Origin of the sequence: Terrabacter sp. RAF57 (assembly GCF_052113925.1) — a bacterium.
In the GTDB taxonomy this organism is placed as follows: Bacteria; Actinomycetota; Actinomycetes; order Actinomycetales; family Dermatophilaceae; genus Terrabacter.
The window spans coordinates 1-57386 of the sequence record NZ_JBFRDT010000002.1 but is presented as its reverse complement, the minus strand read 5'-3'; the positions used below and the strand labels follow the sequence as shown (position 1 = coordinate 57386).

The 57386-nt window shown below is 71.4% G+C and carries 51 protein-coding genes, 2 tRNA genes and 1 pseudogene (1 of these 54 running past the window's edge); 36 read left to right on the top strand and 18 right to left on the bottom strand.

Annotation, left to right across the window (positions count from 1 at the left end):
* Positions 1 to 987, top strand: the final stretch of a protein-coding gene (locus AB4Y83_RS02105; protein WP_442295910.1) for a PKD domain-containing protein. It extends 1149 nt beyond the left edge of the window; only the last 987 of its 2136 coding nucleotides appear in the window; the start codon falls outside the window, past its left edge; its stop codon occupies positions 985 to 987.
* Positions 988 to 1105: 118 nt separating this feature from the next.
* Here AB4Y83_RS02105 and AB4Y83_RS02100 read toward each other — a convergent pair whose 3' ends face one another.
* Positions 1106 to 1726: a TetR/AcrR family transcriptional regulator gene (locus AB4Y83_RS02100; RefSeq protein ID WP_442274925.1), complete on the bottom strand. Its 621-nt coding sequence runs from the start codon at positions 1724 to 1726 to the stop codon at positions 1106 to 1108.
* Between the two features lie 57 nt (positions 1727 to 1783).
* On the opposite strand from AB4Y83_RS02100, the gene AB4Y83_RS02095 reads away from it, so the two are divergent.
* From AB4Y83_RS02095 to ilvD, 4 genes are all read left to right on the top strand, one after another.
* A complete protein-coding gene (locus AB4Y83_RS02095) occupies positions 1784 to 2638 on the top strand; it encodes a hypothetical protein (RefSeq protein WP_442295909.1) in 855 nt (284 codons plus the stop codon).
* Positions 2635 to 4698, top strand: coding sequence for a YhgE/Pip family protein (locus AB4Y83_RS02090; protein ID WP_442295908.1), 2064 nt, complete (start codon positions 2635 to 2637; stop codon positions 4696 to 4698). Before AB4Y83_RS02095 ends, AB4Y83_RS02090 begins: the two co-directional genes overlap by 4 nt.
* Positions 4699 to 4744: 46 nt before the next feature.
* Positions 4745 to 5278 carry a SixA phosphatase family protein gene (locus tag AB4Y83_RS02085; protein WP_442295907.1) on the top strand — a complete coding sequence of 178 codons (534 nt, stop codon included), beginning with the start codon at positions 4745 to 4747 and terminating at the stop codon, positions 5276 to 5278.
* 79 nt (positions 5279 to 5357) lie between these two features.
* Complete coding sequence (gene ilvD / locus AB4Y83_RS02080; RefSeq protein ID WP_442295906.1) at positions 5358 to 7058, top strand: dihydroxy-acid dehydratase; 1701 nt, start codon at positions 5358 to 5360, stop codon at positions 7056 to 7058.
* A 97-nt stretch (positions 7059 to 7155) separates the two neighbouring features.
* Here the strand turns inward: ilvD and AB4Y83_RS02075 are convergent, their stop codons facing one another.
* Entirely contained in the window at positions 7156 to 7992 is an 837-nt protein-coding gene (locus AB4Y83_RS02075; RefSeq protein ID WP_442295905.1) for an AraC family transcriptional regulator, read from the bottom strand.
* 127 nt (positions 7993 to 8119) lie between these two features.
* Between AB4Y83_RS02075 and AB4Y83_RS02070 the strand changes: the two genes are divergently transcribed.
* Entirely contained in the window at positions 8120 to 8938 is an 819-nt protein-coding gene (locus AB4Y83_RS02070) for a phytanoyl-CoA dioxygenase family protein (RefSeq protein WP_442295904.1), read from the top strand.
* A 22-nt stretch (positions 8939 to 8960) separates the two neighbouring features.
* Here the strand turns inward: AB4Y83_RS02070 and AB4Y83_RS02065 are convergent, their stop codons facing one another.
* Together AB4Y83_RS02065 and AB4Y83_RS02060 are read right to left on the bottom strand one after the other, a co-directional pair.
* Positions 8961 to 9416 (bottom strand): SRPBCC family protein, encoded by a 456-nt coding sequence (locus tag AB4Y83_RS02065; protein ID WP_442274919.1) that lies wholly within the window; start codon positions 9414 to 9416, stop codon positions 8961 to 8963.
* 9 nt (positions 9417 to 9425) lie between these two features.
* Positions 9426 to 10376, bottom strand: coding sequence for a GNAT family N-acetyltransferase (locus AB4Y83_RS02060; RefSeq protein WP_442274918.1), 951 nt, complete (start codon positions 10374 to 10376; stop codon positions 9426 to 9428).
* A gap of 325 nt (positions 10377 to 10701) precedes the next feature.
* On the opposite strand from AB4Y83_RS02060, the gene AB4Y83_RS02055 reads away from it, so the two are divergent.
* From AB4Y83_RS02055 to ilvC, 3 genes are all read left to right on the top strand, one after another.
* Positions 10702 to 12570 carry an acetolactate synthase large subunit gene (locus AB4Y83_RS02055; protein WP_442295903.1) on the top strand — a complete coding sequence of 623 codons (1869 nt, stop codon included), beginning with the start codon at positions 10702 to 10704 and terminating at the stop codon, positions 12568 to 12570.
* 2 nt (positions 12571 to 12572) lie between these two features.
* Positions 12573 to 13085 (top strand): acetolactate synthase small subunit, encoded by a 513-nt coding sequence (gene ilvN, locus AB4Y83_RS02050; protein ID WP_056753659.1) that lies wholly within the window; start codon positions 12573 to 12575, stop codon positions 13083 to 13085.
* Positions 13086 to 13164: 79 nt separating this feature from the next.
* Entirely contained in the window at positions 13165 to 14193 is a 1029-nt protein-coding gene (gene ilvC, locus AB4Y83_RS02045; protein ID WP_442295902.1) for a ketol-acid reductoisomerase, read from the top strand.
* A 69-nt stretch (positions 14194 to 14262) separates the two neighbouring features.
* Here ilvC and AB4Y83_RS02040 read toward each other — a convergent pair whose 3' ends face one another.
* Entirely contained in the window at positions 14263 to 15027 is a 765-nt protein-coding gene (locus AB4Y83_RS02040; protein WP_442295901.1) for an SDR family oxidoreductase, read from the bottom strand.
* A 257-nt stretch (positions 15028 to 15284) separates the two neighbouring features.
* On the opposite strand from AB4Y83_RS02040, the gene serA reads away from it, so the two are divergent.
* Positions 15285 to 16868 (top strand): phosphoglycerate dehydrogenase, encoded by a 1584-nt coding sequence (gene serA / locus AB4Y83_RS02035; protein WP_056824469.1) that lies wholly within the window; start codon positions 15285 to 15287, stop codon positions 16866 to 16868.
* A gap of 37 nt (positions 16869 to 16905) precedes the next feature.
* Here serA and AB4Y83_RS02030 read toward each other — a convergent pair whose 3' ends face one another.
* Positions 16906 to 18219 (bottom strand): AI-2E family transporter, encoded by a 1314-nt coding sequence (locus AB4Y83_RS02030; RefSeq protein ID WP_442274915.1) that lies wholly within the window; start codon positions 18217 to 18219, stop codon positions 16906 to 16908.
* A 304-nt stretch (positions 18220 to 18523) separates the two neighbouring features.
* On the opposite strand from AB4Y83_RS02030, the gene AB4Y83_RS02025 reads away from it, so the two are divergent.
* From AB4Y83_RS02025 to cimA, 11 genes are all read left to right on the top strand, one after another.
* Positions 18524 to 18604 (top strand): 3-isopropylmalate dehydrogenase, encoded by an 81-nt coding sequence (locus AB4Y83_RS02025; protein ID WP_081633825.1) that lies wholly within the window; start codon positions 18524 to 18526, stop codon positions 18602 to 18604.
* A gap of 132 nt (positions 18605 to 18736) precedes the next feature.
* A complete protein-coding gene (locus AB4Y83_RS02020; RefSeq protein WP_442295900.1) occupies positions 18737 to 19801 on the top strand; it encodes a 3-isopropylmalate dehydrogenase in 1065 nt (354 codons plus the stop codon).
* A 179-nt stretch (positions 19802 to 19980) separates the two neighbouring features.
* Positions 19981 to 21078, top strand: coding sequence for a branched-chain amino acid aminotransferase (locus tag AB4Y83_RS02015; protein WP_442295899.1), 1098 nt, complete (start codon positions 19981 to 19983; stop codon positions 21076 to 21078).
* Between the two features lie 18 nt (positions 21079 to 21096).
* Positions 21097 to 21915, top strand: a complete 819-nt coding sequence (locus AB4Y83_RS02010; RefSeq protein WP_442295898.1) for an HAD family hydrolase — start codon at positions 21097 to 21099, stop codon at positions 21913 to 21915.
* A gap of 201 nt (positions 21916 to 22116) precedes the next feature.
* Complete coding sequence (locus AB4Y83_RS02005) at positions 22117 to 23709, top strand: amino acid permease (RefSeq protein WP_442295897.1); 1593 nt, start codon at positions 22117 to 22119, stop codon at positions 23707 to 23709.
* Positions 23710 to 23953: 244 nt separating this feature from the next.
* Positions 23954 to 24682, top strand: a complete 729-nt coding sequence (locus AB4Y83_RS02000; RefSeq protein WP_442295896.1) for a FadR/GntR family transcriptional regulator — start codon at positions 23954 to 23956, stop codon at positions 24680 to 24682.
* A gap of 19 nt (positions 24683 to 24701) precedes the next feature.
* The gene (locus AB4Y83_RS01995; RefSeq protein ID WP_442295895.1) at positions 24702 to 26069 is read left to right on the top strand and encodes a glutamine synthetase family protein; all 1368 of its coding nucleotides are present in this window, start codon (positions 24702 to 24704) and stop codon (positions 26067 to 26069) included.
* Entirely contained in the window at positions 26066 to 27439 is a 1374-nt protein-coding gene (locus AB4Y83_RS01990) for an aldehyde dehydrogenase family protein (RefSeq protein ID WP_442295894.1), read from the top strand. The genes AB4Y83_RS01995 and AB4Y83_RS01990 overlap by 4 nt, the downstream gene beginning before the upstream one ends.
* 48 nt (positions 27440 to 27487) lie before the next feature.
* A complete protein-coding gene (locus AB4Y83_RS01985) occupies positions 27488 to 28255 on the top strand; it encodes a 3-oxoacyl-ACP reductase (RefSeq protein WP_442295893.1) in 768 nt (255 codons plus the stop codon).
* 31 nt (positions 28256 to 28286) lie between these two features.
* Entirely contained in the window at positions 28287 to 29000 is a 714-nt protein-coding gene (locus AB4Y83_RS01980) for a gamma-glutamyl-gamma-aminobutyrate hydrolase family protein (RefSeq protein WP_442295892.1), read from the top strand.
* A gap of 387 nt (positions 29001 to 29387) precedes the next feature.
* Positions 29388 to 30968 carry a citramalate synthase gene (cimA, locus tag AB4Y83_RS01975; RefSeq protein ID WP_442295891.1) on the top strand — a complete coding sequence of 527 codons (1581 nt, stop codon included), beginning with the start codon at positions 29388 to 29390 and terminating at the stop codon, positions 30966 to 30968.
* On the opposite strand, the gene bioD is transcribed toward cimA, so the two are convergent.
* From bioD to bioB, 4 genes are read right to left on the bottom strand one after another with little or no spacing between them, the layout of a single operon-like run.
* Positions 30947 to 31651 carry a dethiobiotin synthase gene (gene bioD, locus AB4Y83_RS01970; protein WP_442295890.1) on the bottom strand — a complete coding sequence of 235 codons (705 nt, stop codon included), beginning with the start codon at positions 31649 to 31651 and terminating at the stop codon, positions 30947 to 30949. The two genes, cimA and bioD, sit on opposite strands and share 22 nt — an antisense overlap.
* Positions 31644 to 32942, bottom strand: coding sequence for an 8-amino-7-oxononanoate synthase (locus AB4Y83_RS01965; RefSeq protein WP_442295889.1), 1299 nt, complete (start codon positions 32940 to 32942; stop codon positions 31644 to 31646). Before AB4Y83_RS01965 ends, bioD begins: the two co-directional genes overlap by 8 nt.
* The gene (gene bioA / locus AB4Y83_RS01960; protein WP_442295888.1) at positions 32939 to 34279 is read right to left on the bottom strand and encodes an adenosylmethionine--8-amino-7-oxononanoate transaminase; all 1341 of its coding nucleotides are present in this window, start codon (positions 34277 to 34279) and stop codon (positions 32939 to 32941) included. The genes AB4Y83_RS01965 and bioA overlap by 4 nt, the downstream gene beginning before the upstream one ends.
* Positions 34272 to 35348 carry a biotin synthase BioB gene (gene bioB / locus AB4Y83_RS01955; RefSeq protein WP_442274902.1) on the bottom strand — a complete coding sequence of 359 codons (1077 nt, stop codon included), beginning with the start codon at positions 35346 to 35348 and terminating at the stop codon, positions 34272 to 34274. The genes bioA and bioB overlap by 8 nt, the downstream gene beginning before the upstream one ends.
* Before the next feature lie 122 nt (positions 35349 to 35470).
* Here bioB and AB4Y83_RS01950 point away from each other — a divergent pair, with 122 nt between their 5' ends.
* From AB4Y83_RS01950 to AB4Y83_RS01940, 3 genes are all read left to right on the top strand, one after another.
* Positions 35471 to 36046, top strand: a complete 576-nt coding sequence (locus AB4Y83_RS01950; RefSeq protein ID WP_442295887.1) for a TetR family transcriptional regulator — start codon at positions 35471 to 35473, stop codon at positions 36044 to 36046.
* Positions 36047 to 36222: 176 nt separating this feature from the next.
* On the top strand, positions 36223 to 36612 hold the full coding sequence (locus AB4Y83_RS01945; protein ID WP_442295886.1) for a VOC family protein: 390 nt from the start codon (positions 36223 to 36225) through the stop codon (positions 36610 to 36612).
* A gap of 80 nt (positions 36613 to 36692) precedes the next feature.
* Positions 36693 to 38216 (top strand): DUF222 domain-containing protein, encoded by a 1524-nt coding sequence (locus AB4Y83_RS01940; RefSeq protein ID WP_442295885.1) that lies wholly within the window; start codon positions 36693 to 36695, stop codon positions 38214 to 38216.
* On the opposite strand, the pseudogene AB4Y83_RS01935 reads toward AB4Y83_RS01940, so the two are convergent.
* The 3 genes and pseudogenes from AB4Y83_RS01935 to AB4Y83_RS01925 all read right to left on the bottom strand — a co-directional run.
* Positions 38111 to 38427: pseudogene (locus tag AB4Y83_RS01935) on the bottom strand (hypothetical protein); the annotation flags it as partial. The gene AB4Y83_RS01940 and the pseudogene AB4Y83_RS01935 sit on opposite strands and share 106 nt — an antisense overlap.
* Positions 38428 to 38582: 155 nt before the next feature.
* Positions 38583 to 40973, bottom strand: coding sequence for a heavy metal translocating P-type ATPase (locus AB4Y83_RS01930; protein ID WP_442295884.1), 2391 nt, complete (start codon positions 40971 to 40973; stop codon positions 38583 to 38585).
* 399 nt (positions 40974 to 41372) lie between these two features.
* Complete coding sequence (locus AB4Y83_RS01925; protein ID WP_442295883.1) at positions 41373 to 42245, bottom strand: 3-methyladenine DNA glycosylase; 873 nt, start codon at positions 42243 to 42245, stop codon at positions 41373 to 41375.
* A gap of 79 nt (positions 42246 to 42324) precedes the next feature.
* Between AB4Y83_RS01925 and AB4Y83_RS01920 the strand changes: the two genes are divergently transcribed.
* From AB4Y83_RS01920 to AB4Y83_RS01890, 7 genes are all read left to right on the top strand, one after another.
* A complete protein-coding gene (locus AB4Y83_RS01920; protein ID WP_442295882.1) occupies positions 42325 to 43785 on the top strand; it encodes a hypothetical protein in 1461 nt (486 codons plus the stop codon).
* Positions 43786 to 43827: 42 nt separating this feature from the next.
* Positions 43828 to 44607 carry a fumarylacetoacetate hydrolase family protein gene (locus AB4Y83_RS01915; protein ID WP_442274895.1) on the top strand — a complete coding sequence of 260 codons (780 nt, stop codon included), beginning with the start codon at positions 43828 to 43830 and terminating at the stop codon, positions 44605 to 44607.
* Positions 44608 to 44817: 210 nt separating this feature from the next.
* On the top strand, positions 44818 to 46257 hold the full coding sequence (gene gltX / locus AB4Y83_RS01910) for a glutamate--tRNA ligase (RefSeq protein WP_442275369.1): 1440 nt from the start codon (positions 44818 to 44820) through the stop codon (positions 46255 to 46257).
* Positions 46258 to 46267: 10 nt separating this feature from the next.
* Positions 46268 to 46915: a GNAT family N-acetyltransferase gene (locus tag AB4Y83_RS01905; protein WP_442274894.1), complete on the top strand. Its 648-nt coding sequence runs from the start codon at positions 46268 to 46270 to the stop codon at positions 46913 to 46915.
* 13 nt (positions 46916 to 46928) lie between these two features.
* Positions 46929 to 47684 carry an HAD family hydrolase gene (locus AB4Y83_RS01900; protein WP_442295881.1) on the top strand — a complete coding sequence of 252 codons (756 nt, stop codon included), beginning with the start codon at positions 46929 to 46931 and terminating at the stop codon, positions 47682 to 47684.
* 57 nt (positions 47685 to 47741) lie between these two features.
* Positions 47742 to 47813 (top strand) — tRNA-Gln (locus tag AB4Y83_RS01895).
* Positions 47814 to 47904: 91 nt separating this feature from the next.
* Positions 47905 to 47977: transfer RNA gene (locus AB4Y83_RS01890), tRNA-Glu, on the top strand.
* Between the two features lie 74 nt (positions 47978 to 48051).
* Here the strand turns inward: AB4Y83_RS01890 and AB4Y83_RS01885 are convergent.
* Complete coding sequence (locus AB4Y83_RS01885; protein WP_442295880.1) at positions 48052 to 50223, bottom strand: bifunctional lysylphosphatidylglycerol flippase/synthetase MprF; 2172 nt, start codon at positions 50221 to 50223, stop codon at positions 48052 to 48054.
* A 50-nt stretch (positions 50224 to 50273) separates the two neighbouring features.
* The gene (locus tag AB4Y83_RS01880; protein WP_442274891.1) at positions 50274 to 50414 is read right to left on the bottom strand and encodes a hypothetical protein; all 141 of its coding nucleotides are present in this window, start codon (positions 50412 to 50414) and stop codon (positions 50274 to 50276) included.
* Between the two features lie 258 nt (positions 50415 to 50672).
* Between AB4Y83_RS01880 and AB4Y83_RS01875 the strand changes: the two genes are divergently transcribed.
* Together AB4Y83_RS01875 and AB4Y83_RS01870 are read left to right on the top strand one after the other, a co-directional pair.
* On the top strand, positions 50673 to 50990 hold the full coding sequence (locus tag AB4Y83_RS01875; protein ID WP_442274890.1) for a monooxygenase family protein: 318 nt from the start codon (positions 50673 to 50675) through the stop codon (positions 50988 to 50990).
* 154 nt (positions 50991 to 51144) lie between these two features.
* Positions 51145 to 51270, top strand: coding sequence for a hypothetical protein (locus AB4Y83_RS01870; protein WP_442274889.1), 126 nt, complete (start codon positions 51145 to 51147; stop codon positions 51268 to 51270).
* Here AB4Y83_RS01870 and fgd read toward each other — a convergent pair.
* The 3 genes from fgd to AB4Y83_RS01855 form a co-directional block, all read right to left on the bottom strand.
* The gene (fgd, locus tag AB4Y83_RS01865) at positions 51263 to 52270 is read right to left on the bottom strand and encodes a glucose-6-phosphate dehydrogenase (coenzyme-F420) (RefSeq protein ID WP_442274888.1); all 1008 of its coding nucleotides are present in this window, start codon (positions 52268 to 52270) and stop codon (positions 51263 to 51265) included. The two genes, AB4Y83_RS01870 and fgd, sit on opposite strands and share 8 nt — an antisense overlap.
* Positions 52271 to 52342: 72 nt before the next feature.
* Complete coding sequence (locus AB4Y83_RS01860) at positions 52343 to 53344, bottom strand: peptidoglycan-binding protein (protein ID WP_442274887.1); 1002 nt, start codon at positions 53342 to 53344, stop codon at positions 52343 to 52345.
* Between the two features lie 177 nt (positions 53345 to 53521).
* Entirely contained in the window at positions 53522 to 54268 is a 747-nt protein-coding gene (locus tag AB4Y83_RS01855; protein WP_442295879.1) for an IclR family transcriptional regulator, read from the bottom strand.
* Between the two features lie 153 nt (positions 54269 to 54421).
* On the opposite strand from AB4Y83_RS01855, the gene leuC reads away from it, so the two are divergent.
* The 3 genes from leuC to AB4Y83_RS01840 form a co-directional block, all read left to right on the top strand.
* The gene (gene leuC / locus AB4Y83_RS01850) at positions 54422 to 55867 is read left to right on the top strand and encodes a 3-isopropylmalate dehydratase large subunit (RefSeq protein WP_442274886.1); all 1446 of its coding nucleotides are present in this window, start codon (positions 54422 to 54424) and stop codon (positions 55865 to 55867) included.
* A gap of 3 nt (positions 55868 to 55870) precedes the next feature.
* Complete coding sequence (gene leuD / locus AB4Y83_RS01845; protein WP_442274885.1) at positions 55871 to 56464, top strand: 3-isopropylmalate dehydratase small subunit; 594 nt, start codon at positions 55871 to 55873, stop codon at positions 56462 to 56464.
* 286 nt (positions 56465 to 56750) lie between these two features.
* The coding region (locus tag AB4Y83_RS01840; RefSeq protein WP_442295878.1) for an HU family DNA-binding protein at positions 56751 to 57386 on the top strand (636 nt) is incomplete at its 3' end.

The window sequence follows — 57386 nt, the reverse complement described above, 5'->3', positions numbered from 1 at the left end:
TCGAGCGACACGTTCGCCGACCCGACGCTCACCGCCGTCGGTCTCGGTGTCCTCGTCGGCGGCACGCTGGTCGTCGACCCCCTCGTGGCGCCGCCCGTCACGGTCACGGTCACCTCCGCCGCCGGTGGCGCCGTCACGCTCCCGGTGACGGTGACCGGCCCCGCCACGGACCCGATCCCGGTCAGGGCCCAGGCCGGACCCGACCAGACGGTCCAGCCGGGACAGGTCGTCACGCTCGACGGGTCCACGTCCCGGGGCACGATCCTCTCGTACGCGTGGGAGAGCCCCGAAGGAATCTCCCTGACCTCGCCGAACAGCGCCGTTGCGTCCTTCACCGCCCCTGACGCTCCCGGCGACTACGAGCTTGCCCTCGTCGTGACGGGACCCGGGGGCACGAGCGACCGGGCCACGGCCACCGTCACGGTCACGCCGCCGGTGACGGTCGTCGTCGCGAGCGCCGGGTCCGACCAGACGGTGCGGCGCGGGACCGTCGTGACCCTCGACGGTGGGGCGTCACAGGGAGCCGCGACCTATGCCTGGGCGCAGGTGGCCGGCCCGACGAGGCCGACGGTGACCCTCTCCGGCGCCACGTCCGCCCGACCGACGTTCACGTTCCCGCTCTTCCACGCCTCGGACGGCAACGCGGGCCCGCTGACGTTCCGGCTCACGGTGCGCGATGCCACCGGGGCCCTCACGTCCACGGACGACGTGGTGGTGACGCCCACCTCCGACACCGTCGTCGTGACGACGGCGCGCTTCAAGGGCCAGTGGCGCATCGACGGCACGGGCAGCGTCGTGGCGGGACAGCGGGTCACGGCGCACCTGGGTGGACTCGCTGGGACGGTCATCGGATCAGCGGTCGTCGACGCGGCCGGCGGGTTCTCGATCCGGCCCGCCACCGGACCCGTCGCGACCCAGGGCGCCACGGTCGTCGTCGAGTCGGAGCTGGGCGGTGTCTCCACCCCGTTCACCGTGCGGCTGAACTGACCCTCCCCGGGTGGACGCAGCTACCCCCGGCCGTCCACCCCCGAGGTGGCCTCCTCCTCGCGGAGGGGGCCACCGTCGTGAGTGCTGGCTCGGGTCGTCCGCCTCGGTCGCGCCGTCGTCAGCGACCGACGCCGAGGAGGATGGGCAGGGCGGTGCGCTCGAGCTCTCCGACCGCGAGAGAGCGCGGTTCGACGAGCCGCTGGGTCATCGAACCCTGGGCGAGCGCGATCGCGACGCGGACGAAGAGGTCGGTGGGGATCGGGAGGGTGAGTCCCTGGCGCGACACCGCCTCGTCGACGACGGACACCAGCTCGTCGCGGACCCGACGCTGCTGGGCAGCCCAGGTGCGTCGCGCGTCGGCATCGCGGATGGCGTGCAGGGTGAACTCGGTCGTGAGCACGAGCCAGCGCTCTCTGCTGTCGTCGGCCAGCGCCGCGAAGACGTCGCGGAGCACCTCGTCGGCGCTCGCGTGCTCGCGTTTGCTCGCACGGCGGATCCGGTCGACGAGCGCCTCCGAGTGGCGTCGGGAGAGCTCGACGACGAGGTCGTCCTTGGAGCTGAAGTTGGAGTAGAAGGCGCCTCGTGTGAAGCCGGCGCGTTCGCAGATGTCCTCGACGGTCGCGCCGTGGAACCCGCGCTCGGCGAAGACCTCGCTCGCGGCCTCGAGGACACGGTCGCGGGTGGCCTGGCGACGCGCGCTGATGCGTGGAGCGGTGGACGGGTGTGTGGCGGACGGCATACGCAAAGGATACAACCTCGAATTGAATACGACCTCGTATCGGAGCATACTCGTCAGGTGACCACTCCCAGCTCAGGCCGACCCACGGACCCCGACCAGCGCACCATCGTCGTCGACGACGTCAGCGTCGCCGGCACGCACGAGCCCTTCGTCGAGCACGTGAGCTTCACGGCCCCGGGGGGCGTCGTCACGTTCGTCCCGACCGACCCGGGCATCCCCCAGGTCGCACTCGCCCTCGCCATCGGAGGCCGGGTCGACCTGCTGCGCGGGCGGGTCAGCATCGGCGGGGTCCCGGAGCGAGCCGAGCTGCAGCTGCGCACGCGGCTCGTCGACATCGCCGACGTGACGGCCCCCGAGGACTCCCTGGCGGTGCGGGCCGTCGTGCAGGAGGAGCTCGCCCTCGCCGAGCGTCCTGCCTCCCGCTCGGCCGTCGCCACCTTCCTGTCCGAGCACGACCTCGCCGACCGCTCCGGGGTGCCCTGGGAACAGCTGCCCGCAGGGGTGCGCACGAGCCTGCTGCTCGAGCTCGGCGCCCTCCACCCCCACGTACGCGTCCTCGTCCTCGCCGGTGCCGAACGGCACGGCGGGGACCACGGGGTCTGGCTCGAGACCTGCCATTGGCTGGCCCGCGAGGGCTTCGCCGTCATCGTCCTGACGACGGCTGCCCTGGCATCCACGCTGCCTCCCGACGAGGTCGAGGCTGAGCCCGCGCCGCAGCCGGCGCTCGCGTTCACATCGCAGCCCGACCCGGAGACGGAGCCGGAGACCGTGCCGGAGCCCGAGCCGGAGCCCGAGCCGGAGCCCGAGTCCGAGACCGAGCCGGAGAGCGAGCCGGAGACCGAGCCGGGGCCGGAGACCGCTCCCGACCCGCAGGACACCACCGCAACCACCCCGAAGGAGCCCTCGGCATGAACCCCGTCCGCCTCGCGGTCGCCGAGCTGCGCCGCCTCACGAGCTCGCGCCTGGCCCGGCTCGCCCTGGCTGCGCTCGTCCTCATCCCCACGCTCTACGGCGGTCTCTACCTCTACGCCAACCACGACCCCTACGGGGGCTTCCCGCAGGTGCCGGCGGCCGTCRTGAGCGACGACACCGGCACCACCCTCAGCACGGGGGAGAAGCTGCAGGTCGGCGGGCGGGTCGCCGACCAGCTCGTCGACTCGAGGTCCTTCGACTGGCACCGGGTCTCGCACGACGAGGCGATGCGCGGTGTCGACGACGGGACCTACGCCTTCGCCGTCATCCTGCCCCGGACGTTCTCGGCCGACCTGGCGTCGACCGCCGAGTTCCGGCCGCGACAGGCCACGGTCGTGCTCGAGACGAACGACGCCAACAACTACATGACCTCGACCATCGGCAACCAGGTCATCAAGCAGGTGACGGCATCGGTCGCGAGCGAGGTGAGCCGGACCGCGGCCAGCAAGCTGCTCCTCGGCTTCAGCGACGTCCACGACCAGCTCGTCAAGGCCGCCGACGGCTCCGAGCAGCTGCGGGCCGGGGCGGTCAAGGCCGACGACGGCGCGAAGAAGCTGGCGAGCGGGGCCCGCACCCTCGCGACCGGCCTCGACGACCTCGCCTCGGGGGCCCGGCGCCTCGACACCGGTGTCGGCCAGGCGGCCTCCGGCGCCGACAGCCTCGAGGCGGGCGCCGGCCAGCTCGCCTCCGGCCTGTCCACGCTGCAGTCCCGCACCGCCAACCTGCCGGCCCAGACCGCGCGGCTCGCCGACGGCGCCGAGCAGGTCGCCGCCGGCAACCGGACCATCGCCTCCTACGGCACCCAGGCCGCGACCGCGTCGACCCAGCTCAAGAGCCGGATCGCCGCCGACCGGTCGAGCTTCCTGGCGGCCCTGCGCGCCCAGGGGCTCACCGACGCCCAGCTCGCCGTCGTCGAGTCGCGGCTCGACGTCGTCGACGGCTACGTCGACACGGCCGACAGCACGATCCAGTCGGCCTCCGGCAGCCTGACCCGCCTCTCCAAGGGCGCCGACCAGGTCGCGACCGGCGCCCGGACGCTCGCCTCGGCGACGCCGGCCCTGACGAGTGGCATCGCCCAGGCCCGCTCCGGCGCCGTCCAGGTCCGCGACGGCGCCAGCGCGCTCGCCACCGGTCTCGACCAGCTCAAGACCGGCTCGAGCGCGCTCGCGTCCGGCGCGACGAAGGCCTCCACCGGCGCCGACCAGCTCTCGTCGGGCGCGACCTCCCTCGCCTCCGGCCTCGACTCGCTCGTCAAGGGTGCCACCGACCTGCACGCCGGTCTCGTCAAGGGCCGTGACGCCGTGCCCGACCCTTCCGACGCCCAGCGCAAGGCGATGGCCCAGACGATCGGCAACCCCGTCGGGGTCTCGTCCGACTCCCTCTCATCGGCCGGCTCCTACGGTGCCGGGCTCGCGCCGTTCTTCATGAGCCTCGCGCTCTGGATCGGCGCCTACGTCCTCTTCCTCTTCGTCCGGCCCCTGTCGACGCGTGCCCTCGCGACGAGCCAGCGCTCGGTCCGCACGGCCGTCGGCGGCTGGCTCGCGCCGGCGCTCGTCGGCGTCCTCCAGGCCGCGGCGCTCGTGCTCGTCGTCGGGAGGGGCGTCGACATCCGGATCGCGCACCCGGTGCTCGCCTTCCTCTTCCTCGTCTTCGTGTCCATGACGTTCGTCGCGATCCTGCACGCCCTCGCCGCACGGCTCGGGGCCGTCGGGAAGTTCCTCGGCCTCGTCTTCATGGTCGTCCAGCTCGTCAGCGCGGGCGGCACGTTCCCCTGGCAGACGTTGCCCGCGCCGCTCCAGGCCATCCACCACGTCGTCCCGATGACGTACGCCATCGACGGGCTCCGCCGGCTCATGTACGGCGCCGACCTCGGTCCCGTGCCGGGCAGCATCGCGGTGCTCGCGGCATACCTCGTCGGTGCCCTCGCCGTGTCGACGGTCGCCGCCCGGCGCTCGCGGATGTGGACGCCGTCGCGGATCAAGCCCGAGCTGAGCCTCTGACCGGTCTGGGCTGACAACGCGGCCGGTCCGGAGCATGCTCGGAGTCATGAGCAGCGCCTCGAGAGAGAAGACCCTCATCCTCATGCGTCACGCCAAGGCCGAGGAGGGGCCGGGCAAGGTCGACCACGACCGCGAGCTCGCGGCCCGTGGTCGACGGGACGCCAAGGCTGCCGGGAAGTGGCTCCATGCCGAAGGCCTCGTGCCCGACCTCGTGATCTGCTCGACCGCGCAGCGCACGCGACAGACGTGGGAGGAGGCGTGCCGCGGTGGCGCGCACACGGAGTTCGTCGAGTTCCGGCGCAGCGTCTACCTCGGCGGCTCCGAGCAGACGCTCGAGACGGTGCGCGAGGACGCCGGTGACACCTCGACCGTCCTCGTCGTCGGCCACAACCCGACGATGGCGCAGCTGACGAGCCTGCTCACTGACGGCGAGGGCTCGCGCGAGGCGCAGGAGGCCCTCGGGGAGGGCTTCGTCACGAGCGGGCTCGCGGTCCTGCGCTACGCGGGGGACTGGGCCGACCTCGACCTCGGCACGTGCGAGCTGGCGCGCTTCCACGTCAGCCGCGGTCACGACGACTGACCGGCCGACGCCCGGTGGGCACGGGCTCAGGCTGTGAGATGCGGTGTCCACCCAGCGGACACGGTTCTATGCTGCTGGCATGACGCAGACGCCTGACATCAAGCCCCGCAGCCGCGACGTCACCGACGGTCTCGAGAAGACCGCCGCGCGGGGGATGCTCCGGGCCGTGGGCCTCGGCGACGACGACTGGGTCAAGCCGCAGATCGGCGTCGCGAGCTCGTGGAACGAGATCACGCCGTGCAACCTGTCGCTCGACCGGCTCGCCAAGGCGGTCAAGGACGGCGTGCACGCCGGGGGTGGCTACCCGCTCGAGTTCGGCACGATCTCCGTCTCCGACGGCATCTCGATGGGCCACGAGGGCATGCACTTCAGCCTCGTCTCCCGCGAGATCATCGCCGACTCCGTCGAGACGGTCATGAACGCCGAGCGCCTCGACGGGTCAGTGCTGCTCGCGGGTTGCGACAAGTCGCTCCCGGGCATGCTCATGGCTGCCGCCCGTCTCGACCTCGCGTCGGTCTTCCTCTACGCCGGCACGATCCTGCCGGGCATCGCCAAGCTCTCCGACGGCAGCGAGAAGGAGGTCACGATCATCGACGCCTTCGAGGCCGTCGGTGCGTGCAACGCCGGGAAGATGTCGCTCGAGGACGTCGACGCGATCGAGCGCGCCATCTGCCCGGGGGAGGGCGCCTGCGGCGGCTTCTACACCGCCAACACGATGGCCGCCGTGGCCGAGGCCATCGGCATGTCGATCCCCGGCTCGGCCGCGCCGCCCGCCACCGACCGGCGCCGCGACATGTACGCCCGCAAGTCGGGCCAGGCCGTCGTCGAGCTGCTCCGCAAGGGCATCACCGCGCGCGACATCATGACGAAGCCGGCCTTCGAGAACGCCATCGCCGTCGTCATGGCCTTCGGCGGCTCGACCAACGCCGTGCTCCACCTGCTCGCCATCGCGCACGAGGCCGAGGTGGACCTGACGATCGAGGACTTCCGGCGCATCGGTGCGAAGGTGCCGCACCTGGCCGACGTCAAGCCGTTCGGCAGCTTCGTCATGAAGGACATCGACCACATCGGCGGCATCCCCGTCGTCATGAAGACGCTGCTCGAGGCCGGGCTGCTCGACGGCGACTGCCTCACCGTGACGGGCAAGACGATGGCCGAGAACCTCGACGACATCAACCCGCCGCACATCGACGGCCGTGTCATCCGCGAGATGGCGACGCCGATCCACAAGACCGGTGGCCTGACGATCCTCACCGGCTCGCTGGCGCCCGAGGGCGCCGTCGTGAAGTCGGCCGGCTTCGACGAGTCCGTCTTCGAGGGCACCGCCCGCGTCTTCGACGGCGAGCGCGCCGCGATGGACGCCGTCGAGCAGGGCTCACTGCAGAAGAACGACGTCGTCGTCATCCGCTACGAGGGCCCCAAGGGTGGTCCCGGGATGCGCGAGATGCTCGCCGTCACGGGCGCCATCAAGGGCGCGGGCCTGGGCAAGGACGTCCTCCTGCTCACCGACGGTCGCTTCTCCGGCGGCACGACCGGGCTCTGCGTCGGCCACGTCGCCCCCGAGGCCGTCGACGACGGGCCCATCGCCTTCGTGCACGACGGCGACACGATCCGCCTCGACGTCGCCAACGGCACGCTCGACGTGCTCGTCGACGACGACGAGATGGACCGTCGCCGAGCTGAAGGCGTCACGCACCCTGAGCCGAAGTACACCCGCGGAGTGCTCGCGAAGTACCGCAAGCTCGTCGGCAGCGCCAGCCGCGGCGCCGTCTGCGGCTGACCCTCGCTCGGGTTCGAGGTGATGGCGACGCGCGGCTGGGTGTCGCCATCACCTCGACCCAGGCTGGGCGGTCGATGGCGTATGCCGTGTGGCCGGGTCAGCGTTCCGCGTCGCGGAAGGCACGGGGCGTCATCCCGGTGTGCTCGCGGAACCGGCGGATGAGGTGCCGCTCGTCGCTGAATCCGGTTGCCGCAGCGATGTCCCGGACGCCGAGCCCGGTGTGCACGAGCAGGTCGGTCGCAGCCTCGAGCCGTCGTGAGGCGCGGTGGGCGTAGGGGCTCGTGCCGGTCTCGGACCGGAACCGTCGGCGCCACGTCTCATAGGTCATGCCGACCTCCGCGGCCACGGACGGCAGGTCCAGCGACTCGGCGAGGTCGCGGTCGAGCAGCTCGAGGGACCGATCGAGCCAGCCGAGCCTCGCGGCTCCGCGAGGATCCCTGCCCGCACCTGCGGTCGCGATCGCCTCGAGCAGGGCCGTGAGCAGGTCGAGCACCTCGGCGTCCCGCCCCGCGACGGTCGTCGGGCGGGTCCGCTCGCCGAAGGCCGCGAACCGGTGGCGCCACCTGGCGACCGGCAGACCGTGCACGAGGGGGTGGTCGGGCGTGAGCGCACCACGTCGCCGGGCCAGCTCGAACGCGACCCCGTCGAAGACGACGAAGACCTCGTCCCAGCCGTCGCGGTCGGCGCCGTACCAGTGCGGATGGCCGGGGTGCACGACGACGAGGGAGCCCGCGCCGAGGGACTCGTCGCGCCCCGCGTCGCGGTAGCGGCCCGTGCCCGCGGTGACGAAGGTCAGGCCCCACGTCGGGTGTCGCCGGGTCGTCCCCACCGGTAGGCCGCTGCCGCCGATGATGTGTCCGGCCACGAGCACCTCGCCGAGCCGGCCCGACGGCACGCGTCGAGCGCTCTCGCCGTGCGCCGCCCGCTCGTCCATGAGGTCATCGAACCAGATCGTTCCCCTGTGACCACGACGTTCCGGGTCGGGTCCGAGCACGACTGCTGTGCTGGGAGCTACGACGACTGCTCGGGTCGTTCACGATCCACGGAGGACGAGTCACCACATGCCCACCGACCTGCTGCCCGCGCTCACCACGGCATACCCCGTCTCTGACGGCGACGTCGCGGCCTACCGCTCGAACGGCCACGTGCGCCTGGCCCAGGTGGCCACGCAGGAGGAGGTGGCGGCGTACCGCGTGCCCGTCGCGGTGGCGGTCGAGCGCCTCAGCACCGAGACCCGGCCCCTCGCCGAGCGCGACAGCTACGGCATGGCGTTCCTCCAGGTGATGAACCTCTGGCGGCACGACGAGGACGTCGCGCGCTTCGTCATGGCCTCCCGCTTCGCCGACGTGGCGGCCCGCCTGCTCGGCGTCCCGCGGGTGCGGCTCTACCACGACCAGGCGCTCTTCAAGGAGCCCGGCGGGGGCTACACGCCGTGGCACCAGGACGCGATGTACTGGCCGCTGGACGGCTCCCGGTGCCTGACCATGTGGATGCCGCTCGTCGACATCACCCCCGCCCACGGCGGGCTCGCCTTCGCCTCCGGGAGCCACGTCGACGGGCCGCTCAGCGACATCGGCATCTCCGACGCGTCGGAGGAGTACTTCGACCGGCTGCTCACGGAGCGGGGCCTCGTCGTCGACGAACCGGTCGCGATGCGTGCCGGCGACGCGTCCTTCCACTCGGGCTGGACGGTGCACAAGGCCCTCGGCAACTCCTCGGACCGGATGCGCGAGGTCATGACCGTCATCTGGTTCGTCGACGGACTGACGGTGCTCGAACCGGCCAACTCGGCGCAGGCCAACGACCTCAGCTCGTGGTTGCCCGGGCTCGCACCGGGTGACGTCGCGGCCTCGGACTCGAACCCTGCGCTGCCCCGCTGACCCGGGACGCGTCGCCGCGAGGCTAGGAGCTCTCACCGGGTGTCGGCGACTCCATCAGCTCCGTCGACTCGGCGCGCGCCTTGAGACCCGCCGCCTCCATCGCGAGGTAGCGATCGGTGAGCGAACGGTAGCCACGCCCGACGACCGAGCCGAGCAGGCCCGACTGGGTGATCGAGAGCGTCGCCCGGCACGTGCCGCGGCCCGTCGCCTCGACGCCGTGGCGACCCGTCGTCAACGTGCCGGGCCCGCTCGCCTCCCACGTGAAGTCGTGCCCCTCGGTGAGGCCGGTGACGGTCCAGACCGTCGTCGGGATCCGCGGCTGGTCGATGCGGGCCCGCGCCCCGACCCGCAGCCCGTCGTCGAGCAGCGTCACCGACCGCACCGACGCGGTCCACTCGGGCCAGCGCTCGACGTCGCGCATCACGGCCCAGACGCGGGCGACCGGCGCGTCGATGTCGATGCTCGTGTGCTGCTCCACGGCGTCTCCTCAGGCTGGTGCGGCCCCCGGGTCCGGCGCCACGTCGGCCGCCCAGTGGCGCCACACCGACGTGACCTGCATGCCGACCTTCTCATAGAGTCCCAGGGCGCCGGTGCGGGAATCGGTCGACAGCTCGGACCGCTCGCCTCCGTGCGCGCGGGCGACCTCGAAGGCGTCGACGAGCAGCGCCCTGGCCAGACCCCTGCCGCGCTCGTCGCGGCGCACCGCGAGCTTGTCGACGTAGGCGCAGCCGCTCGACACGACGACGAAGGCCATGCCGACGACGGTGTCGGAAGCGTCGACCATGAGCCGCAGCTGCCACGGTTCGTAGCCCGGTCGTCGCGAGACGGTGGCAGTCCACTCCTCGAAGGTCGATCGCTCGCGTTCGGACCACTCGAGGAAGGCGTCCTCGTTGACCGTCCACGTCGCGCGGAGGTCGTCCTCGTCGCGCGGCTCGCGGACGGCATACCCCTCCGGGACGGGCTGTGGCTCGATCGCCTGCCCGGCCGGCAGCTCGAGCACCCACGACGTCCACAGGGTGCGGTAGCCGAGAGCCGAGAGGAGGCGCTCGCCGGCCGAGTCGCCGGGCACCGGCTGGCCGACGACGGTGCCGCCGTCACGCGCGCCGACGGCTCGGGTCCAGCGAGACAGGGCCGTCCCGAGGCCCAGACCGCGGTGGGTCGGTGCGACGGCCGCGTCGGCCCAGCGACCCTTGTAGACCTCCGCGTACGCGACGAGCCGGTCTCCGTCGAGCACGCCCACGGACTGCGTGGCGAGGTCGAAGGCGGGACGCTGCCAGTCGCCGACGATGTCGGCCTCCTCGATGAGCACCTCTCCGACGTCGTGCAGCTCGCAGGCCGCCATGAGGGCGGTGACGGCAGCCGCGTCGTCCCGCGACAGCGGTCGGTCGGCGAGGTGGGCCGCAGCAGGCGGCAGCTGGAGGGGCACGGCGCTCGTCATGCCGGTCAGTGTCCCGAGCCGGTCGCGCCGGCGACAACCGACTTTCGCGGACCCGGGGACAGCGCCGGCGCCCCGACCGCCGGCGTGACAGTGGGTGAGATCACGAGGTCACATGTTGAGACGCCCCAGATGGTCGATTGACACCGCTGGGGCTTGGTAGGACGGTTGTCACGTGGCCCGACTCCTCGTACTTCCCTAGCGCGCCGACCAGCTCGAACGGTCAGCGCGCCCCCTTCCGTCCCACCGCGGGACCGAAGGGTTTTTTTGTGGCTGGAGTCAGCCCGAACCGGCATCACCACGCAGTGCTCGAGACAAGGAAGAGATCGTGAGCGACACGACGAAGCAGGCGCCCTCGCCCGCCGACGTGGCCTCCCTGGCCCGTCCCCGACCCGCGGCGGAGGCCAAGCCCGTCGAGCCCGTCGGGCCCGTCACGCCGGCCCGTGAGGTCACCGGGGCGCAGGCGCTCGTACTCTCCCTCGAGGCCATCGGCTGCGACACCGTCTTCGGCATCCCCGGCGGCGCGATCCTGCCCGCCTACGACCCGATGCTCGACTCCAAGAAGGTCCGTCACATCCTCGTGCGCCACGAGCAGGGTGCCGGTCACGCGGCCGAGGGGTATGCGTCGGCGACCGGCAAGGTCGGCGTCTGCATGGCGACGTCGGGCCCCGGCGCGACGAACCTCGTGACGCCGCTCGCCGACGCGCACATGGACTCCGTGCCCGTCGTCGCGATCACCGGTCAGGTCGCGAGCGCCGCCATCGGCACGGACGCCTTCCAGGAGGCCGACATCCGCGGCATCACGATGCCGATCACGAAGCACAACTACCTCGTGACCGACCCGGCGAAGATCCCGCAGGCCATCGCCGAGGCGTTCCACGTCGCGAGCACCGGCCGGCCGGGTCCCGTCCTCGTCGACATCAGCAAGGACGCGCTCCAGGCGATGACCACCTTCAGCTGGCCGCCGCAGATCGATCTGCCCGGCTACCGCCCGGTGCTCCGCCCGCACGGCAAGCAGATCCGCGAGGCGTCGCGCCTCATGGCCGCGGCCAAGCGGCCCGTCCTCTACGTCGGGGGCGGTGTCGTGAGAGCCCGCGCGAGCGAGGCGCTGCGCCGGCTCGTCGAGCTGACCGGCATCCCCGTCGTCACGACTCTCATGGCTCGTGGCACGGTGCCCGACAGCGAGCCGCTCAACCTCGGCATGCCCGGCATGCACGGCACGGTCGCCGCGGTGACGGGCCTGCAGAAGTCCGACCTGCTCATCACGCTCGGCGCGCGTTTCGACGACCGGGTCACCGGCCAGCTCTCGACGTTCGCCCCGCACGCCAAGGTGATCCACGCCGACATCGACCCCGCCGAGATCTCCAAGAACCGCATCGCCGACGTGCCGATCGTCGGTGACGTGGGCGAGGTCATCAAGGACCTCATCGAGCAGATCACGCTCGACCGGGCGACGGCGGACGACGACACCGACGCCTGGGACTTCGCCGAGTGGCGCGAGCGGGTCGCGGACTGGAAGCGGACGTTCCCCCTCGGCTGGACCGACAGCGAGGACGGCACGCTCTCGCCGCAGTACGTCATCGAGCGCATCGGGGCCCTCACCGGACCGGAGGCGACCTACGTCGCGGGTGTCGGCCAGCACCAGATGTGGGCAGCGCAGTTCGTCAAGTACGAACGCCCCAACGCGTGGATCAACTCCGGTGGCCTCGGCACGATGGGCTTCTCGGTCCCGGCAGCCATGGGCGCCAAGGTCGCCGAGCCCGAGCGCACCGTCTGGGCCATCGACGGTGACGGCTGTTTCCAGATGACGAACCAGGAGCTCGCCACCTGCGTCATCAACAACATCCCGATCAAGGTCGCGATCATCAACAACAGCTCGCTCGGCATGGTCCGCCAGTGGCAGACCCTCTTCTACAACGAGCGCTACTCCAACACCGACCTGCAGCCGACGACCCAGAGGGTGCCCGACTTCGTCAAGCTCGCCGACGCGTACGGCTGCCTCGGCCTGCGGGCCGAGACGCCCGAGGAGGTCGACGCCGTCATCAAGTTGGCGCTCGAGACCAACGACCGCCCGGTCGTCATCGACTTCATCGTGCACCGCGACGCCATGGTGTGGCCGATGGTGCCGGCAGGCGTCAGCAACGACATGATCCAGGCCGCACGCCACGAGGCGCCGGTCTGGGAGCGGGAGGACTGAGCATGAGCAAGCACACCCTGTCGGTCCTCGTCGAGGACAAGCCCGGCGTCCTGACCCGCGTGGCAGCGCTCTTCTCCCGACGCGGCTTCAACATCAACTCCCTCGCCGTCGGCCCGACCGAGCTGCCCGACATCTCCCGCATCACGGTCGTCGTCGAGGTCGAGGGCGCGGCGCTCGAGCAGGTGACGAAGCAGCTCAACAAGCTCATCGAGGTGCTCAAGGTCGTCGAGCTCGACCCGCACGCCTCGGTGCAGCGCGAGATCCTGCTCGTCAAGGTCCGTGCCGACCCGGCGACCCGCAGCCAGGTCATCGACACGATCCAGCTCTTCAAGGCCAAGGTCGTCGACGTGACGACCGACGCGATCGTCATCGAGGCCACCGGCACCTCCGACAAGCTCCGAGCCCTGCTCGACGTCCTCGAGCCGTTCGGCATCAAGGAGCTCGTCCAGTCCGGCATGGTCGCCGTCGGTCGCGGCTCCCGATCCATCACCGACCGCAGCCTGCGCAGCGCCTGACCCCGGCTCCACCCGGGCGGGGCTCCACCCGCCGCACCACCAGACCCACTGCACACCGCAACCGAAGGAGAAGGCCACCATGGCCGAGATGTTCTACGACGACGACGCCGACCTGTCGATCATCCAGGGCAAGAAGGTCGCCGTCATCGGCTACGGCAGCCAGGGCCACGCCCACGCCCTCAACCTTCGCGACTCCGGCGTCGACGTGCGCGTCGGCCTCGCCGAGGGCAGCAAGAGCAAGGCCAAGGCCGAGGCCGAGGGCCTGACGGTCACGTCGGTCGCCGACGCGGTCAAGGAGGCCGACCTCGTCGTCATCCTCACGCCCGACCAGGTGCAGCGGACGGTCTACGCCAACGACATCCACCCCAACCTCAAGGACGGCGCCGCGCTCCTCTTCGGCCACGGCTTCAACATCCGCTTCGGCTACATCAAGCCCGAGGCCGACGCCGACGTGCTCATGGTCGCCCCCAAGGGACCGGGCCACATCGTGCGCCGCGAGTTCGCCGACGGCCGTGGGGTGCCCGTGCTCCTCGCCGTCGAGCAGGATGCGTCGGGCACCGCCTGGGACCTCGCCAAGGCCTACGGCAAGGCGATCGGCGGCCTGCGTGCCGGCGGCATCAAGACGACGTTCACCGAGGAGACCGAGACCGACCTCTTCGGCGAGCAGGCCGTCCTGTGCGGTGGCGCGAGCCAGCTCGTCATGTACGGCTTCGAGACCCTCGTCGAGGCGGGCTACCAGCCCGAGGTCGCGTACTTCGAGTGCCTCCACGAGCTCAAGCTCATCGTCGACCTCATGATCGAGGGCGGCATCGCCAAGCAGCGCTGGTCGGTCTCCGACACCGCTGAGTACGGCGACTACRTGTCGGGTCCGCGCGTCATCGACCCGAGCGTCAAGGAGAACATGAAGGCGGTGCTCGGCGACATCCAGAACGGCAGCTTCGCCAAGCGCTTCATCGACGACCAGGACGCCGGCGCGCCGGAGTTCAAGGCGCTGCGAGAGAAGGGTGCCCAGCACCCGATCGAGGGCACGGGTCGCGAGCTGCGCAAGCTCATGGCGTGGGTCAAGCAGACCGACTCCGACTACGTCGAGGGCAGCGCCGCCCGCTGACCCGCCCGCACGGCTCGACGGCCGGCGTCCCGAATGCGCGGACGCCGGCCGTTCGCGCGCCTCGACGGGTCAGCGACCGGTGAGCCGCTTCGGCTGGAGGGCGAGCCAGGCGGCGAATGCCTGGCCGCCGGTGTCCGCGTCACCGGGGAAGGGGACGTTACGTCGCTCGGCGAACGCCTTGAGGAGCCCGCCGACGGGCGGCAGGCGCACGACCTTCGGGGCGGAGGCGCCCCGGTGCGCACGCAGCAGGGTCGCGACCTCGCCGACCGTGAGCACATCGGGACCTGCGACGTCCGTCGCCCTGGCGTATGCCGTGGGGCGCGCTCCCAGCGCAAGGTCGGCCAGGCGCGTGGCCACGAAGTCCGTGTCGACGGGCTGGAGGGCCATGTCGCCGATGGTGACGGCGATCGGCCCTGCACTCAGCTTGCGGGCGAAGAACGCTGCGAGGGAATGGAACTGGGTGGCGCGCAAGACCGAGGCGGCACCACCCGCATCCTCGATGCCCTGCTCGGCGCGCAGCTTGCGGCGGTAGTAGGCCAAGGGGTGCTCGTCGATGCCGACGATCGAGATGTGCACGAGGTGTACGCCGTGCTCGGCAGCCGCATCGGCCAGCCGGCGCGTCCCGTAGACCGTGACGGTGTCGCCGCGTGACGTGTCGTCGGCGCAGTGGACGACGGCATCGGCGCCCGCCAGGACGGCCTCGAGACCCTCACCGGTCGTCAGGTCCACGCCGGTCCTCCGGCTCGCCGGCACCGCCTGGTGTCCGCGGGCCACGACCTCGCGGACGACCCGCGAGCCGAGGTCCCCGGCGCCACCTGTCACAACAATGCGCATGACCACACCCTGACGTGCCCGCCCGTGCCGGCGCAATGCCTCGCGCGGGGTTCGTGGTGACGAAGCGTCCGGCATACGGGATCGGTGTTCCAGGAACTGATACCCCGACCACCCCTCGGACCCGTGTTCACATTGTGGTTACATCCCGTGATTCTGCGCGAACGACGGCCTAGACTCGCCGACGGCACATCGCGGTGCCGCCGACGGCCCGCGCCCCTGTCGTGCGTAGGGCCCCGCCCGTTCGGAAGGGTTCCTCTGTGACCAAACCCGTTGTCCTCATCGCCGAAGAGCTGTCGCCCGCCACGATCGAGGCACTGGGACCGGACTTCGAGGTGCGTTCGGTCGACGGGGCCGACCGCGAGGCACTCCTCCCGGCGCTCGCCGACGTCGACGCGATCCTCATCCGCTCGGCCACGAGGATGGACGCCGAGGCCATCGCTGCCGCGAAGCAGCTCAAGGTCATCGCCCGCGCCGGTGTCGGCCTCGACAACGTCGACGTCCAGTCGGCGACGCAGGCCGGGGTCATGGTCGTCAACGCGCCGACGTCCAACATCACGTCCGCCGCCGAGCTCGCCGTGGCCCTGCTCCTTGCGACGGCCCGCAACATCGCGCCGGCCAACCAGGCCCTCAAGGCGGGGGCGTGGAAGCGCAGCAAGTACTCCGGTGTGGAGCTGCTCGACAAGACCGTCGGGGTCGTCGGCCTCGGCCGCATCGGCGCCCTCGTCGCCGAGCGCCTCAAGGGCTTCGGCATGAGGATCCTCGCCTACGACCCCTATGCGTCGCCGGCCAAGGCCGGACAGCTCGGTGCCCAGCTCGTGGGCCTCGACGAGCTGCTCGCCCAGTCCGACTTCATCACCATCCACCTGCCCAAGACGCCCGAGACGCTCGGCCTCATCGGGGAAGAGGCCCTTGCGAAGGTCAAGCCCTCGGTCCGCATCGTCAACGCTGCCCGTGGCGGCATCGTCGACGAGGCCGCCCTGGCACGCGCCATCGCGGAGGGCCGGGTCGCCGGCGCCGGCATCGACGTCTTCGCCACCGAGCCGACCACCGAGTCACCGCTCTTCGAGCACGAGTCCGTCGTCGTCACGCCGCACCTCGGCGCCTCGACCGAGGAGGCCCAGGAGAAGGCCGGCATCGCCGTCGCCCGGTCGGTGCGTCTCGCGCTCGGGGGAGAGCTCGTCCCGGACGCCGTCAACGTCAGCAGCGGCTTCATCGCCGAGGAGGTCCGCCCGGGCATCCCGCTCGTCGAGAAGCTCGGCCGCATCTTCACCGCGGTGTCCGGCAGCGTGCCGGCCCAGCTCGACGTGGACGTCCGCGGCGAGATCACCGCCCACGACGTCAGCGTGTGGAAGCTCGTCGCCCTCAAGGGACTGTTCACCGACGTCGTCGAGGACGCCGTCACCTACGTCAACGCCCCTGTCCTCGCCGAGCAGCGCGGCTGCGTCGTGCGGCTCGTCACCGACCCCGACTCCGGTGACTTCCGCAACGTCACGACGCTGCGCGGGACCCTCGCCGACGGGTCGGTCGTCTCGGTCTCGGGCACGCTGACCGGCCCGAAGATGGTCGAGAAGCTCGTCGGCGTCAACGGCTACGACCTCGAGGTCCCGCTCTCGGACCACATGCTCGTCTTCGAGTACTCCGACCGTCCGGGCGTCATCGGCGCGGTCGGCCGGATCCTCGGCGACGCGGGCATCAACATCGGCGGCATGCAGGTCTCGCGCCAGGACGACCGGGCCATCGGGGTGCTCAACGTCGACAGCGCCGTGCCCGCAGCCATGGCCGCCGAGCTCTCCGAGGTCATCGAGGCCAAGACCTTCTCGGTCATCGGCCTGCAGGACTGAGCGGAGGCCGGTCAGGTCCGCCGGTCAGGTCGCCCGGTCAGCTCCGCTGGCCGGCGTCCGTCTCGACGCGCTGGGGACTCCCGGCGTCCCGCTCGTCCTCGCTGTCCTCGTCGTCCTCGTCGTCCTTGTCGTCGGCCGGCTCGAGGCCGGCGAGCTCGGGGACGAGCTCGTGCCGCTTGCTGAACGTGTCGACGATCGCGAGGGCGACCGCCGCGATGGGAATGCCGATGAGGGCGCCGATCGGGCCGAAGAGTGCGGCGCCGGCGATGACCGAACCGAGGGCGACGGCCGGGTGCACGTCCATGGTGCGCCGGCTGATGCGCGGCGTGAAGACGTAGTTCTCGAGCTGCTGGTAGACGGTCGCGAACACCGCGATCCACAGGGCGTTGATCGGCTTGTCGAGGAGGGCGAAGAGGGCTGGCAGGGCCACGCCGATGTACGTGCCGATCGTCGGGATGAACTGGCCGACGATGCCGGCGAAGATGCCGAGGGGCAGCCAGAACGGCACGTTGATGAACCAGAAGAAGGCGACGTGGAAGACGGCCGAGAGCGAGGCCAGGACGAGCTTGGACACGACGTAGCCGCCGGTCTTCTCGACGGAGATCGTCCACACCGTGATGAAGACGCGCTGGTAGCGCTGGGGGAGCCACGAGCCGATCGTCTGGCGCAGCCGCGGGCTGTCTGCCGAGAAGTAGTAGGCGAAGACGAGGATCGTCAGGGCGTCGAAGAGGAAGGTGATGACGGAGCCGAAGACCCCGATGATGCCGCCGCCGTACTTGCCCGCGAGCTCACCGAGCTTGTCGGGCGTCAGGCTCAGGGCCGTCTGGATCTGCTCGATGTCGAACTGGGTGCCGAAGGTGGAGTTGACCCAGTCGATCGCCGAGGTGATCGCGCCGGGCAGCTGCGACCCGAGCTGTGAGAGCTGCGACACGAAGACCTGTCCGAAGAGCTCGGCGAGCCCGGCGAAGAGCAGGAGCATCCCGAGCATCGTCATCCCCGTGGCGAGACCCCGCTTCATGCCGCGCTGGCTCAGCCACAGCACGACCGGCTCCATCGCGATCGACAGGAGCCACGCGAGCAGCAGCAGGAAGAGGAAGCTGCCCATCGCGTGGAAGGCCCACGTCGCCACGGAGAGCAGGACGACGGCGACGAATACCGTGACGATGATGCGACGGGCGTTGCCGGGCGTGATGGCGATCCATCGCGCCTCGTCGTCGAACGGCACCCCCGGGACGGCGTGGCTGGTGTGCCGGGCGCGAGTGGCAGCGGCCCGGTGGTCCGGGTGGTCGGCGTGGTGGCGAGCGGTGCCGGTGGAGGGGTCGGCAGGCGCGTCGGGGTGGTCGGCGCTCACGCGGCGAGCCTACGACTCCGGGCAGGGGGAGCGGGGGATGCGCGGCACCGCGCCGCGGCCCCAGCCCTGACGAATGGCGGACACCGCGTCTCATCCAGTGGAAACCCCCTTTACCCATGGGTAGCCCGGCGTACCGTGAAATGCATGACGCGGCAGGTCGTACTTATTCCCCGCCGCGGCGAGTCCAGGTAGTCAGCACCTCGCCGCGGAGATCCCGCGCACCCCTCTGCTGACCGGTTCGCCCACCCGGGCTGGAGCCACCTGAGACCACCACACCGCACGCAACTCGAAAGACGTGATCACCATGAGCGAAGACGCCAAGGCTGCCCGTCAGGCCCTGCAGGAGTCGATGGACCTGCGCGACCAGGGTCACACCGAAGACTGAGCCAGACCCGACGACGTCCGCGGCCGAGCCGCGACACCGTGACGACGGCCCTGCCCTCCCGGGTGGGGCCGTCGTCGGTTCAATGACTGAGACGCAGATTCCACATCACAAGACGGGTTCTAGGCTGACGACATGGCACAGACGCAGGTCAAGGACGCCTACTCCATCGCTGTGATCGGCGGTGACGGCATCGGTCCCGAGGTGGTCGCGGAGGGCCTCAAGGTCCTCGACGCGGTCACCGGCGAGAGCGGTCCGAAGTTCGCGACGACCGAGTACGACCTCGGCGCCCGCCGCTGGCACGACACCGGCGAGACGCTGCCCGACTCCGTCCTCGAGGAGCTGCGCGGCCACGACGCGATCCTCCTCGGTGCGATCGGCGACCCGAGCGTCCCGAGCGGCGTCCTCGAGCGCGGCGTGCTGCTGCCGCTGCGCTTCGCCCTCGACCACTACGTCAACCTGCGCCCCGCCAAGCTCTTTCCCGGAGTGGCGAGCCCGCTCGACGTCGCGCGCGTCGCCCCCGACGGCATCGACTTCGTCGTCGTCCGCGAGGGCACCGAAGGGCCCTACACCGGCAACGGCGGCGCGCTGCGCGTCGGGACCCCGGCCGAGATCGCGACCGAGGTCAGCGTCAACACCCGTTTCGGGGTCGAGCGCGTCGTCCGCGACGCCTTCTCCCGCGCCCAGGCGCGCCCGCGTCGCCACCTGACCCTCGTGCACAAGCACAACGTCCTCACGTATGCCGGCCACCTCTGGCGCCGCACCGTCGAGGAGGTCGGAGCCGAGTTCCCCGACGTCGAGACCGCCTACCAGCACGTCGACGCCGCGACGATCTTCATGGCGACCGACCCCGGCCGCTTCGACGTCATCGTCACCGACAACCTSTTCGGCGACATCCTCACCGACATCGCCGCGGCGATCGCCGGCGGCATCGGGCTCGCCGCGTCGGGCAACATCAACCCCGCGCGCACCACCCCGAGCATGTTCGAGCCCGTCCACGGCTCGGCCCCCGACATCGCCGGTCAGTCCAAGGCTGACCCCACCGCCGCCATCCTCTCGGTCGGCATGCTCCTCGCGCACCTCGGCCTCGATGCCGAGGCGGGGCGGGTGGACGCGGCCGTCGCCGCTGACCTGGCTGAGCGTGGTGACGCCGTACGCAGCACGACGGTCGTCGGCGACGCCGTCGTCGCGCGCCTCTGACAGCGACGCCACACGGCATACGCCCGACGCGGCCTCGCACGCGAGTGGCGGTGTCGGGCGCGTGGTGCGCCCCGCGGTCCGGACCAGAGCCCGTGGGCGGTGCCCGACTTCGCCGTCTCACGATGTGGGCGATAGCCTGACAATCGGATCACCGTTGATTTTGCTCCTGGAGGTTTGTCATGTCCCAGCTGTCCTTCGAGGTCACGCGCCGCGACGACGTCACGTCGCCCGAGCGCATCGCCGAGGTCCTCGAGAACCCCGGCTTCGGCAAGACCTTCACCGACCACATGGTCGTCGCGACGTGGACCGCCGAGGGTGGCTGGGGCGACGCCCGGGTCAAGCCGTACGGTCCCTTCCAGCTCGACCCGGCGGCGGCGGTGCTGCACTACGCCCAGGAGATCTTCGAGGGCATGAAGGCCTACCGTCACGCCGACGGGTCGATCTGGACGTTCCGCCCCGAGGCCAACGCCGCCCGCTTCGCCCGGTCGGCCCGCCGCCTCGCGCTGCCGGAGCTGCCCGAGGCCGACTTCATCGAGTCGCTCCGCCAGCTCGTCGGCGTCGACCAGGCGTGGGTCCCCGCCGGAGACGCCGGGGAGAAGAGCCTCTACCTGCGCCCGTTCATGTTCGCCTCCGAGGCCTTCCTCGGCGTGCGTCCGGCCCAGCAGGTCACCTACTCCGTCATCGCCTCCCCGGCCGGCGCCTACTTCTCCGGCGGTCTCAAGCCCGTCACGCTGTGGATCTCCACCGACTACGCCCGTGCGGGCGAGGGCGGCACCGGCGCGGCGAAGTGCGGCGGCAACTACGCCAGCTCGCTCGCCGGCCAGCTCGAGGGCATCGAGCACGGCTGCGACCAGGCCGTCTTCCTCGACTCCTCGACGCACACGTACATCGAGGAGCTCGGGGGCATGAACCTCTTCCTCGTGACCAAGGACGGCCGCATCATCACGCCGGAGCTGACCGGCACGATCCTCGAGGGTGTGACCCGCAGCTCGATCCTCGAGATCGCCAAGGAGCTCGACCTCGAGCCCGAGGAGCGGCGCATCCCGATCGAGGAGTGGAAGGAGGGCGCGGCCAGCGGCGACATCGTCGAGATCTTCGCGTGCGGCACCGCGGCCGTCGTCACCCCCGTGGGCGAGCTGCGCTGGGACGGCGGCTCCGTCGACCACCGTCGTGAGGGCCACGAGGACCGCTACGCCGAGGCCATCCGCGCCAAGCTCCTCGACATCCAGTACGGCCGCGCGGAGGACTCGCACGGCTGGCTGACCCGGCTCGTCTGAGTCGGGGGAGTGGCGTCCGTGGGTGACGCGCCGTTGCGGCGGCCGCGCCTCGTCGCCACCGACCTCGACGGGACGCTGCTGCGCTCCGACGGGGTGATCTCCGCGCGCACGAGCGCTGCGCTGCGCGCGGCCGAGTCCGCCGGCATCGGCGTCGTCTTCGTGACAGCGCGTCCGCCCCGGTGGCTCGACCCGCTCGCCGACGCCGTCGGCGGGGACGGCACGGTCATCAGCGCCAACGGCGCCTTCGACTATGACGTGCGCGCGCGGACCGTCGTCGCGTCCTACCCGCTCGACCGTGCCCTGCTGCTCGAGATCGTCGCGGACCTGCGGGCCGCGGTGCCGGGCATCGGCTTCAGCGCCGAGCTGAGCGGCGGTGTGCACACCGAGCCGAACTACCCCGAGCTGCACCCCCGCTGGGTGCCGGGTGACCTCGTGCCGGCCCCCATCGAGGATCTCCCGCCCGGCGCCGTCGTGGGCAAGCTGCTCGCCCGCACCGAGCACCTGCCCGAGGACGAGGTCATCCCGCGCGTGGCCGAGGTGCTCGGCGACCGCGCCCTCGTGCAGCACTCGGGCACCGGGGGGCTCGCCGAGATCTCGGCTCCGGGCGTGACGAAGGCAGCGGGCCTCGTGCGGTGGTGCGCCCGCGCCGGCATCCACCCCGCTGACGTGTGGGCCTTCGGTGACATGCCCAACGACATTCCGATGCTCGAGTGGGCCGGAGTCGGGTGGGCCGTCGCGAACGCCCACCCCGACGCCCGCGCCGCCGCGACCCGCACGTGCGCGTCCAACGACGAGGACGGCGTCGCGCGCACCCTGGAGTGGGCGCTAGGGCTCTGACCCCGGCGGCACGCCGGCGTCGAATGCCCGGCGGTGCTGTCCGAATGGTCTGTTGTGGCTCCATTGGCCCGGTCAGCGCGCCGAAACGCGTCGGAAATCGGCCTGTCCCAGCGCAGAACGGGTCGCTCCGAGGTCTGTTCGGCTGCGATGTGCGGGCGCTAGCATCGGTCCAACTTCATACCGAAGATGGGAGTGCAGGGCATGGCTCAGGCAACTGGTCTCTCCGATGACGAACGCCGTCTGGCGGAACTCGGCTACAAGCAGGAGCTCGACCGCTCGTGGTCGGGTTTCTCGAACTTCGCGATCTCCTTCTCCATCATCTCGATCCTCGCCGGCTGCTTCACGACGTTCGGCCAGGGCTTCAACAACGGCGGCCCGATCGCGATCTCATGGGGCTGGCCGATCGTGGCCGCCTTCATCCTCGTCATCGGTCTGACGATGTCCGAGCTCGTCTCGGCCTACCCCACGTCCGGCGGGATCTACTGGTGGGCCAACAAGATGGGCGGCGCCCGAGCCGGCTTCTTCACCGGCTGGCTCAACCTCATCGGCCTCGTCGCCGTCACCGCGTCCGTCGCCTACGGCTGCGCGACCTTCATCGACCTGGCCCTCAGCACGTGGTCCACGGGCTACGCCGACGGATACTCGCTGACGCGCGTCTTCTGGATCTTCCTCGTCGTGCTCATCGCGGCCGCAGTGCTCAACATCTTCAGCGGCCACCTCATGGCCGTCATGAACAACGTCTCCGTGTGGTGGCACGTCGTCGGGGCCTCCGTCATCATCCTCATCCTCATCGTCGTGCCCGACAACCACCAGAGCTTCTCCTACGTCTTCACGGAGAGGTTCAACAACTCCGGCTACGCCGACGGCTCGACGAGCTCGCCCACGTACTGGCTTCTCATCGTCCCGTTCGGCCTGCTGCTGACGCAGTACACGATCACCGGCTTCGACGCCTCCGCGCATCTGTCGGAGGAGACCTCGGCCGCGTCCAAGGCTGCGGCACAAGGGATCTGGCGCTCGATCTTCTACTCCGCCATCGGCGGCTGGATCCTGCTCCTCTGCTTCCTCTTCGCGATCCCCAACGGCGCCGACGGCAAGCCGGACAACGCCGGCGTCGGCGGCGGCGGCGTGGCCTACATCTTCACGCACGCCATGGACTCGAAGTGGGCGGCCGCGATCCTCACGATCTCGGCGGTCGGGCAGTTCTTCTGCACGACCTCGTGCATGACGAGCGCCTCGCGCATGACGTTCGCCTTCAGCCGCGACGGCGCCGTGCCCGGCTCGCGCCTGTGGTCGACGCTGACCGGGGCGAAGGTGCCGGCCAACGCCGTCATGCTCGTCGGCGTCGTCAGCGCGATCATCACGCTGCCCGCCCTCGTCGAGGTCAACATCGGCACCGAGGAGGCGCCGCTCATCGTGCCGACCGCCTTCTACGCGGTCGTCTCGGTCGCCGTCATCGGCCTCTACCTGGCCTTCCTCATCCCGATCTGGCTCCGCTGGAAGATGGGCGACGCGTTCGTGCCCGGCTCGTGGACCAACGGGCCGAAGTACAAGTGGATGAACCTCGTGGCCGTCATCGAGATCGCGATCATCTCGATCTACTTCATCCTGCCGTTCGTGCCCGGCGGCGTGCCCTTCACCGACGGCTTCGAGTGGAAGTTCGTCAACTACGCCCCGATCCTCACGCTCGGTTCCCTGCTTGTGCTCGCCATCTGGTGGCGGGTCTCGGCACGTCACTGGTTCAAGGGTCCGAAGACCAACATCGACCCCGAGGTCGTCGAGGCGTTCAGCGAGTGACCACGGAGCCGCGGGCCCGGCCGGGCCCTGCTCCCGGTCCGGCCGACCAGCTCGCCACCGCCCTCGCTCGGCAGTCCCACGCCGGACAGCCGAGCGAGGTCACGGAGCTCCCGGGCGGGTTGGCCATCGACGACCACCGCGTCCCCACGGTCGCGCTCGACGTCGTCGTGTGCGTCTCGTCGCCCACACAATGGTCCTTTCTCAGACCATTGACGAGGTGAAGGTGACGGTATTGGATCGACATGTGAGTGCAGCCGAACGACAGCCGTCCCTGCCGGATGTCGTGCTGCGCCCGGCCACCGGCAACGTCTTCGAGGGCACGGTCGAGCAGCTCGCGACGGCCATCCGGCTCGGCGTCTTCGCGCGCGGCGAGCAGCTCCCACCGGAGCGCGAGCTCGCCGAACGGCTCGGCGTCAGCCGCAACACGCTGCGCGAGGCGATCGCCGCCCTGCGCGACTCGTGCCTCGTGACGACCCGACGCGGACGTGGCGGGGGCACCTGGGTCACCGAGTCGGCCGAGCTGCCCTCGAGCACCTCCGGCGCTTTCGTGCGCAGCGGCGCGGCCATGCGCGACGCCCTGACCTTCCGCCGCGTCGTCGAGCCCGGCGCCGCCTGGCTCGCAGCCACCCAGTCCCTCGCCGGCGACCAACGGGCGTGGCTCGCCGACAGCCTCGCCGAGGTCGACGGGGCCCCCGACCCCGCCGCGCACCGCGTCGCCGACTCGCGGCTGCACCTGGCCGTCGCGACCCTCTCCGGGTCGCCGATGCTCATCGACGCCGTGACGCGGTCGCAGGCGGCCCTGCACGACATGCTCATGGCGATCCCCGTGCTGCGGCGCAACATCGAGCACTCGAACGCCCAGCACCACCAGATCGTCGGGGCCATCCTCGGCGGGAACGCGGAACGAGCCCGGGCGGTCATGGAGGAGCACTGCGACGCCACCTCCGCGCTGCTCCGTGGCCTCATCGGCTGAGACGACAGGAAGGCACGACATGGCGCCCACACCCACGCTCACGCTCGACCGGCTCCGCGAGGAGATCGAGTCCGGCGACATCGACACCGTCGTCGTCGCCTTCACCGACATGCAGGGGCGGCTGCAGGGCAAGCGTCTGCACGGCCACTACTTCCTCGACCACGTGCTCGAGGACGGCACCGAGGGCTGCAACTACCTCCTGGCCGTCGACGTCGACATGAACACCGTCGACGGCTACGCCATCTCCTCGTGGGAGCGCGGCTACGGCGACATGTTCTTCGACCTCGACCTCGACACCCTGCGGCGCACGCCCGGCAGCCGTCACTCGGCAACCGTGCAGTGCGACCTGACGTGGCTCGACGGCAGCGGCGCCGTGGCGCAGTCGCCCCGGTCGGTGCTCAAGGCCCAGGTCGACCGGGCCGCCGGGCTCGGGATGGCCGCGCACTGCGGCACCGAGCTCGAGTTCATCGTCTTCGAGGACTCCTACGAGCAGGCCTGGGACGCGAACTACACGGGCCTGACCCCGGCGAACCGCTACAACGTCGACTACTCGATCCTCGGCGGTGATCGCGTCGAGCCGCTGCTGCGCGAGATCCGCAACGAGATGTATGCCGCCGGCGCCGTCGTCGAGAGCGCCAAGGGTGAGTGCAACTACGGCCAGCACGAGATCGGCTTCCTCTTCGACGAAGCCGTGCGCACGTGCGACAACCACGTCGTCTACCGCAACGCCGCCAAGGAGATCGCGGCCCACCACGGCCAGTCGCTGACGTTCATGGCCAAGTTCGACCAGCGCGAGGGCAGCTCGTGCCACATCCACCTGTCGCTGCGCGGCCTCGACGGAGAGACCGTCTTCGTCGACGAGGAGCGCGAGCACGGGCACAGCGGGATGTTCGAGCACTTCCTCGCCGGCATCCTCGCGACCCAGCGGGAGCTGACCTACTTCTACGCGCCGAACATCAACTCCTACAAGCGATTCGCGTCGGCAAGCTTCGCCCCGACCACGGTGGCGTGGGGCCGCGACAACCGCACGTGCGCGCTGCGCGTCGTCGGCCACGGCGCCGGCCTCCGCGTCGAGAACCGCATCGGTGGCGGCGACCTCAACCCCTACCTCGCCGTCGCGGCCATGCTCGCCGGTGGCCTCCACGGCATCGAGCACGAGCTCGAGCTCGAGCCGGCGCTCGAGGGCAACGCCTACACGTCGGACAAGCCACGCGTGCCCTCGACGCTCCAGGAGGCCCGTGACCTGCTCGCCGGGTCGACCATGGCCCGAGCGGCCTTCGGGGACGAGGTCGTCGACCACTACGTCAACGCCGCCGACGTCGAGATCACGGCCTTCAACGCCGCCGTCACCGACTGGGAGCGCAGGAGAGGATTCGAGCGACTGTGACCACCACGCACGACGTCATCAACCCGGCCACCGAGGAGGTGGTCCGCACCGTCGAGCTCGCCTCGCTCGAGCAGACCGACGCCGCGATCGCCCGGGCCTCGGCCGAGAGCCCCGCGTGGCGCGCGGTGAGCCCCGCCGACCGGTCGCTGCTCCTGCGCCGCTTCTCGGACCTCGTCGGCCAGCACCAGGAGGAGCTCGCCCTGCTCGAGGTCGAGAACGCCGGCCACACCATCGGCAACGCACGCTGGGAGGCGGGCAACGTCCGCGACGTCCTCGCGTACTACTCGGGGGCGCCTGAGCGGCACTTCGGTCGGCAGATCCCCGTCGCCGGCGGCATCGACATCACGTTCCGCGAGCCGCTCGGCGTCGTCGGCATCATCGTCCCGTGGAACTTCCCCATGCCGATCGCCGGCTGGGGCTTCGCACCGGCTCTCGCCGCCGGCAACACGGTCGTGCTCAAGCCCGCCGAGCTGACCCCGCTGACCGCCGTCCGCCTCGGTGAGCTGGCGCTCGAGGCCGGGATCCCCGAGGGGGTCTTCACCGTCGTCCCCGGCAAGGGCACGGTTGTGGGGGAGCGCTTCGTCACGCACCCCGACGTGCGCAAGGTCTGCTTCACCGGCTCCACGGCCGTCGGCCAGCGGATCATGCGCGGGGCCGCCGACCAGGTCAAGCGCGTCACCCTCGAGCTCGGCGGCAAGAGCGCCAACATCGTCTTCGCCGACGCCGACCTCGAGCTCGCTGCGGCGCGAGCCCCCTACGGCGTCTTCGACAACGCCGGACAGGACTGCTGCGCGCGCAGCCGCATCCTCGTCGAGCGCAGCGCCTTCGACACCTTCATGGAGCACTTCGAGACGGCGGTACGCGGCGTCGTCGTCACCGACCCTCGCGACGAGGCCGCCGAGATGGGCCCGCTCATCAGCTCCGGGCAGCGCGACACGGTGCGCTCCTACGTCGAGGACGCCACCGAGGACGTCGACGTCGCCTTCCGCGGGGAGGCCCCCGAGGGCAGCGGCTACTGGTACCCCGCGACGGTTGTCCTCCCGCGCTCGACCACCGACCGGGTCTGGCAGGAGGAGGTCTTCGGGCCCGTCGTCGCGGTCATGCCGTTCGACGACGAGGCCGACGCGGTCGCCAAGGCCAACGACACGGCATACGGCCTCTCGGGGTCCATCTGGACCCGCGACATCGGTCGTGGCTTGCGGGTCGCGCGTGGCGTCGAGGCCGGCAACCTCTCCGTCAACTCGCACAGCAGCGTCCGCTACTCGACGCCGTTCGGCGGCTTCAAGCAGAGCGGGATCGGGCGCGAGCTCGGCCCCGACGCGCTCGACGCGTTCTCCGAGGTCAAGAACGTCTTCATCTCGACCGACTGACGGTCGACATACCAACACGCAGATCCACTGGGCTGGAAGGGAATCCACATGGCAGGCAGGCTCGACGGCAAGGTCGCGGTCATCACGGGCGGGTGCTCGGGCATCGGTCTCGCGACCGTGCGGCGGTTCGCCGAGGAGGGCGCGAAGGTCGTCATCGGCGACCTCGACGAGGCGAACGGCACCCGCATCGCCGAGGAGGTCGGCGGCACCTTCGTGCGGGTCGACGTCGTGAGCAAGGAGGACGTCGACGCGCTCTTCCGCACGGCCAAGGAGACGTACGCCTCGGTCGACATCGCGTTCAACAACGCCGGCATCAGCCCGCCCGAGGACGACTCCATCCTCGACACCGACCTCGACGCCTGGCGCAAGGTGCAGGAGGTCAACCTCACGTCGGTCTACCTCTGCTGCAAGGCAGCCCTGCCCTACATGCTCGAGCAGGGCAAGGGCTCGATCATCAACACGGCCTCGTTCGTCGCCGTCATGGGCGCGGCGACGTCGCAGATCTCCTACAGCGCGAGCAAGGGCGGGGTGCTCTCGATGTCCCGTGAGCTCGGCGTGCAGTTCGCCCGGGAAGGGGTCCGCGTCAACGCGCTGTGCCCCGGTCCGGTCAACACCCCGCTCCTCCAAGAGCTTTTCGCCAAGGACGAGGAGCGTGCCGCGCGGCGCCTCGTCCACGTGCCGATGGGCCGTTTCGGCGAGCCGGAGGAGATGGCCAACGCCGTGCTCTTCCTCGCCTCCGACGAGTCCAGCTTCATCACGGCGTCGACCTTCCTCGTCGACGGCGGCATCTCGGGCGCATACGTCACGCCGCTCTGAGGCGAGTGGGAGGCTGGAGCAGGAGGTCGTCATGGGTCGTCCGGTCATCGGGATCACCGCCTACGTCGAACGCGCGTCGTGGGGTCGTTGGGTCGACGTGCCCGGAGCCCTCGTGCCGCACCGCTACGTCCGACAGGTCGAGGAGGCGGGCGGGATCGCGATCGTCATCCCGCCGCGCCCGGACTTCGACGACGGGACGGCGCTCGAGATCGTCACGCGCCTCGACGGCGTCATCCTCGCCGGAGGGGTCGACGTGGCGCCCGAGCTCTACGCGGACGAACGGCACGCCTCCGTCCAGGCCTCGCGTCCCGACCGTGACTCGACGGAGCTCGCCATCGCCCGGGCGACGGCGGGAACCGACGTGCCACTCCTCGGCATCTGCCGGGGGATGCAGGTCATGGCGGTCGCGGCCGGTGGGCTGCTCGAGCAGCACGTGCCCGACCGCGTCGGCCACGACGAGCACTCACCGGCGCCGGCGACGTACGGCAACCACGCGGTGCGCACCGTCGCGGGGACCAGGCTGGCCGAGATCCTCGGCGAGGAGGCCGACGTGCCGAGCTACCACCACCAGTCCGTACTGACCCATCCGGGCTACGAGGCCTCGGCGTGGGCCGACGACGGCACGCTGGAGGCGATGGAGGACCCGGACGCCTTCTTCCGGCTCGCGGTCCAGTGGCACCCGGAGGTCGGCACGGACCCGCGCCTCTTCCGGGCACTCGTCGAGGCCGCCGCCACGAGCCGATGACGGACGCCGTCCCGCCCGGTCGAGGTGATGTCGGACCCCGGGTGGGTGGCGGCATCACCTCGAACCGCGGAGTGGGACGGCGGTCCCACGATCCGGACGCGGTGTTTCGCGGATGTTTCGCGAGCCCTACCGTGAGCGTGTGATGAAGCGACCCGTGCCCACCGGCACCCTCATTATCGAATAGCGCGACGAGCACCCCTCGTCGCGCAGACCTCCCAACCCTGGGGGGTCTTTTTGTTTCCCGAACCACCCCGAGGGAGACACCGCGTAGGCCACCACCCCGGCCGCCGCAACCATGAGAAGAGACCGGGACGCCTCCCACACCCGCGTCGCCCGCCCCTGGACAGGCGGTCGGCCGAACCCCCGAGATCGAGGACAATGAAGGCCATGGAAGCGCTGCACGTCTACGACACCACCCTGCGCGACGGCGCCCAGCAGGAGGGGCTCAACCTCTCGGTGTCGGACAAGCTGGCCATCGCCGGGCTGCTCGACGATCTCGGGGTCGACTTCATCGAGGGCGGCTGGCCCGGAGCCAACCCGAAGGACACGGAGTTCTTCGAGCGGGCCCGCACCGAGCTCGACCTGCGTCACGCGACCCTCGCCGCCTTCGGGGCCACCCGTCGCGCCGGCGGGGTCGCGGCGGAGGACCCCCTCGTGCGTGCCCTCGTCGACTCCGAGGCGTCGGTCGTGTGCCTCGTCGCGAAGTCCCACACCGGCCACGTCGAGCGGGCCCTGCGCACGACGCTCGAGGAGAACCTCGAGATGGTTCGCGACACGGTCGGCCACCTCGTCGGCCGGGGTCGCCGCGTCTTCCTCGACTGCGAGCACTTCTTCGACGGCTGGCACCTCGACCGCGACTACGCCCTCTCGGTCGTGCGCACCGCGCACGAGGCCGGCGCCGAGGTCGTCGTGCTCTGCGACACCAACGGGGGCATGCTCCCGCACCAGGTCGAGGAGGTCGTCGCCGACGTCATCGCCTCGACCGGCGCCCGCGTCGGCGCCCACTGCCACAACGACACGGGCTGCGCGGCCGCCAACTCCGTCGCGGCCGTCCGGGCCGGGGCGACCCACGTCCAGGGCACCGTCAACGGCTACGGCGAGCGCACCGGCAACGCCGACCTGCTCACGGTCGCCGCCAACCTCCAGTTCAAGCTGGGGCTCGACGCCATGGAGTCCGACGCGTTCCGCCGGGCCATGCACATCGCGCACGCCATCAGCGAGGTGACCAACGTCCCCGCCTACAGCCGCCAGCCCTACGTCGGCGCCAGCGCCTTCGCGCACAAGGCCGGTCTCCACGCGAGCGCGCTCAAGGTCGACCCCGACCTCTACCAGCACATGGACCCGTCGCTCGTCGGCAACGGCATGCGCACCCTCGTCTCCGACATGGCCGGGCGGGCGAGCATCGAGCTCAAGGCCCGTGAGGCCGGCCTCGACCTGTCCGACCGCCCCGACGTCGTCGCCGCCGTGCTCGCCGAGGTCAAGGACCTCGAGCTGCGCGGCTGGACCTTCGACGCTGCCGACGCGACGGTCGAGCTGATGCTCCGCGAGGCGCTCGAGCCGGGCTGCACCGACTACTTCGAGGTCGAGTCGTGGCGGGTCATCACCGACTCCTCGGGCGAGGGGGACGCGACGTCGGAGGCGACCGTCAAGCTGCGCGCCGACGGTGCCCGCCTCATCGCGACAGGCGAGGGCAACGGTCCCGTCAACGCGCTCGACCACGCCCTGCGGGAGGCCCTGGCTCGCGCCTACCCGGAGATCGAGAAGATCGAGCTCATCGACTTCAAGGTGCGCATCCTCGACGCCTCGCACGGCACCGACGCCGTGACGCGCGTGCTCATCGAGACCTCCGACGGCGAGACGTCGTGGGACACCATCGGTGTCGCCGGCTCGATCCTCGCCGCGTCGTGGCGTGCCCTCACCGACGGCATCGTGCACGGTCTGCTGCGTCAGGGTGTCCCGAGGCGCTGAGCCAGTCCCGGCAGCCAGTCGGGAGCGTCGGCGGCGAAGGTCGCCGCGTCGTGGCGCGGGGCACCGAGCGGCACGGCGCCGACCAGGCCCTCGGGGAGCGCGCCGAGGTAGTCGCGGTTCGTCGTCTCGATGACGTCGGGGTGTTCTGGCCACGCGCCGATGACGATGCCGAGCGGCCGGACTCCTCTGTGGAACAGAGCTTCTCGCGTCAACATGGTGTGGTTGAGGGTGCCCAGAGCACTGCGGGCCACGACGAGCACGCCGCTGTCGGGCAGGACGGTCGCGAGGTCGGCCAGCGTCTCGCCGGCGTCGGTGAGCTCGACGAGCAGACCGCCCGCGCCCTCGACGACGACGAGGTCGTGGCCTACGCCCAGGTCCGCGACGCGGGCCACGTGGTCGCCCAGGGTGGGCAGGTCGGCGCCCTCGAGCGCGGCTGCGGGTCTCGGCGCCATGGGCGCCCGAAGGCGTACGCCCTCGACGGCCGCCACGCCGGTCAGGCGCTGCACCTCGGCCATGTCTCCCGGCTCGCCGGGTGCCACCCCGGTCTGCGTGGGCTTGTATGCCGTGACGCTGAGCCCCCCGGCTCGTGCCGTGGCGACGAGGGCCGCCGTGACGACGGTCTTGCCCACGTCGGTGTCGGTGCCCGTGACGAGGACGACGCGGGGAAGGTGCGCCTCAGTCATCGTCGCCGTGCGGTGGGATGGACCCGAGTGGCGAGTGCGGTGCCGGTGGTTGCACACCCTCGGCGGCCGCGACCGACGGGAGGCCACGGACGGGGGAGGGAGCGTCCCCTGCCCGTGGCCCCTCGACGGTAGCGGGGTCGGGAGCCAAGCCGTGAATCGCGGCTGCCCGGGCCACGAGCCGGGCGGCCTCGTAGAGGTCGTCGCCGGACAGGTCGGCACGTGCCGTGACACGGAGGCGGGACACGCCGTCGGGCACGCTCGGTGGCCGGAAGCAGCCGACGAGGACACCCTGGGCGCGCAGGTCCAGGGCCGCGGCGACGGCGCTCTCGGGCGACGGCATCGGCAGCGACTGGACGGCTCCGGCCGCCTGGTCGATGCCACAGATCGCCGCGATGGTGCCGGCGTTGGCGCGGACCGCGGCCGCCAGGCTCGGGTCGTCCGCGACCAGGCCCGCGGCGGCGCAGGCTGCGGCGGCCGACGCGGGGGCGAGCCCGGTGTCGAAGATGAAGCTGCGCGCGGTGTTGACGAGGTGGTGGCGCACCGTGGTCGGGCCGAGCACGGCACCGCCCTGGGATCCCAGCGCCTTTGACAGGGTCAGGGTCACGACGACGTCGCCGGCCCCGACGAGGCCGAGCTCGTGGACGAGGCCACGCCCGTGACCGGCCACCCCGATGCCGTGCGCCTCGTCGACGACGAGCAGGGCGCCGTGACGGTGGCAGACCTCCGCGAGGGCGCGCAGGGGCGCGGCATCGCCGAGCACGGAGTAGATCGACTCGACGGCGACGAGGACCCGCCGATCGGGCCGCGCTGCGAGCTCGCGGTCGAGGGCTGCGGCGTCGTTGTGGGCGAACGTGGCGTAGGGGACCCGGGACATCCGGGCGGCGTCGTGGAGGGAGGCGTGCGCGTGGGCGTCGAGAAGGATCTCGGCACCCTGCCCGCTGAGCGCGGTCAGCACCCCGAGGTTGGCGGCATACCCCGTCGAGAAGGCGAGCGCGCTCGCCTGGCCCGTGAGGCGGCACAGGGCGGCCTCGAGGTCGCGGTGGACGGGAAGGGTGCCGGTGACGAGCCGGCTCGCCGTCGCCGAGGCGCCGTAGCGCTCCAGCGCCTCGTGGGCGGCCGTCACGACGCGGTCGTCGCGGGACAGGCCGAGGTAGTCGTTGGAGGCGAGGTCGAGCGGGTCACGCGACCCGCGCCGCGGACCGCCCAGACGCAGGACGGGGTCGAAGCGCTCGGTGCTGCGCTCGGCCCGGAGGTCGGAACGCTCCGCCAGCCACGCGTCCCAGCTGCTCATCCGTGGACCTCTGCAACGGCGCCGACGACCCCTTCGGCGATGACACGGACGTCGTCATCCGTGCAGACGTACGGCGGCATCGTGTAGACGAGGTCCCGGAAGGGGCGCACCCAGACACCACGCCGCAGTGCGGCGCGGGTGACGCGGGCGACGTCGACGGGCGACGTCAGCTGCACGACGCCGACGGCTCCGAGGGTGCGCACGTCGGCGACGTGGGGGAGTGACGCCGCGGGAGAGAGGTGCTCGACGAGAAGCCGGCCGACGCGGGGGACGTGGTCCTTCCACGTCGCCTCGACGAGGTCGACGGAGGCATTGGCCACGGCGCAGGCGAGCGGGTTGGCCATGAAGGTCGGGCCGTGCAGGAGGGCTCGGAACGCCGATCGGGTGATCGCGTCCCCGACCTCGCGGGTCATGAGCACCGCTGCGAGAGAGAGGTATCCACCGGTCAGAGCCTTGCCGACGCAGATCACGTCGGGTGCGACGTCGGCCCACTCCGAGGCGAAGAGGCGACCAGTGCGACCGAAGCCGGTCGCGATCTCGTCGACGACGAGGAGCAGGCCGTGGTCGTCGGCGACCTCGCGCAGCACCCGGAGGCAGTCGGGGTGGTAGACGTGCATGCCGCCGGCGCCCTGGAGGACGGGTTCGACGACGACGGCGGCGAGCTCGTCGGAGTGGGTCTGCGCGAGGACGCGCACCTCGGCCGCCCAGAGGTCGAGAGCGGAGCGGTCCGTCTCCCAGTGGTCCCCACCGGTGGGCGTGGTCACGAGGCGTGCGGCCGGTGGCCTCGGGGCGAAGACCTGCCGGGCCAGGGCGCCCGGGAAGGCTGAGTGCATGCCGTCGATGGGGTCGCACACGCTCATCGCGGCGAAGGTGTCACCGTGGTAGCCACCGCGCACGGTGAGGAAGCGCTGGCGGTCGGGGCGTCCGCGCGCGGCTTGGTACTGCAGGGCCAGCTTGAGGGCGACCTCGACCGAGACCGAGCCGGAGTCGGCGAAGAAGACGTGGGCCATCGGGCCGGGGGCCATCGTCGTGAGGCGCTCGGCGAGCCGGACGGCGGGCTCGTGCGTCAGTCCGCCGAACATGACGTGGCTGAAACGGTCGACCTGCTCGTGGGCCGCGGCGTCCAGGACCGGGTTGCGGTACCCGTGGACGGCGCACCACCAGGAGGCCATCGCGTCGACGGCCTCGAACTGCTCGCCGTCGGGGGCCGTGAGGGACAGCCGCACGCCCGAGGCGCCCTCGACGGCATACGGCTCGGGTCCGTCGAGCGGGGCATAGGGGTGCCAGACGAGCCCGCGGTCACGGGCGGCGAGCGGCGATCCCGGGGCTTCAGGCATTGGCGGGAAGGTCCGTGCCGGCCCCCCGACGCCGCTTCGCCGGGTCGTGCGTGGCGACCGGGACGCCGCTCGGGACGGACGTAGGCCCGTCGGCGCCGAGGACGACGAAGCCGTGGTCGCGGATCAGCTCGAGGTCGGCCTCGGCGGCCTGGCCCTCGGACGTCAGGTAGTCGCCGAGGAAGATCGAGTTGGCGACGTGAAGAGCCAGGCCCTGGAGTGAGCGGAGATGCATCTCGCGACCTCCGGCGATGCGGATCTCCTTGTCCGGGTTCACGATCCGCGCCATCGCGAGGATGCGCAGGCAGCGTCCGGGGGTGAGCTCCCACGTGCCCTCGAGCGGCGTGCCGTCGAAGGGCATGAGGAAGTTGACGGGGATCGAGTCCGACCCGAGGTCGCGGAGGGCGAAGAGGGCCTCGACGAGCTGCTCGTCGGTCTCGCCGAGGCCGGCGATGAGGCCCGAGCACGGCGACAGGCCGGCGTCCTTGGCCTTGGTCACGGTGTCGACGCGGTCCGCGTACGTGTGGCTCGTGACGATGTCGTCGTGGTGCGACTCGGCGGTGTTGATGTTGTGGTTGTAGGCGTCGACGCCGGCCTCTCGCAGCCGCTCGGCCTGCCCGTCCTTGAGCAGCCCGAGGCAGGCGCAGACCTCGACGTCAGGGTGCTCCTGCTTGAGCGCGCCGACCATCCCGGCCACGCGCTCGACGTCGCGGTCGGTGGGGCCGCGTCCACTGGAGACCATGCAGATCCGGGTCGCGCCGCCGCGCAGTCCGGCGGACGCCTGCTCGATGGCCTCGTCGGGCTTCAGCCACGTGTACTTGAGGATGTCCGCCTGCGAGCCGAGCCGCTGGGAGCAGTAGTGGCAGTCCTCGGGGCAGAGGCCCGACTTGAGGTTGACGAGGTAGTTGACCTTGACGGTGTTGCCGAAGTGCTTGCGGCGCAGGCGTGCCGCGGCCGCGACGACGGCCAGCAGCTCCTCGTCGGTGGCGCGCAGGACGTCCAGGGCGTCGTCGGTGCTCGCGGGGGTGCCGGCGAGGACGGCATCGGCGAGATCGTCGAATCGGCGGGTCATGCGGGCTCCTTGCGCGCGGCGTTGAACGGTGTTCAACTTGAACGGTGTTCAGTATGCCGAGTCGCTAGGCTCGGCTGTCAACGCGGGTCCGCCGGACCCGCATGCCGAGGGCAGGGGAGCGCGTGGCACTGAGTCGGGAGCAGGTCGTCGCGACCGCCGTCGACCTGCTGCGGCGCTACGGGCTCGGTGACCTCTCGATGCGTCGTCTCGCCCGCGAGCTCGGCGTCGCGCCCGGCGCCCTCTACTGGCACGTGGCGAACAAGCAGGAGCTGCTCGTCGAGGTGGCTGACGTGCTCCTCGCCGAGATCCCACTGCCGACGGGCGACCGCCCGCCGGCCGAGGCGCTCGTGGGGCTGGCCGTCGCCGTCCGAGACGCGCTCGTGCAGGTGCCGGATGCTGCCGACGTCGTCGGACTCGCGTATGCCGTCGAGCCGGGTGCCGCGCCGGCGCTCCGCGAGCTCGCCCGGCTCGTCCACGAAGCCGGCGCACCGGCGTCCGAGCGCGACGAGGTGGCGGCACTCGTCGTGCACCACATCCTGGGTTCCGTTGCGGGGCAGCAGGATCGAGCACTCGCGGTATCGGTCGATCCCGACCTGCCGGCGCCGGACGCGACGACCGAGGCCAAGGCCTTCGAGGTCGGACTCGCCGTCGTCGTCCGGGGGCTCTCGGGCTCACGCCAGGCGCTCCGGACGTCGTAAGTGCTGGGCGGTCCAGGCCCCGCCCAGCACCACCCCCTGAAAGGGTGGAGATCGTCGACGCGCGTGCCTGGACCTTCGCCGACACCCTTCAGAGCACGTGCGGTCGCGCCTGATACGCCTCGCATGACTATTTCTCCACGCCCCTGCCCGGCACCCGGTCTTGGCATGCTGGTGCGATGCCGCTACGAACGACGAAGCACTGGTTCGGCGTCGTGCTCGACGCTCCCGACGCGTCCGCCCTGGGGCACTTCTACGAGCGCCTGCTCGGCTGGACGCTCTACAAGGACAGCCCGGGCTGGGCGACGCTCGCACCCTCGCGGACCCACGGCTACAACCTCTCGTTCCAGACCGAGCCGAACTACGTGCGACCGGTCTGGCCCAGTGAGCCGGGGAAGCCGATCATGATGCTCCACCTCGACCTCGAGGTGGACGATCTCGACGCTGCCGTGGCATACGCCGTCGAGGTCGGGGCAGAGCTCGCTGAGTTCCAGCCCCAGCAGGACGTGCGGGTGCTGCTCGACCCTGCCGGCCATCCATTCTGCCTCTACGTCGACGACTCCGACTGACGCGGATTTCGCTCTGCGCGAACCGAATCGGCTGTGGACAGGTCTGGTCGGGAACGTCCGACTCGCGTAGAATCGAACGCATGTTCGATGGCGCGGCGATGGTGACGGCGGAGGGTCTGGAGGCGCTCGTGTCGGCGCTGTCGCGGGTCGGGTCAGACGGGGACTCGGACCAGGAGCGGGTCGACCAGCTCGCCGTCCTCGAGCGTGTGAAGTCCGCGGCGGCGGCGGCCCAGGTGCGGGTGACGGCGGCCTTCGTCGAGTCCCAGGCGCAGGTCGCACAGGCTTGGCTCGACCGGGCGCGGGAGTGCTCCGACGCCAGGGACTTCGACGGGTGGCGCGCCGCGCGGGGGCAGGCCCGCGCCGCGTCGTTCGACGACGAGGGTGCGGCGAACGGGCAGCCATCGACCCGGTTGCGCAGGCGAGGTTCGTCGGGTCTGACGGGGGTCGCGGCGCAGGTCGCCCTGGCCCGGCACGAGTCACCCGTCCGCGGCGCGCAGCACGTGCGGCTGGCGCTCGCCCTGACCACGGAGATGCCGTGCACGCTCGCCGCGCTCGAGGCAGGTGAGGTCAGTGAGTGGCGCGCGCAGGTCATCGTCACCGAGACCGCGACCCTGACGAGCGAGCAGCGCACCCTCGTGGACGCCGAGGTCGTCGGGCCAGTAGGTGACGCCGGCGACGCCCGGGACGTCGGCGAGCAGATCGGTGCCCTGGGCGACCGTGAGCTCGCCCGTCGGGTCCGCGCCGCCGCGTACCGCGTCGACGCTGCCTCGGTCATGGCCCGGGCGGCGAGGGCGGAGGCCGAGCGGCGGGTCACGATCCGCCCCGCCCCCGACACGATGGCCTACGTCACTGCTCTGCTCCCCGTCGCGCAGGCCGTTGCCGCGCACGCCGCCCTCACCGCGGCCGCCGATGCCGCCCGAGCCGGCGGCGACGAGCGGGCCAAGGGCCAGGTCATGGCCGACACGTTCGTCACCCGGCTCACCGGGCAGACGGCCGCCGACGCGGTCCCCGTCGAGGTCCAGCTCGTCATGACCGACCGGGCCCTGTTCGCCGGCGACACCACGCCCGCGCAGATCCCCGGCTACGGCACCGTCCCTGCCGTCTGGGCCCGCACGCTGCTCACCCGATCCAGTGACCCGGTGAACGAACGCTCGGTCCCCGCGACGGTGTGGCTACGGCGGCTCTACACCCACCCGGCCACCGGCACTCTCGTCGCGATGGACTCCACCCGCCGCACCTTCGAGGCAGGACTGCGGCGCTACCTCCTGACCCGCGACACCGGCATCTGCCGCACCCCCTGGTGCGACGCCCCCGCCCGACACCTCGACCACATCCACGACCACGCCCAGGGCGGACCCACCACCGACACCAACGGCCAAGGGTTGTGCGTGCGGTGCAACCACACCAAACAGCTCCCCGGCTTCACCGCCGCGACCATCCTCACCCGACAACCCGGCGCACCCCACACGGTGCGCATCACCACCCCGACCGGGCACACCTACACCTCGCAGGCCCCGCCCCTGCTCCCCGGCCAGGGCTGGCGCGCGGTCTCGGCCGAGGTGACGACGTCGATGGCGTCGACGAGCCGGGCGCGCAGCGCCTGACCGCGGACCGAGAAGGCGCGCTGCGCGGCGGCATACTCTGCCTTTCCCTCGGCGGTCTCGATCCGCACCGGCTCGTAGCCGAGCTCACGCATGTCGTACGGCGCCGCCCGCATGTCGAGGGTGCGGATGTCGCGGGCGAGCTCGAAGCAGTCCATGACGAGGTCGCTCGACACGGCCGGAATGAGCTTGTGGCCCACTTGTCGACGTCCATCTACGCGCGAATATCGGATCACCAGCTGTGGGTTGGTCCCGTCCGCATGCCGAAGAGCGGACGTCCTAGCCGTGGACTCGCGGGTGCTCCGACATCTCTCGTGATTGCCAAGGGACAGGCTAGAGCGTTCGCGGCTAGCCGTTCGGCGAGGCCGCCTACAGCTCTTGCGTGCGGAGCCGGAGGGCGTTGCTGATGACGCTGACGGAGGACAGGGCCATCGCCGCTGCTGCGATCATCGGGGAGAGAAGGAGCCCGAAGCTCGGGTAGAGGACACCGGCAGCGAGGGGGATGCCGGCGGCGTTGTAGATGAAGGCGAACACGAGGTTCTGGCGGATGTTCGACATGGTGGCCCTGGACAGCGCCCGGGAGCGGACGATGCCGGTGAGGTCGCCCTTGAGGAGGGTCACTCCGGCGCTCTCGATGGCGACGTCGGTGCCGGTGCTCATGGCGATGCCGACATCGGCCGCGGTCAGGGCGGGTGCGTCGTTGACGCCGTCACCAGCCATCGCGACGACGCGCCCTTCGGCGCGCAGCGCCTGGACGACGTCGCTCTTGTGGTCGGGCAGGACCTCGGCCTCGACGCGGTCGATGCCGAGGCTGCGCGCGACGGCGTTCGCGGTGACCTTGTTGTCGCCGGTGAGCATGACGACGTCAATGCCGTCCGCGCGTAGGTCCTTCAACGCGGCAGCGGTGGTGTCCTTGACCGGGTCGGCGATGGCGAGCACGCCAGCCACGCGACTGTCGATCGCGACGTAGACGGCGCTGGCGCCATCGGCGCGCAGCCGGTCCGCGTCGGCGTCCTTGCTGGCTGTGTCGACGTCATGCCCGGCGAGGAACCGTTGGCTGCCCACGAGGACGCGTCGTCCGTCGACGGTGCCGGTGACGCCCTTGCCGACGGGCGCGTCGAAGTCGGCCACGTCAGGAATGCTCAGCCCGGCGTCGGTGGCGGCGCGGACGATGGCCATCCCGAGGGGGTGCTCGCTGGCGCGTTCGACGGCGGCGGCGAGCCGGAGGAGCTCGTCCTGGTCCGTGCCGTCGGCGGCGGCGACGTGGGTGACCGAGGGGCGGCCCCGGGTCAGGGTGCCGGTCTTGTCAACGACCAGGGTGTCGACCTTCTCCATCCGCTCGAGTGCTTCGGCGTTCTTGATGAGGACGCCGAGGGAGGCGCCGCGGCCGACGCCGACCATGATCGAGACCGGCGTCGCGAGCCCCAGGGCGCAGGGGCAGGCGATGATGAGCACGCTGACGGCGATGACGAGGGCGTGCGCCAGGCGGGGCTCAGGCCCGACGGTCGCCCACACGATGAACGCGACCAGCGCCGTGGCGATGACGACGGGCACGAACACGGCCGACACCGTGTCGGCGAGCCGCTGGATGGGGGCGCGGGAGCGTTGCGCGTCGGCGACCATCTGGACGATGCGGGCGAGCATCGTGTCCCGGCCGACGTTGTCGGCGCGCATGACGATGGACCCGGTCTGGTTGACCGTTCCGCCGATGACGGAGTCGCCTGCCTGCTTGGTGACGGGCATGGACTCGCCGGTGACCATGGACTCGTCGAGGCTCGAGCGGCCGTCCTGGACGGCGCCGTCGACGGGGACGGACTCGCCGGGCCGGACGCGCAGCAGGTCGCCGACCTGGACCTGTTCGAGGCTGACGTCGGCTTCGTTCCCGTCGGGGTCGATCCGGTGTGCGGTCTTTGGGGTGAGGTCGAGCAGGGCGCGGATGGCGCCGGAGGTGCTCTCTCGGGCGCGTAGCTCGAGGACCTGCCCGAGCAGGACGAGTGTGGTGATGACGGCGGCGGCCTCGAAGTAGACGGCGACCGTCCCGTCCATCCGGAAGGACTCTGGGAACAGCTGGGGCGCGACCGTGGCGACCACGCTGAACAGCCACGCGACGCCGGTGCCCATCGCGATGAGGGTGAACATGTTCAGCTTCATCGTCCGGACGGAGGTCCAGCCGCGCTCGAAGAAAGGCCACCCGGCCCAGAGCACGACGGGGGTCGCCAGGACGAGCTGCCCCCAGGTGGCCACCGAGGCAGGGATGGCGTCGTTCAAGGCGGGGATGAGGTCGCGCCCCATCGAGAGGACGAGCACCGGGATGGTGAGGGCGACGGCGACCTTGAACCGGCGGGTCATGTCGGCGAGCTCGGGGTTGGGGCCGCTGTCTGCGGTCACGGAGACCGGCTCGAGGGCCATCCCGCAGATCGGGCAGGTGCCCGGGCCGGGCTGACGGATCTCGGGGTGCATCGGGCAGGTCCACTCGGTGACGTCGCTGGGGGCCGCTGCGGTACCGGCGGGGTCCTCACGGTCGTGATGGTCGTGCTCTCGATGATCGTGACCGGAGCCTGCATGTCCTGCCGGGCCGGTCAGGTAGGCGTCCGGGCGCGCCTCGAACCTCGCGCGGCAGCCGGGGGAGCAGAAGTAGTAGTCGTGGCCGTCCCGCTCGAGGTGGTGCTCGCTGGTAGCGGGGTCGACGTCCATGCCGCAGACGGGGTCCTGCACCAACGAGCCCGTCGGGGAGATCGAGTGCTCGCTGTGCGTGTCCATGTTCTCATGATACCCCCATGGGGTATATGTGCAAGGGTGTGATGAGCCTTGGGGCGCCCAGCGGTCCTCTCGCCGGAGTTGAGACGGGCCGGGCCCGACACCGGAGCGGGCGACGGCCATACGAGCCACCGCCCCGATGGAGCGAACTGTTCTGGCCCCGACGAGGCGCCGAGTCCGTTGTGACGCCCTGTTCGCCGATGGGCACGTACAACAAGACGTCGATGTGGACGCAGCACTCGACGGACGGCGCTACCCAGCCGACGCGTGGGCCACCCGCCAAGCGGCCGAAGCTACATGTCCCGAAGTCGGCCGCGGCGAATGGGTGGAGTACGCCACGGGTCGAGTTCTCGAAGGCCGCCCGCGGGCTGAATGAAACGTCCTGTCTTGCCGCGCTTTCGGTCAGCTCGAGGTTCGGGAGATCTGAAGCGTGAGCTCGATGGCGTCGACGAGCCGGGCGCGCAGCGCCTGACCGCGGACCGAGAAGGCGCGCTGCGCGGCGGCATACTCTGCCTTTCCCTCGGCGGTCTCGATCCGCACCGGCTCGTAGCCGAGCTCACGCAGGTCGTACGGCGCCGCCCGCATGTCGAGGGTGCGGATGTCGCGGGCCAGCTCGAAGCAGTCCATGACGAGGTCGCTCGACACGGCCGGCACGAGCTTGTGGGCCCACTTGTAGAGGTCCATCCCGGCGTGGAGGCACCCCGGCTGCTCGAGGGCCGTCTGGCTCTCACGGGTCGGCGTCAACACGTTGAGTGGAGCGGCCTCGGGGGTGAAGAAGCGGTACGCGTCGAAGTGCGAGCAGGCGACCTGGTGGCTCTCCACCACGGCGTCGGTCCCGGCGCCGCCGAGCCGCAGGGGCCATCCCGTGTGCCGCACGTCGGTCGGGTCGAGCCGGTAGACCATGGCCCACTCGTGCAGCCCGAAGCAGCCGAACCGCGCCGGTCGACCTGCCGTGCGCACGAGCAGCTCGCGGACGAAGCGCAGCGTGTCGCTGCGGGCGGCCGTGAAGGCCTCGACGTCCACCCCGACGACGTCGCGGTCGACCTCGTAGAAGCGCCAGTCGACCTGCGGCGCGCGCGCTGCCCCCACGAGGGACGTGCCGGCCCCGGGGTGCCAACGGCGCAGCTGTGCCGGCTTGAACGAGTAGTAGGTGAAGAGGAAGTCCTCGACCGGGTGCTTGCGGTGGTCGCGTCGTCGAGCCAGGTGCGCGGAGGTCGCGGCGTCGACACGCTCCTCGTGCGCCGCCGTCCGCTCGCGCCACTCCGGCTCGCTCATCACCTGCACCCCACGAGGGTAGGCGAGTCGCGGCCCCGAACCCCACCGCGCACCCGCGACCCGAGGGCAGGATGGCCTCATGGCACCGGACGCGGAGCGACCCACCCACCTGCTGCACCGGCTGACCTCCTACACCCCGGAGCGGGAGTGGACCGAGGTCCCCGACGACGACCGGCTCGTGCAGGACCTCGTGCCCAACGACGTGACGCGGCGGCCCCGGTCCTACAAGCGCTACGACGACGACCTGCGACGAGTCCTCCTGCCGCCCGACCTCCCCGCGTCGTCGTCGGCGGCCACCGCGGTGCTCGCCGGCACGGCGACGGTCGCGCCGAGCCGTCTCGACCTCCCCGGCCTGGCCCGTCTGCTCTTCCTGTCGTCCGGCGTCACCCGGCGCACGGCGCGCCCCGACGGCGGGGTCATGCTCTTCCGCGCGGCCGGCTCGGCCGGGGCGCGCTTCCCGCTCGAGCTCTACGTCGCCGTGCCGCGCGGGGCGGGCGTCGAGGGGCTCGAGCCGGGCCTGCACTGGTACGACCCCGAGGCCCACGCCCTCGTCGTCCTCGGCCCCGCGCCGTCGGGCGACGCCGTGACCGTCGTCGTGACGGGGGTGCCGTGGCGCACCGGCTGGCGCTACCGCGAGCGCGGATTCCGCCACATCTACTGGGACGCCGGCACCATGCTGGCCCAGACGCTCGCCCTCGCCGACGCGGCAGGCCTGACAGCACGGCTCTTCACGACCTTCCCCGATGCCGAGGTGGCCGCCCTCGTCGGCGCCGACCGCGTGCACGAGTTCCCGGTCGCCCTCGTGGCCCTCGGTCCCGGCGACCCGGCCGTGCACCTGACGGGCGACCCGATGTCGGGCCACCACGACGCCGACGGTCTCGAGTTCCCGCTCGTGACGGCCGCCCAACGTGCGGGGGAGCAGCGCGGCCTCGGCGCCGAGCTCGAGCGCGGGGCTCCGGTCGCGCTCACCGCCGAGGGCGGACCCAGCACCGATGCCGTCGTCGTCAGCAAGGGGTCGATCCGCCGGCTCCACCCCGACCGGTCGCTCCCGCGCCACGTGCTCGTCGACGCCATGAGCGCCTCGCTGCGCGGCATCGACGTCCCGCACTGGCTCGGCGTCAGCGGCGTCGATGACGTGCCCACCGGCATCCACCGGTGGCCCGACCTCTCGTCGCCCGTGCGCCCCCTCGACGAGCGGTCCGTCCGCGACGAGCTCTTCGCGGCCGCCCTCGAGCAGGGCCTCGCCGGCGACGCCGCCTTCGTCGCCATGAGCGGCGCGCCACTGGACGACCTCGACGACCACGCCTATCGCGAGGCGCAGCTGCTTGCCGGCGTCGCGGAGGGCCGCCTGCACCTCATGGCGTACGCGTTGGGCGCGGCTGCGTCGGGCATGACCTTCCGCGACTCCGACCTCGCACACCTCCTCGGGACGGACGTGGCCGGTCTGCTGTGGACGTGCGTCGGCGTGCCGGAGTACCGCACCCGGCCCAGCGGGCAGCCCGGGTCGCCGGCGGACGTCACGATCGTCTGGCCGCGCTGACCGCCCTCCGCGGGGGAGTGCCACCCGTCGTAGGGTGGGCGCGTGCGCATCGCGAGGTTCACGACCGGGGACGACCCGGCATACGGCATCGTCCAGGGCGACCCCGGCAGCGAGGTGATCACGCCGCTGTCCGGCGACCCGCTCTACATCGGCCTCCAGCCGACCGGACAGCCGCCCGTCATGCTCGACGACGTGCGCCTGCTCGCACCCGTCATCCCGCGCTCCAAGATCGTCGCGATCGGCAAGAACTACGCCGACCACGCCAAGGAGATGGGCGGCGAGGCGCCGGCCGAACCGATGATGTTCTTCAAGCCCAACACCGCCGTCGTCGGTCCGTTCGACCCCGTCGTGCTCCCGACCGGCAGCAGCGAGATCTCCTACGAGGGGGAGCTCGCGGTCGTCATCAAGACCATCACCAAGGGCGTCAAGGCCAAGGATGCGGCCGAGTGCATCTACGGCTACACCATCGCCAACGACGTCACGGCCCGGGACTGGCAGCGCAGCGACGGCCAGTGGGCCCGCGCCAAGGGCTTCGACACGAGCTGCCCGCTCGGCCCGTGGGTCGAGACCGAGCTCGACCCCGCCGACCTCTCGATCGTCACGACGCTCGACGGCGACGTGAAGCAGGACGGCACGACCGCCGACATGATCCACGGCATCGCGACGATCATCGAGTACGCCTCGGCGGCCTTCACGCTGCTGCCCGGTGACGTCATCCTCACCGGCACGCCGGCCGGCGTCGGGCTCGTCGAGGCGGGTCAGCAGGTCACCGTCGAGATCGCCGGCATCGGGGCGTTGACCAACACCTTCGTGCGTCGCTGACCCTTTCGGGCTCCCACTAGGCTGGGCCGCACCATGAGCGAGAACACGACCAGCACAGGTATGCCGTCTTCCCCCGCCAGCGACGCCGGCGGGCACGTCGAGATCCGCACCGAGGAGCGCGTCCGCGTCTCGACCTCGGACGGCTCCGGTCCGGTGCGCACTCGCGTCGCCCCGAGCCCGACCGGTGACCCGCACGTCGGCACGGCCTACATGTCGCTCTTCAACCTCGCCTTCACCCGGCAGCAGGGCGGCCAGTTCGTCCTGCGCGTCGAGGACACCGACCGCGCGCGCTTCCGTGAGGACTCCGAGGCCCAGCTCTACGACACCCTCGCGTGGCTCGGGCTGCACTGGGACGAGGGCCCGGACATCGGTGGGCCCTTCGCGCCGTACCGCCAGTCCGAGCGTCTCGAGACGTACCGGCCCTACGTCGAGCGCCTCCTCGAAGACGGCCACGCGTACTACTGCTGGTGCTCCAAGGAGCGTCTCGACCAGATGCGCGAGATCCAGCAGAAGACGAAGCAGCCGACCGGCTACGACCGCCTCTGCGTCGGCAAGACGCGTGAGGAGCGCGCCGCGCTGCCCGGCTTCAGCGAGACGCCGGTCGTGCGCATGCTCGTCCCCGACGACGTGCCGCTCGTCTTCGACGACGTCATCCGCGGCAAGGTGTCGGCGCCGCGCCCCGACGACCAGGTGATCCTCAAGGCCGACGGGTTCCCGACCTACCACCTCGCTGTCGTCGTCGACGACCACCTCATGGGCATCACCCACGTGGTGCGCGGCGAGGAATGGATCAGCTCGACGCCGAAGCACGTCCTGCTCTACCGCTGGCTCGGGCTCGAGCCGCCGGCGTTCGCGCACATGCCGTTGCTGCGCAACACCGACAAGTCCAAGATCTCCAAGCGCAAGAACCCCGCCGCCCGTCTCACGTGGTTCCGAGAGCAGGGCTACCTGCCCGAGGCGCTCGTGAACTTCCTTGCGCTGCTGGCCTACCCGCCCCAGCAGGACGCCGAAGGTGCCGACGTCGAGGTCTTCACCTTCGACGCGTTCAGCCGCACGTTCGACTGGGCCAAGGTCAACCCGATCGGCCCGATCTTCGACCTCAAGAAGCTCGACTGGCTCAACGGCGTCTACATCCGGTCGCTCGAGGTGGGCGAGTTCGCAAGCCGGCTGCTGCCCTACCTCGTCGCCGACGGCGTGCTCGGCGAGACGCAGTCGCTCGGTGAGCTGGCGCGCCTCAAGTCCGTGGCGGAGCTCATCCAGACCCGCATGGCCCTGCTCACCGAGGCGCCGGCACTCGTGCGTCCGTTCTTCGTCGGTGACGACCAGCTCGTCATCGACGAGGACGCGCGTGCCCAGCTCAAGGACGACGCGCCGGCCGTGCTCGACGCGGCGCTCAACGTGCTCGGCGACATCGACGACCACGGCACCGGCGTCCTCGGCACGGGCAGCCCGTGGAACGCCGCGGGCATCGAGGAGGCGCTGCGCGCCGCGATCGTCGACGGGCTCGGCATCAAGCCGCGCCTCGCCTTCGGCCCGCTGCGCACGGCCGTCTCGGGCGCCCGCATCTCGCCGCCGCTCTTCGAGTCGATGGAGATCCTCGGCAAGACCTCGACCCTGAGCCGCCTCCGGTCGCTGCGCGACTCGCTCTGAGGACACCGGGGTGAAGGGCGTGGGGGGCTGGTCCTGGCCGCTGCACGGCATCCGGCTGCACACGGCCGACCTCGACCTGACGGTCATGACCGAGGCGGACCTGCCGACGTTGTGGGCCCTGCTGCCCGACGACCTCGAGCTCAACCCGCACGCGACGACGTATGCCGGCCTCGACGTCCCGGCGAACCGTCGGGCCGTCCTCGCGCAGGGCTACTGGCGCGCCCTCGGGATGTGGTCGCCCGACGACTGGGCGCTGCCCTTCGTCGTCCGTTCGGCGGGCGCCGTCGTGGGCGCCCAGTGGCTCGAGGGGCCCGACTGGCGCTCCGACCGCACCGTCGACTCCTCGTCCTGGCTCGTCGCCGGGGCGCGGGGGAGGGGGCTCGGAAGGCAGATGCGGGCCGCGGTGCTCGCCCTCGCCTTCGGCCCGTTGGGGGCCGAGTCGGCGATCAGCTCGGCCGTGGTCGACAACGCGCCGTCGCTCGGCGTCTCACGCTCCCTCGGCTACCGCGACACCCACCGTTCGGTGCTCGAGCACTCGGGGCAGACGCTGCAGCACGTGCGTCTCGACCGGGCGACGTGGGACGCCTCGGGCCGGTCGCGGCACGTCGTCGTCGAGGGTGTCGACCCGGCCCTGCCCCTCTTCGGCCTCGTCCCGTGACAGGAGTCCACTCGTGAACCCGCCCACCCTCGCCGCCGTCCTCGACGGCGTGCGCGCCGTGCTGCTCGACGTCGACGACACCATCGTCGACACGCAGGAGGCGATGGTCGCCGCCGGGACCGAGGCGGCCGCCGCGATCTGGCCGTACCGCTCGGGCGTCGACCACCGTGCCATGGCGCAGCGCTACTACGACGACCCGGAGCGCTGGTTCCCGCGCTACGCCTCCGGCGACGTCCCGTTCGACACGATGAGGTCGGGTCGGCTCGCCGAGGTCGCCGTGGCCTTCGGCCTCGAGGTTCCCGACGGCGCCCACCGGTCCTTCGAGGACGCGTACGCCCCGGCCTTCCGCAGCGCCCAGCGACTCTTCCCCGACGTGCCGGGACTGCTGTCCGCCGCCGGGCAGGAGGGACTCCCCGTCGCGCTGCTGACGAACTCCGCGCACGCGCCGACCCGCGTCAAGCTCGAGGCCCTCGACCTCGCCGAGCGCTTCGAGGTCGTGGTGACGACCGACACCCTCGGCTTCGGCAAGCCCGACCCGCGCGTCTACCTCGAGGCGTGCCGGCTCGTCGGTGCCGAGCCCCACCGGGTGGTCTGCATCGGCGACAGCATCGAGTGGGACGTGCTCGGGGCCCAGGCTGCCGGCCTGCGTGCCGTCTGGCTCGATCGAGCGGGTCTCGGGACGAGCGAGCCGGTCGCCACCGTGCGCGGTCTGGACGAGGTCGCGGCCGCGCTCGACCGCCGATTTGGGCCACCGCTCACGGACCGGTAGTATTCCCATTCGGTTCACCCCGTACCGGCCGCGAGGCAGGCTCGGAGTGAAACCCCTTGGGGTATGGTGTAATTGGCAACACTACGGTTTCTGGTTCCGTCATTCTAGGTTCGAGTCCTGGTACCCCAGCTCTGGTTCACGGCAACGTGAGCCGATTCGGAGAAATCCAGCCTTCACGGTAAGGTTTCTTCTCGTGCCGAGTCCGCTCGGCACCGCTCACGGCCCCGTTGTGTAGCGGCCTAGCACGCCGCCCTCTCAAGGCGGTAGCGCGGGTTCGAATCCCGTCGGGGCTACGTGATGCTCGGGAGAGAGCACAAGAAGACCCCGGTCCACACGGACCGGGGTCTTCTTGCATGTCAGGGTGGCCCTACAAGGACACCTGAGCCTCGTCCCTGCGTGACTGGAGCCCGGCGCGGGCGAGGTCACGCAGGGAGGCGCCGGGGAGGTACGCCGAGGTCAGGGCGAGTCCGATGCGCGGCAGGGCGGCCTCGTCGGCGAAGACGAGGTAGACCGGCTCGTGCCGGGGCCGGAACTTCTGCTTGAAGCTGTCGAGCGACCGGAAGCCGTACAGGGGTTCCATGGCCTCTCCGAGCTGGTCGAGCAGTCGCTCGAGCGCGGCCCGCTCGGCCGTCCCGTCGCCGGATTGCGCGAGTGGCGCTCCTGAGAGCGACACGAACGACGCACCCTGCTCACGGAAGGACAGGCAGGCGCTCGCGATGAGGAACTCGGTCACCGGCCGGAAGCCGTCCGGGAGGCGCCGCATGACGTCGAGCGTCCACCCGCGGACCTCGCCGCCGGCGGAGTGGACGGGCAGCCACGAGGTCACGCCGTGGACCGTCATGTCGGCGTCGACGGCCAGCCCGACCCTCGTGTCGGGGTCGAGTGCCTCGTCGACGCCCCCGAGCGTGAAGCCCATCTCGGGCAGTCCCTTGTCCGAGACCCAGAGCTCGGAGATGGCGCGCACCTGGGTCAGCAGGCCGCGGGGCATCTCGGCGAGCTGCCCCTCGCGGTAGGTGATCCCGTCCTTCGTCGCGCGGTTGAGGGCCGTGCGGACGCTCTGCCAGGACTTGCCCTTGAACTCGAGGTCGGGCAGGTCGATGATCGCCTCCTCGGCCACGAGCACGTCGCGCCGGCCGTGGGCACGCCCCCAGTCGGCGACCTCCTGCGTGACGGAGAAGAAGCACACCATGAGCCCGTGCGTCTCCTGCTCGTCGACGAAACCCTGGAGCACGTCAGCGCGCGTCGCGGCGTCCGCACCGACGGGGTCGCCGAGGGCGATGGCCGTGCCCCGGTGCACCTGGAAGGCGACGTAGCCGACCGGTGCACCCGACGGGTCGCGGTGGACGTACCAGTGGTTGTCGGGCCAGGTGCCCATCCACGCCATCGTCGACCCTCCGTGCTCCTTGAGCAGGGCCACTGCGGTGTCCCGGTCGCTCGCCCCGGTCGCGAGCTCCCTGCGCCGCTTCCGTCGTGACCGCGCCTGGAAGGCCGACCGCCCGAGCACGAGGACGGCGAGCTGGAGCAGCGTGATGACCACGGTGACGACGAGCTCGGGGATGGAGGTCGCGACCTGTCCGTCGCCGTTGAGCTGGTCGGGTGCCACGACCTCGACGACGATGAGCAGGGACTGGGCCAGCAGGGAGAGGGTCGCGAGCCCGCCGGCGAGGAACCACACCCGACGCGAGCCGCGCCGCAGGCCGTCGGCGAGCAGGAGCGAGATGGCTGCGCTGATGAGGACGCTGAAGGCGTCCGTGTCGTCGGAGGTCGCCCCGAGCGGCCCGTCCGACGGCGTGAAGTAGAGCAGGATCTGGACCAGCGCGCTGACGAGGTAGAAGGCTGACGACACGACCCGCCACTCGTGCCGGCTGAAGCGAGGCAGCGCGAGCGACGGTCGGCGGCCGAGCAGGACCGGCCCGAGCGCGAGCCCGACCGAGATGCCGATGGCGTGCTCGAGGTCCCAGAGACGTCCGACGTAGAGGAGTGCGACGACGGCGTAGAGGGACAGGACCGCTCTGAGGCGACCGCGCCACGGCGGGGTCAAGGTCGCGCTCGCCGCGGCGACCGCTCCGAGGGCACCGGCGCTGAACCCTGCGTCCAGCTCTGCCGCGAGCCGGGCGGCCCACTCCCAGCCGGTGCCGTCGACGACGAGCAGGAACAGCGAGGCCAGCAGGACGCCGGCCAGGTGGGTCGATGTCGCGGCGACGGCGACCCGACGGGTGCCCAGACGCCACTCCGACCAGCCGACCATGAGCAGGGCTCCGCCGGCCACGGGAAGGTACTGCGACGGGGTGAGGGCGAAGAAGGCGCCGGTGACCGGTGTCCACCAACGGCCGTCCTGGAGAGCCGGGAGACCGTACGCCACGTGGTTGACGAGGTCCCGGTCCTCGAGCGCGTTCCACATCGTGCCGGTTGCCAGTGCCAGCACGAGCATGGTGCCGACGACCACGATCGTGAAGGGCAGGCGGCGGGCGAGGGCGGTCGCCCGGGCCGTCGGACCGGGGTCCGGTGCGTCGTCGGGGTCGTTCGAAGCTGTCGTCACGCGCGCGGCCCCTTCCCGGGTCTCCGGTCCGCGGTGGACCTGTTGCGATGCTAGTGCGCGGTGCTGGCGGAGGGGGCGGCCGTCGTGCCGGTGCCGCCGAGTCGTCGGGCACTGACCGACTCCTGCCCCACACGTCTCAGGGCGAGCAGCACCGGGGCGGTCAGGACGGTGCCGACGATCGCGTGGCGCACGGCCTCCTCGGGCGGGGCGGTGGGCCAGAGCAGGCGCGACGTCGGTCTCGGCGACCGAGAGCATGGCCCGGTGCCACGTGTCGAGCGTCGCGTCGTCGACGCTCCACCCTCCGGCGGCAGCGGCGGGTGAGCGCCTGGGCGAGCTTGAGACCGGCGGCGAGTGCTCACACCCCGGCGGCCCGAGGGCGCGCACCCGCTCGGGCGACTCCGGCGTGACGTCCCCTGTGGCCCCCGGGTGACGTGGGGGCGCAGGGCCCCGTGCGCGGCCCCGAGGGGCTCGTGCCGGCTTGCGGGTGGCTCGTCGAGGGCATGGACGACCTCGCGTACCCGGTCGATCGAGGGCCGGCCCCCGTCGACGAGGGTGCGCACGAGGCGGACCCGCTCGACGTGGCTCTCGTCGTAGGAGGCGCGGGTGGCCCCTGGGCGCGTGTCGTGAGCGGTTTCGTCCCCACGAGCCACACCCACGACGGCGAGCTCGCCGTCGTCCTCATCGGCATGCGGGTCAACCACCCGTGGCGCCCCGACCTCTGGGGTCCGGTGTTCGCCGCGATGCCGGGCATGATCAGCGAGCTGTAGGCCGCCGAGGCCGCCGCCGCACGCGGGGACGGGCCCGACCTCGGTTTCCTCGACGGCCTTCTACCGTGGGAGCCGAAGGGCGACCGGCGCCGTCGGCATCTGGCACGAGACGTATGCCGTCCCGGCCGGTGGGCACGAGAGCCTCCACGTCGGGATGCCGCCGACCGGGCTCGGCAAGGCCTTCGGCCTGCCCGAGGACCGCAGCCGTCGACGGCACGCCCGGATCGGCCGGAGCGAGGTCGCCGCCGGCAGCGCCGTGCCGGAGGGCGCCGTCAGCTGAGCTCGCGCAGGCCGGGCAGCACGTCGGCCGAGAACTGCTCGAGGAACCGGCCCTGGTCGTGGCCGGGCGCGTGGAAGACGACGTGGTTGAAACCCCAGTCGACGTACTGGCGCACCGCGTCGACGGCCTCGGCCGGGTCGCTCGTGACGATCCAGCGCTTGGCGATCTCCTCGTCGGACAGCTCGTCGGCCAATCGTTCCATCTCGACCGGGTCCTCGACGCCGTGCTTCTGCTCGGCGCTGAGCGACAGGGGCGCCCAGAAGCGCACGTTGTGCAGCGCCTGGTCGGGGTCACGGTCGTAGGAGAGCTTGATCTCGATCATCCGGTCGATGTCGTCACGCGTGCGCCCCGACGTGGCCAGACCCTCGTCGACGGCGGGCAGCAGCTTGTCCTCGTAGAGCTCGCGGCCCTTCCCGGAGGTGCAGATGAACCCGTCACCCGACCGGCCGGCATACCTCGCGACGAGCGGACCGCCGGCCGCGACGTAGACGGGGATGGGCTGCTCGGGGCGGTCGTAGACCGTCGCCGCGTGCGTCCGGTAGTAGTCGCCCTCGAAGTCGACACGCTCCTCGGTCCACAGCTTCCGCATGAGCGTCACGGCCTCGCGCAGCCGCGCGAAGCGCTCCTTGAACTCCGGCCACGGCGAGCCCGCGGCACCGACGGCCACCTCGTTGAGGGCTTCGCCCGTGCCGATGCCGAGGACGATGCGTCCGGGGTTGAGGGCTCCCAGCGTGCCGAAGGCCTGCGCCACGACGGCCGGGTTGTAGCGGAACGTCGGGGTCATGACCGACGTGCCGAGCTGGATCCGCTCGGTGCGCTCGCCCGCGGCCGCGAGCCAGCTCATCGCGAAGGGGGCGTGACCCTGCTGGTGCCGCCAGGGCTGGAAGTGGTCGGAGATGAAGGCCGAGTCGAGCCCGACCTGCTCGGCCTGCGTGGCCAACGTGACGAGGTCGCGCGGACCGAACTGCTCCGCGGACGCCTTCCAACCAACCTTGAGCACACCGACTCCTTCGGGCCGTGGGGGAGTGACCTCCGTCAGCCTACGTCGGGGTGCAGAGGGGCCGTGGGGCCGTCACCAGTGGACGACGACCTGGTCGCCGATCCGCACCTCTCCGTAGAGCTGGATGAGCAGCGGCTTGTTGCGGACGTTGACGCAGCCGTGCGAGGCGCCGGCGTAGCCGAGGCGGGCGAAGTTCGAGGAGTAGTGCACGGCCTGGCCGCCGGAGAAGAACATCGAGTACGGCATGGGCGTGTGGTAGAGGTTCGAGATGACGTCGACCTTCTTCTTGTAGACGGAGAAGACGCCCTCGCGGGTGGGCAGCTCGTCGCTGCCGAACCGCACGTCGAAGCCGTACTGCGGCACGCCGTCGACGACCCAGGTGAGGTGCTTCGTCGACTTGCTGACGCACATGACACGACCGGTCATGCAACGCTCGTCGACGTCCCACGAGACGGACGCGGGGCTGGGCTCGACGGGCTTCGGCTTGACGTTGGCGAGCTCGTCGGTCGTCGGTCGGTGCGTCATCGACACGAGGCGGTCCCACGTGCGCTCGTCGAGCGTGCCGGTCGCGTCGAAGCCGCGCTTGGCCTGGAAGCCGCGGACTGCGGCGGTCGTCTTGCTGCCGTAGCGGTCGCTGACGTCGCCGTCGAACCAGCTCAGCTGTCGCAGTCGGGCCTGCAGGGAGCGCACCTTCGGGCCGGTGTCGCCGGCTCGGAGCATGATGACCGGTGCCGGCTCGGGCTCAGCCGTCGCGGAGGGAGTGGGTTTGGGGGGCTGCGTCGGCCGCGCTGGCGTCTGCTGCGTGGGCGTCGGCGGAGCGCTGGTCGGCCGCGTGACCGTGGACGGGGCGACCGGCGGCGTCTCGACCGCGGCGCCAGTGGGGGTCTCGGTCGTGGGTGCCGGAGTGCCGGACGATCCGGACGTCGCGGTCTGGCCGACGTGCGTGGCGGCAGCCCCGACCGTCTGTTCCGGGCTGCAGGCCGTCGTCGCGGCGACGAGGGCCGCGAGGCCGCCGAGCACGAGGGCGCGGCGCAGGTCGCCGGTGGCCCGGAGCGGTGAGGTGGCTGTCTGCATCGTGACCCCTTGTCTGAACGCGACGTGCCGTGCGTCGGTGCACTGCACTGAGGGTGACGCGACGACGCCCGGAATGGTTGTCCGAGTCGGGGTGTCGATCCGGATCGTGACCGATCTGTTGTGCACGGCCTGCCATCCCCGACGCCGTTGTCGGGAGGCGGCCGGGAGCCGACGGGGTCAGGCGTTGTGCTGCTGCTGCTGCTGCATGGCGTGGTGGCGCCGCAGCACCTCGGTCAGCTTGTTGGCCCCGGCGACGACCGTGGCGGCGTGCAGCCGACCGGGCTGGCGCGAAAGGCGCTCGATGGGCCCGGAGATGGACACCGCGGCGACGACGCGACCCGACGGGCCGCGTACCGGCGCCGACACCGACGCGACGCCCGCCTCGCGCTCGGCGACGCTTTGGGCCCAGCCGCGACGGCGCACTCCGGACAGCGCAGTGGCCGTGAAGGCCGCACCCTGCAGGCCGCGGTGGAGCCGGTCGGGCTCCTCCCAGGCGAGCAGGACCTGCGCGGCGGAGCCGGCGAGCATCGAGAGCGTCGCGCCGACCGGGATCGAGTCGCGCAGACCGACGGGCCGCTCGGCCGCGGCGACGCAGATGCGCTGGTCGCCCTGGCGGCGGAAGAGCTGCGCGCTCTCGTTCGTGTGGTCGCGCAGGGCGCCGAGCACCGGACCGGCTGCCGCGAGCAGACGGTCCTCGCCCGCGGCCGAGGCGAGCTCGCCGAGCCGCGGACCGAGCACGAAGCGTCCCTGCATGTCCCGCGACACGAGACGGTGGTGCTCGAGCGCGACGGCCAGACGGTGGGCCGTCGGACGCGCGAGCCCGGTGGCTCCGACGAGTTGGGCGAGGGTGGCCGGACCGGCCTCGAGAGCGCCGAGCACCGTGGCGGCCTTGTCGAGAACACCGACCCCTGAAGAGTTGTCCATGCACTGATACTGACGTCTCAGGCACTGAGACGTCAATCCACCGGGCCCACAAAAGGTTCAGGCTTGCCGAAGAGCGATGTCGCGACCAGGTCCTCGATGGCGCACGCGCTCGACCACCGGAACGCCGCCGCGGAGGGAAGTCAGAGGGAAGTCATGGCAGGGACACTGGCCGAGAAGGTCTGGGACGCACACGTCGTACGTCGCGCCGACGGGGAGCCCGACCTCCTCTACATCGACCTCCACCTCCTCCACGAGGTGACCAGCCCCCAGGCCTTCGACGGGCTGCGGCTCGCCGGTCGGCCCGTGCGCCGCCCCGACCTGACGCTCGCGACCGAGGACCACAACGTCCCCACGACGCCCGGCCCGATCACCGACCCCGTGTCGAAGATCCAGGTCGAGACCCTCCGCCGCAACTGCGAGGAGTTCGGCGTGCGCCTCTATCCGATGGGTGACGCCGACCAGGGCATCGTCCACGTCGTCGGCCCGCAGCTCGGCCTCACGCAGCCGGGCATGACCGTCGTCTGCGGCGACAGTCACACCTCGACGCACGGTGCCTTCGGTGCGCTCGCCTTCGGCATCGGCACCTCGGAGGTCGAGCACGTGCTCGCCACGCAGACGCTGCCCCTCAAGCCCTTCCGCACCCTTGCCGTGAACGTGCGCGGCGAGCTGCCCGATGGCGTCACCGCCAAGGACATCGTCCTGGCCGTCATCGCCAAGATCGGCACCGGCGGTGGCCAGGGCTACGTCATCGAGTACCGCGGCGAGGCCATCGAGGCCCTGTCGATGGAGGCCCGGATGACGGTCTGCAACATGTCCATCGAGGCCGGCGCGCGCGCCGGCATGATCGCGCCCGACCAGACGACGTTCGACTACCTCGAGGGTCGCCCGCACGCCCCGACCGGCGCGGACTGGGACGCTGCGGTGGCCGAGTGGACCTCGCTGCGCACCGACGACGATGCCGTCTTCGACGCCGAGGTCGACCTCGACGCCGCCGAGCTGACCCCCTTCGTCACGTGGGGCACCAACCCCGGCCAGGGTCTGCCGCTCTCGGCGTCGGTGCCCGACCCCGAGGAGTTCGCCGACGAGAGCGACCGCCTCGCCGCCGCCAACGCTCTCGCCTACATGGGCCTCGAGCCCGGCACCCCGCTGCGCGACATCAAGGTCGACACGGTCTTCGTCGGCTCGTGCACCAACGGTCGCATCGAGGACCTGCGCGCGGCGGCCGCCGTCGTCCAGGGTCACCGGGTCGCCGACGGCGTCCGCATGCTCGTCGTCCCCGGGTCGGCCAAGGTGCGCCTCCAGGCCGAGTCCGAGGGGCTCGACAAGGTCTTCACCGAGGCCGGTGCCGAGTGGCGCCTGCCCGGCTGCTCGATGTGCCTCGGCATGAACCCCGACACCCTCGCCCCCGGCGAGCGCAGCGCGTCGACGTCCAACCGCAACTTCGAGGGCCGGCAGGGCAAGGGTGGCCGCACCCACCTCGTCAGCCCGCTCGTGGCGGCAGCGACCGCCGTCCGGGGCACGCTGTCGAGCCCCTCCGACCTCGACAGTGCCAGCTGGGTGCACGGCCAGCTGGCGTCCGCGACGACCGGGGAGGCCTGAGCCATGGATGCGTTCACGACCCACACGGGTATCGGCGTCCCGCTGCGCCGCAGCAACGTCGACACCGACCAGATCATCCCGGCCGAGTACCTCAAGCGCGTGACGCGCACCGGCTTCGAGGACGGCCTCTTCGCCGCCTGGCGCAAGGACGACTCGTTCGTCCTCAACAACCCGGTGTATGCCGACGGCTCGGTCCTCGTGGCCGGGCCCGACTTCGGCACGGGCTCGAGTCGCGAGCATGCCGTCTGGGCGCTGATGAACTGGGGTTTCCGGGTCGTCATCAGCTCCCGCTTCGCCGACATCTTCCGCGGGAACAGCGGCAAGCAGGGCCTGCTCACGGCGATCGTGTCCCAGGACGACGTCGAGCTGATCTGGAAGTACCTCGAGAACAACCCCGGTGCCGAGATCTCGGTCGACCTCGTGGGTCGCACGGTCCACGCCGGAGAGATCGTCGCACCCTTCGAGATCGACGACTACACGCGCTGGCGCCTCCTCGAGGGCCTCGACGACATCGGGCTGACCCTGCGACACGAGGATCTCGTCGCAGATTTCGAGTCGCACCGGGCGAGCCACAAGCCGGTGACGACTCCCGCCTGACGGCACGCTCCTGCGGCGCCCAGATGGTGCCTGAGAGTGAACGGATCCCCTTGTCTGACAAGGGGATCCGTTCCCGTAAGGGGGCGAATTGGACATGGCTGAGACGTCCCCGAGCGGTCCCAGAACCCGCTCAGAACCCGTCAAACTCCTTGCGACACAACGAAAAACCCACCGACCGGTGATGGACGTGCCTGCCGTGGCGGCCTAACGTCAGGAGGTAGCCGGACCGGTTCCGGACGCACATCGTCGGGTCGCCTGACACCGACAGTCCTCTGGAGGGGAAGACGTGAACAAGGCAGAACTGATCGACGCGCTCGAGGTCAAGCTCGGCAGCAAGAAGGTCGCATCCGACGCGCTGGAGGCGTTCCTCGACGTCGTCATCCGCGAGGTCGCCAAGGGTGGCAAGGTCGGTATCACCGGCTTCGGCACCTTCGAGCGGGCCGACCGGGCCGCACGCACCGGCCGCAACCCCAAGACGGGGGCGACCGTGAGGATCAAGAAGACCCGCGTCCCCAAGTTCCGTTCGGGCACGAACTTCAAGGAGGTCGTGTCGGGCGCCAAGAAGCTCTCCAAGACCGAGTCGGCCGCCTCGCGCGCCTCCGCCGGCACCTCGGTGGCCGCGGCCCCGGCCACGCGGACGACGGCGAAGAAGACCGCCACCAAGGCCGCCCCGGCCAAGGCCGCGGCGAAGAGGACGACGACGAAGGCCGCTGCGACGAAGGCTGCTCCGGCCAAGCGCGCCACGGCGACGAAGGCCGCCCCGGCCAAGGCGGCGGCGAAGAGGACGACGACGAAGGCCGCTGCGACGAAGGCTGCTCCGGCCAAGCGCGCCACGGCGACGAAGGCCGCCCCGGCCAAGGCGGCGGCGAAGAGGACGACGACGAAGGCCGCTGCGACGAAGGCTGCCTGCGACGAAGGCTGC

Excerpts from the sequence above, each read along its gene's own strand:
- AB4Y83_RS02100 (WP_442274925.1), bottom strand. The coding sequence starts at position 1,726 with ATGCCGTCCGCCACACACCCGTCCACCGCTCCACGCATCAGCGCGCGT.
- AB4Y83_RS02085 (WP_442295907.1), top strand. The coding sequence starts at position 4,745 with ATGAGCAGCGCCTCGAGAGAGAAGACCCTCATCCTCATGCGTCACGCC.
- ilvD (WP_442295906.1), top strand. The coding sequence starts at position 5,358 with ATGACGCAGACGCCTGACATCAAGCCCCGCAGCCGCGACGTCACCGAC.
- AB4Y83_RS02075 (WP_442295905.1), bottom strand. The coding sequence starts at position 7,992 with ATGGACGAGCGGGCGGCGCACGGCGAGAGCGCTCGACGCGTGCCGTCG.
- AB4Y83_RS02070 (WP_442295904.1), top strand. The coding sequence starts at position 8,120 with ATGCCCACCGACCTGCTGCCCGCGCTCACCACGGCATACCCCGTCTCT.
- AB4Y83_RS02060 (WP_442274918.1), bottom strand. The coding sequence starts at position 10,376 with ATGACGAGCGCCGTGCCCCTCCAGCTGCCGCCTGCTGCGGCCCACCTC.
- ilvN (WP_056753659.1), top strand. The coding sequence starts at position 12,573 with ATGAGCAAGCACACCCTGTCGGTCCTCGTCGAGGACAAGCCCGGCGTC.
- AB4Y83_RS02040 (WP_442295901.1), bottom strand. The coding sequence starts at position 15,027 with ATGCGCATTGTTGTGACAGGTGGCGCCGGGGACCTCGGCTCGCGGGTC.
- AB4Y83_RS02025 (WP_081633825.1), top strand. The coding sequence starts at position 18,524 with ATGAGCGAAGACGCCAAGGCTGCCCGTCAGGCCCTGCAGGAGTCGATG.
- AB4Y83_RS02015 (WP_442295899.1), top strand. The coding sequence starts at position 19,981 with ATGTCCCAGCTGTCCTTCGAGGTCACGCGCCGCGACGACGTCACGTCG.
- AB4Y83_RS02005 (WP_442295897.1), top strand. The coding sequence starts at position 22,117 with ATGGCTCAGGCAACTGGTCTCTCCGATGACGAACGCCGTCTGGCGGAA.
- AB4Y83_RS01995 (WP_442295895.1), top strand. The coding sequence starts at position 24,702 with ATGGCGCCCACACCCACGCTCACGCTCGACCGGCTCCGCGAGGAGATC.
- AB4Y83_RS01985 (WP_442295893.1), top strand. The coding sequence starts at position 27,488 with ATGGCAGGCAGGCTCGACGGCAAGGTCGCGGTCATCACGGGCGGGTGC.
- AB4Y83_RS01980 (WP_442295892.1), top strand. The coding sequence starts at position 28,287 with ATGGGTCGTCCGGTCATCGGGATCACCGCCTACGTCGAACGCGCGTCG.
- cimA (WP_442295891.1), top strand. The coding sequence starts at position 29,388 with ATGGAAGCGCTGCACGTCTACGACACCACCCTGCGCGACGGCGCCCAG.
- bioD (WP_442295890.1), bottom strand. The coding sequence starts at position 31,651 with ATGACTGAGGCGCACCTTCCCCGCGTCGTCCTCGTCACGGGCACCGAC.
- AB4Y83_RS01965 (WP_442295889.1), bottom strand. The coding sequence starts at position 32,942 with ATGAGCAGCTGGGACGCGTGGCTGGCGGAGCGTTCCGACCTCCGGGCC.
- bioA (WP_442295888.1), bottom strand. The coding sequence starts at position 34,279 with ATGCCTGAAGCCCCGGGATCGCCGCTCGCCGCCCGTGACCGCGGGCTC.
- bioB (WP_442274902.1), bottom strand. The coding sequence starts at position 35,348 with ATGACCCGCCGATTCGACGATCTCGCCGATGCCGTCCTCGCCGGCACC.
- AB4Y83_RS01945 (WP_442295886.1), top strand. The coding sequence starts at position 36,223 with ATGCCGCTACGAACGACGAAGCACTGGTTCGGCGTCGTGCTCGACGCT.
- AB4Y83_RS01940 (WP_442295885.1), top strand. The coding sequence starts at position 36,693 with ATGTTCGATGGCGCGGCGATGGTGACGGCGGAGGGTCTGGAGGCGCTC.
- AB4Y83_RS01930 (WP_442295884.1), bottom strand. The coding sequence starts at position 40,973 with ATGGACACGCACAGCGAGCACTCGATCTCCCCGACGGGCTCGTTGGTG.
- AB4Y83_RS01925 (WP_442295883.1), bottom strand. The coding sequence starts at position 42,245 with ATGAGCGAGCCGGAGTGGCGCGAGCGGACGGCGGCGCACGAGGAGCGT.
- AB4Y83_RS01920 (WP_442295882.1), top strand. The coding sequence starts at position 42,325 with ATGGCACCGGACGCGGAGCGACCCACCCACCTGCTGCACCGGCTGACC.
- gltX (WP_442275369.1), top strand. The coding sequence starts at position 44,818 with ATGTCGCTCTTCAACCTCGCCTTCACCCGGCAGCAGGGCGGCCAGTTC.
- AB4Y83_RS01870 (WP_442274889.1), top strand. The coding sequence starts at position 51,145 with ATGCCGCCGACCGGGCTCGGCAAGGCCTTCGGCCTGCCCGAGGACCGC.
- AB4Y83_RS01860 (WP_442274887.1), bottom strand. The coding sequence starts at position 53,344 with ATGCAGACAGCCACCTCACCGCTCCGGGCCACCGGCGACCTGCGCCGC.
- AB4Y83_RS01855 (WP_442295879.1), bottom strand. The coding sequence starts at position 54,268 with ATGGACAACTCTTCAGGGGTCGGTGTTCTCGACAAGGCCGCCACGGTG.
- leuC (WP_442274886.1), top strand. The coding sequence starts at position 54,422 with ATGGCAGGGACACTGGCCGAGAAGGTCTGGGACGCACACGTCGTACGT.
- leuD (WP_442274885.1), top strand. The coding sequence starts at position 55,871 with ATGGATGCGTTCACGACCCACACGGGTATCGGCGTCCCGCTGCGCCGC.